A 57,671-nucleotide genomic window follows, 5' to 3' on the forward strand; every position below is an offset into this window, starting at 1 on the left:
TTTATGATTATGTTTGATGATCGTATTAGTAAGCATTTAATCTAAATGGCAGTTACACAGAATTTGGGATGGTCTCACTAGCCGAACTCTACTAGCGACGCTCCCTGTTTTAACTAAAACACCTGCTTCATTGCTATCGAATGTACCATTAAAATAATTACTATTACTGCTATAAGGAGCGCCTACCTTGTCTGGGTCAGCAGCGCTATCGCTGATACCACCGTTATCATTAAATACCGTACCAGAAAATATATAATTTAAGGGCTCGCTCTCTACTCCAAAGCTGATCCATTCGTTATACGTCTCACCAACCGTCTCTCCTGTCAAGCCGTTACTACCATTCATGATACCTTCATAAGTTAAGGTAACAGTGCTCGCATTTCTTACTGCCACTACGTAGTTACTGGCACTGTTTTCAATACCATAGCTGATATATTTACCACCATCGGCAATATTTGATGTTAAAGGAGGGTAGGTAGTCTGATTATTAGGGCTGGTTGAAGTCGATTTTATAATGTTTGAAAAGGTTGGCGTCGGCGGTAAAAAGCCAGTGGCACCGCTTCGAACACTGACTTCTCCACCCGTAGTGCTAGGTCTATATACATTACCGCCCTGATTGGTACCGTTAAGAAAGTCAAAACGATAAAAATATAGCTTATTGCCACTATTTTCGCGTAATTGAAATGAGGTTGTGGGTCGTTATAAATAAAGTTATTAGTGTTAGCTGGATCTCTTTTACCCATAAAATAATCCCCCATGGCTTCATAGTAATAGGGAACACTTGGGTTTGTTCTAACACTTGCTTGAACCGCTCGACTGTTTAAAGTGCTTTTAGTAAAATTTAAAGTATGTTGCGCAACCTCTGAGTTACCGCTGGTCGTGTAGCTGGCTTGACCAATCTTAATAGTATGGATAGCCGTGTTGTCATTAGGAGTAATGGTAAAGGTATAAGTAAATTTATCATTGCTGACATTAGTATCTGCAAGGTTGCTAATCTCTATACCATTGGTCCCTGTAGCTGGAAGACCTGTAGGCTTTATCTCAACATTACTTAGATAACCGCGAGTATTATTGTTAATACGTGTGAGCGTAAAACTACCAGTTGCACCTGAGCCAGCAGCTATATAAGTGCCAGAAGCTGTACCGTTTGATAGACTACGGCTGGTTACAGTAATAGTGCCCATATCTTGCGGTGCTGCGTATGCTTGACAAGAACCTATCACAATAATAAAGGCGATAGGATACTTCATAGGCATATTCAAAGTCTTTGCAGAATCAAAGATTGAGGAAAAACGATAGCTCATGAAATATCCTGAAGTAAATTAGACGCACTATTGTAAATACGACAGATGAGAGTATATGTCGCCATATCTATTTATAGCACAATTTCATAGAGTTACCGCGCAAAAACTGACTAAAGGGTAGTATTACTTAGATTAGCGGTAAGTGTGTTTATGTAAGATTTGTTATATAAATGTTTTTAGAGCGTGTTCTCATTTTAAAAATGGTCATAAAAATGAGATAAATTGCAGTCAAACGAGGAAAATAGCGCAAATAATATCGAGATATTAATCAGCTACTTAACGATGTTTGGCAAAAATTTAGCCATTTTCAGCCCATTTAGATACAATCGCTTGGATTGAGGACACGGCCTAGTATTAATTAAGGGTAGAAAGTGGCGCATCAATAGAAGCAATTACACCACCGCCTAGACAAACCTCATCAATATAAAATACCGCTGATTGGCCAGGAGTGACGGCACGCTGTGGCTCATCAAATACCACTCGTATTTCACTACCGTCATCTTTCATTGCAAACACGCGACAAGCTTGGTCAGGCTGACGATAGCGAGACTTTGCCATACAGCGTAAGCCATCTTGGGTAAAGATATCAGCAGGCGGCAGACCATCGACCCAATCGAGCTTATAAGCTTGTAGCTCGTTACTTAGCATCATTGGATGCTCGTGACCTTGACCGACGATTAAGCGGTTTTTGTCTAAGTCTTTTGCGAGTACAAACCAAGGTTCTTCAGGGCGATCTTTGACGCCACCAATACCGATGCCACCGCGCTGACCTAAGGTATAATACATAAGTCCATCATGGGAGCCGATAATGTGGCCATCGTCAGTGACGATATCGCCTTTTTGGGCAGGCAAGTACTGCTGTAAAAAGTCTTTAAAGCGGCGCTCACCAATAAAGCAAATGCCCGTTGAGTCTTTTTTATGAGCTGTAATTAAGTCGTGCTCTTCCGCGATTTGACGCACGACCGGTTTTTCAAGCTCACCGACTGGGAACAGGGTTTTGGCAATTTTGTCGCCGCCAACGGCATGTAAAAAGTAACTTTGGTCTTTATTGTTATCAAGACCACGTAATAGCTGCGCGACTTCCATACCATTGTCATTTTTGTAATTCACACTACGGCGCGTATAATGACCGGTAGCGATATAATCAGCACCTAGAGTGAGTGCGTAGTCTAAAAACGCCTTAAATTTAATCTCTTTATTGCATAAAATGTCAGGATTGGGTGTACGTCCTGCTTTGTATTCCGCTAAGAAGTGCTCAAATACTCGATCCCAATATTCCATGGCAAAATTGGCGGTGTGTAGCTTGATGCCTATCTTGTCACAAACGGCTTGCGCATCGGCTAAGTCATCCATCGCTGTGCAGTATTCGGTGCCGTCATCTTCTTCCCAGTTCTTCATGAATAGACCTTCCACCTTAAAGCCTGCTTGCTGTAGCAAAACGGCAGACACGGAAGAATCGACCCCGCCTGACATACCGACAATCACATGTTTGCTGCTAGGATTGTCAATATCGGCAAGCGTCAAAGGGCGCTGGGCACTAAAAGAATCAGAAACGGATATGCTTGAAGTATTTGGCATGACTGACATAGAACGGCTCAACTTTTTATACCTTGTCCAAATTTGACATAAAGTTTGAAATACCACTGACCTTACTACAACGCCTTTAATAGGCTTAGTAAGTTGACAGGGTCATCTCATCGTTTAGACTTATCTCTTGGACGGGGTATTATGATAAAATAAGCGTCACATTATACCAGTTAATTTAAAACTGGTGGCGAGCTATGCGGCCTGACTGTCAGAAAATAGCTTTGAAAATTTAGATAATGATTGTCAATTATTTTAATCACGCCTAATTAATTTGGAATAATAATGATAAAGATTGGTCAAGGTATTGATGTGCATGCTTTTCATAATAATGGTCAGCAGCAGCAATATGTCATCTTAGCGGGTGTGCCTATTGAGCATAGCCATAGTCTACTGGCGCACTCTGATGGCGATGTGGTATTACACGCACTTGCTGATGCCTTACTTGGGGCATTAGCGCTTGGTGATATTGGGCAGCATTTTCCGGATACTGATGCGGCGCATGCTGGCTTGGACTCGCGAGTATTGCTACGCTACGTCTATAGCAAGGTGCAAGCGGCAGGATATATGCTTGGTAATGCTGATATTACGGTGATGTGTGAGCGCCCCAAACTGGCTCCACACAATCAAGCCATGCGCGAGAATATCGCCAGTGACTTACAAACTGATATTGGACATGTCAGTGTCAAAGCCACAACGACTGAAAAACTAGGTTTTACCGGTCGGCAAGAGGGCATTATGGCCAATGCCGTGGTATTATTAGTGCCTAATGTCGTCGAAGCCAAATAACGATTGGCTGGACCAGTATATAGATTTTGCTTGTAATACCGTGTCAATCGCCCCATGTATCAACCATATCTTCATAGTACTATTTTGTCATATAAATAACCATTTCAATGAACCGCTTTATCAATAGGAGCTTTTATGAGTGAGCAAACCCCAAATACCGCTGCAAACGATGTTGAACAACTGATCCGTGATCAAATTAAAGACAATAAAGTCATTCTTTATATGAAAGGGACACCGCAGTTTCCACAGTGTGGTTTTTCTGCTAAATCGATTGAGGTACTTACCCAAATCGGTCGTCCATTTGCCTTTGTCAATATTTTAGAAAACCCAGAAATCCGTGCAACATTACCAAAAATTGCCAACTGGCCAACGTTTCCACAATTATGGATTGATGGCGAGTTGATGGGCGGTTCTGACATCATTTTACAAATGTATCAATCAGGTGAGCTTAAGCCGTTGGTTGAAGCAAACAGCCCTGCTGCTTAATATTTACTCGCATGATTAGACTAACTTAATGTCTAAACGCAAAGCGTGATATCAAAGCACAGTGAACCCGAATGACCTTTCTTAATAGATTGAAATGGTTATTCGGGTTTTTTATTGTCTGTGCAATTGATTGTTTTTATAGGTTTTAACCCCATATAGTGTTCAAGATAAATCCAGTTTATATAATAAGAGAGACTTATGAATAATCAATTAAATAATAATGAACTTACTGAACCACAAGTTGCTGATCAAGAAAATGATCAAAAAAATAAGCAACAAGAAGTGATCAAGCAAGCGGCTATCGAGAAGCGCCGTGAACACCTAAAAAATGAATCTACGCGTATTATTGATATTGCGGGCAATGAGCCGAATTCAGCACTTAAATGTATCCATCAGCTCAGTGTGGCAGGCGGTGCAACTGAAGCGACTTATGTAGCCATTGAGCAGCGTGTCGTTGCGGATCAAGACACGGCTGGTGCTTATCACCTAGCATTAATGGCACAAAATACGCCAGATTTGCCGATTGATGCGCGTCAGCTAATTGAATTGGTTGTCAATAGGGGTGATAACGATCAGCGCTTGGCATTACTCAAAAACTTACCACTGCCACCCGTTGAACTGATTAAAGGTCAGATCTTAGCCAGTGATGACGGTGATGCGATTGGGCAGATGAATGCCTACTTGCAGATTAATCCAGAGGGTTATGGTAGTCAGCATATGCTAGGTAGTGGTCACGCAGATCGCATTGTACCGCTGAGTCCTGGTAATAATATGAATACCGACTAAAAATTGCTATAATTGGTGACTATTTTTCTCTATTTATATTGACGTTATCTGTCAAGCGAGGCATGCATGCAATATCCAAAACATTACGACGTGGTAGTTATCGGTGGCGGTCACGCCGGTACTGAAGCTGCTCTGGCGGCCGCACGTATGGGCGCGCAGACCTTGCTGTTGACGCATAATATTGAGACGCTGGGGCAGATGAGCTGTAATCCAGCGATTGGTGGTATCGGTAAATCACACTTGGTACGTGAGATTGATGCGTTGGGCGGTGCCATGGCATTGGCGACGGACAAAGCAGGTATTCAGTTTCGTGTATTGAACAGTCGTAAAGGCGCTGCCGTGCGCGCGACCCGTGCGCAAGCAGATCGCATTTTGTACAAAGCCGCCATCCGTGAAACGCTAGAAAACCAGCCTAATCTTGATTTATTCCAACAAGGTGCTGATGATATTTTGGTAGAAAATGGTCGCGCGACGGCGGTTGTCACCTCGACTGGCATTATCTTTAATACCGAAACTGTGGTACTGACTTCAGGAACCTTCTTGGGCGGTGTCATTCACATTGGTCTTGAGAACTCAAAAGGCGGACGCGCAGGGGATCAACCTTCGATCAAGTTGGCTGACCGTTTGCGTGAGCTTAAGCTGCCAGTTGGACGTTTAAAGACTGGCACACCCGCACGTATCGATGCACGTAGCGTTGACTTTAGTGTGATGACCGTACAGCCAGGCGATACGCCATTGCCAGTGATGAGTTATATGGGTGATGTGTCGATGCATCCTGAGCAGGTCAACTGCTATATCACCCATACCAATGCGCGTACCCATGACATTATCCGTGAGAATTTAGATCGCTCACCGATGTTCTCTGGCAAAATCGAAGGCGTGGGTCCACGTTATTGCCCATCGATTGAAGATAAGATTCACCGCTTTGCTGATAAAGACAGTCATCAAATCTTTATTGAGCCAGAAGGTCTGACGACGCATGAGCTGTATCCAAACGGCATCTCGACCAGCTTACCATTTGATGTGCAATTAGACTTTATTCATAGTATGAAAGGGTTAGAGAACGCGCACATTACCCGTCCCGGTTATGCGATTGAATACGATTATTTTGATCCACAAAACCTCAAGCCAACGCTTGAGACCAAATCTATTGATCGTTTGTACTTCGCAGGTCAAATCAACGGTACGACGGGTTACGAAGAAGCAGGCGTGCAGGGTTTGCTAGCAGGAACGAATGCTGCACTCGTCACTAGCAATAATAGCGAGTTTGAAACGTGGACACCGCGCCGTGATGAAGCTTATCTTGGTGTGCTTGTCGACGATCTTATCACTCATGGCACAACTGAGCCGTATCGTATGTTTACTAGCCGTGCAGAATATCGTTTGCTCTTGCGTGAAGACAATGCTGATCAACGCTTGACTGAGACGGGCCGTAAGCTTGGCTTGGTTGATGATGAGCGCTGGCAGGCTTACGAGCAGAAAATGGAATCTATCGCTACTGAGTCTGCTCGCCTAAAAGATATGTGGGCAACCCCTGCCAATGCTCTAGGGCAAAAAGTCACTGAGCAAACAGGCGAAGTACTTAGCAAAGAAGCAACTGCTTTTGATCTGCTCAAACGTCCGCAAATCCACTTTGCCGATATCGCTTCGATTACTGATTCGCAAGTCGATGCACAGGTGGGTGAGCAGATTGAAATTTCTGTCAAGTACGCCGGCTACATTGATCGTCAGCAAGAAGAGATTGATCAAATGAAGCGCTTGGAGAACACCGCGCTACCTGTTGATTTTGATTATAGCATCGTGTCAGGGCTATCAAATGAGATTGTGCAGAAGCTCACGCAAGTCCGTCCTGCTACACTTGCCCAAGCTGGGCGCGTGAGTGGAGTCACGCCTGCCGCCATTCAATTATTAGCCATGACCGTCAAGAAGCAGAAAAAAGTCGCAGCAGCTTTAAATTTGTCGTAAAACATCACTAAAAAAAGAACAATGAATAAAGAATGATAAAAAGAGCTCATAACGTTGTTTAGTTATGGGCTCTTTTTATGGTAAAGCGCCTAACAATATTCTTAACAATTTAAAAACAGCATAATATGGCTCTATTCTGTTTTGAGAACAAATAATAGGTAGAATAGAATGATTAAAGATGATGTCGATAGTCGATTACAGACAAGGAATGCTTTTATGCCTTATGATAAATTATCAGACTTACCGGATGCGGTAAAAGACAACTTACCCAAACACGCACAAGAAATCTTTCGTGCGGCGTTTAATAGTGCGAGTAAACAGTATGATGAGGAGTCACGTTGGTTTGCGACCGCATGGTCTGCCGTTGAGAATGTCTACGAAAAAAGTGCTGACGGTAAATGGGTCAAAAAACCAGATCATAAATAGATATGCACTACACTGTAATATCTCATTCTATAATGTAGCACTCTATAACATTTAATCTTCCATTATTTAATCCGACCTATAACAAGTATATGCTCATGGCTTTGACAACATAGCTTTGAGCATATTGCTGATCCGAGCTTATCTATGATCGAAGCCATTGTTTTTGCGATTACTATTGTACTGCCCAACCTTGTGTTAATGGGGTTGGGGTTTTTTATGCAAATACGCGGCGAGGCAAGCCAGAGCTTTATCGATCAATCTTCAAACTTCGTCTTTAATTACTGTCTGCCTTGTTTGCTTTTCTTCAGTGTCGTCGATAGTAATGTGGATTATGGCAAGCAAATTACCCTGATAGTTGCTGGTATTTTAGTGACTTTTATTCTATTTATTGGGGCAGAGATTTACGCCAAGCATTTTGTCAGTCGTCCCGTAGATCAAGGAGTGTTTGTACAAGGTATATTTCGTAGCAATATGGCCATTATTGGACTGGCGACAGTTGCCAATGCCTACGGAGAGCGCGGTTTAAGTATTGGTGCGGTATATATGGGTGTGGTGACGATATTATTTAATATTTTAGCTGTGATTACCCTCAGTCGCGTGTCGAAAAGCGTGGACGATACGTGGGTTAGTCGTAGCACCATGATCATCAAAAAACTCTTTACCAATCCATTAATCATCGCTTTACTAGCTGCCTTTGCTTATAAGGCGTTGCCGCTACCACCGATAACAGGTGTGATTCATACGACTGGCGACTTACTAGCGGCCGTAGCATTACCATTAGCACTGATTTGTGCAGGCGCCAGTATTGACTTAAAGTCGATGCTACATCCTTCAGGATTATCCATGCAAGCCAGTATTGGCCGTATCGTCATCGCGCCAATAATCGCTATCGCAGTAGGATTGAGCTTCGAGCTAACGGGCGTTCATATGGGCGTGCTGTTTTTGATGGCCGCCTCACCTACAGCGGCCGCCAGCTACGTGATGGCAAAAGCCATGGGTGGCAATGATGTATTAGCCGCCAATATCTTAGCGTTTACCACCGTCGTAGGCATGTTTGGCATGGCGATTGGTGCGGCGATGTTACGTGCTTTAGGGTGGATGTAGTGGTTGTTTTAGCATGATAAGATAAGAGAGCAGTTCAATAATAAAATATAAACAGGAGCTATGTTAATGCAATTATTAAATCAAGCGGTCGTGACCGAACATCTTAATATGCAAGCTGCGATTGAAGCGATTGAAACCTTGTTAACTCAGCAAGCAGCACACCCTAATTGGGTTAAAGCACCTGAACGTTTGGTTATCGAGACGTTTAGTGAAGATAAGCTTCACAGTTCAGGCTCGCATTTATCGATGCCAGCCACGATTTATGATGGTGAAAAAGAGTATACCGCTGTCAAGCTCGTCACAATTTGCCCTGATAACCCTAGTCGTGATATGCCAACGACCACCGCTATTATTACCGTCTCTAATAATGATACGGGTGAAATATTAGCGATTATGGATGGTATCTATATCACGCAGGTGCGCACGGCCGCCTTATCAGGTATCGCTACTAAGTATATGACAAAGTCTGACTGCCAAAGTGTAGCTGTCGTTGGCTGCGGCGGCATGGCTTACGAGCAACTGCATGCCGTACTGACAGTGCGCCCCGATATTAAAACGGTCTATTTATGGAACAGAAACCACGAAGGAGCCGAGCAATTTAAGATAAAATTTGCTCGTGATTATGCGCAGTGGGATGTTGACATTCAGGTTTGCAACGAAATCAGTGAGGCTGTCTGTCATGCGGATATCATTAACGTAGCGACCCGTGCAACCGAAGGTTTATTTAGTATCGATCAAATAAAATCTGATGCGCATATCAACGCGGTTGGTGCTTATCAACCTTCAATGAAAGAAATCAGCAATGATGTCATAGCTGGCAGCAGTATGGTTGTCGTTGATGACTTGGCCGGCAGTCGCCATGAGGCTGGCGATTTGATTCAAGCGCATGCTGCTTCTGATTGCGTATGGACTTGGGATGACCTTAGTGGCAATTTGCAAGCGCTGGTAACGAGCGAGCTAAAAGAAGAGACGACTCAGTCTAAAAAAGGCATCACGTTATTTAAATCGGTGGGCGCGGCTAGTTTCGATGCGGCAGTCGCTTTATATGTCGCTAAGCAAGCTGCAAAACAGAACCTCGGCTCATCAGTTGATTGGTGATACGTTTTATAATAGACCAATCAGGGTGTGTCTTCGCTTCAATTTATAGTCATTTAAATGTGATAAAAACGATTAAACGTTGCTAAACGGCGTCAAATAGCTGGTTGATATTTCAATAGTATCTACACTATTTTTCTTGTTTAAAGGTAATTTATCGCATGTTTATCACCATTTTTAAAATGAAGTCATCTTTCGTAAAAGCGCTATATATTTATTAGCAATAAAAAAGCCCTCTTTTCAAATAAGAAAAGAGGGCTTTTGACATTAGCCTTAGTTATCTCTATCGCGCTTATCTTCACGGCGCTGTTTGCGTTTTGGGCTGGTACGATACGTTAAATATCCACCAACAACCATAACGGCGATAAATGCTGCGATGTACAAAAATATTGATGAACCAATAAAAGCAGAGGGTTCCATGACCATAATCTCATTAAAAGTTATCAATAATTATGCAAGTGCCGCTGCCGATTGTAAAGTAAACAAGTTTAGCTCAGGTGTAAGTTCAAGTGAACGCAAACGCGCTGCTTGATTATGAACGTTGGCCGTTACAATCAACTCATCTGGCTCATATTGGGCCAGAAAATTAGCCAGTTTGGGCTTGACCGTTTCAACAGAGCCGATGAACGAGATCGATAGCGCGTTGTCTACCATCATCTTCTCTGCTTGACTCCAAATACTATCCATATCGTGGGTTGGTTTTGGCATTTGCCCTGTTTCACCTCGGCGTAAACGCACAAAGCTCTGCTGTGCTGAGGTAAAGTGATAATGGGCAGTTGCATCGTCATCAGCCAGTAGTAAGTTCGCTGCCACCATCACATAAGGCTTGTCTAAATAGGCTGACGGCTTGAACTGCTCGCGGTAAGTTGTGATAGCTTGACTGAGCATTTGCGGCGCAAAATGCGAGGCGAACACGTAAGGCAGTCCTAAATGTGCGGCCAAGGTCGCTCCAAAAAGTGAAGATCCGAGTATCCAGATAGGAATGTTTGATTTGGCGCCAGGGAATGCTTGCACAGGACTGTTGTCAGTTGAATTTCCTAAGAAGTACATTAATTCTTGCACGTCTTGCGGGAAGCGTTCAGCGTCGCTCATCTGCCGACGTAGCGCCTGAAAAGTCGCCCCATCTGTACCAGGAGCGCGGCCTAAGCCTAAGTCAATACGGTCGCCATATAACGCTTGTAATGTGCCGAATTGCTCAGCGATCACGAGCGGTGCATGGTTAGGAAGCATCACGCCGCCTGCGCCAATACGTATTCGCTTGGTTTGACTACCAATATGCGCTAGCAGCACCGAGGTTGCTGCACTCGCAATACCGGGCATATTGTGATGTTCTGCCATCCAATAACGGTTTAAGCCGACTTTTTCTGCAAGCTGTGCGGTCTCAACCGTCTGGGCGATACCTTCAGCAATGGTATGACCTTCAGGAACGGGGGCTAAGTCTAAAAAGGATAAAGGAATTGTGTTACTCATAGATCACCTGTGTTTCTAACGCCGCTTTTTAACGACATTATTATATTTGTATTTGAGGGTGGTAAGGATAAACGGCAGCAGTGCTTATTTGTGAATGTGCAACAAGTTGTGAATGTTCAACAAACTCTAAATAAATAGTGGCTTTTCATGTCGAAACAATATTGAAAGTACAACAAGGCCAGTTCATCGTTGCTAGTGGTGTAAGGTTGCGATGTGCTACCTGTTTAATAGTTATTATGATGGGGCAGTTGCGGGCAATATCAAGGTCAAAAGTTAGAACGATAACAAATCTTAATAATCTAATAGCGTGTACAGATTAGAATATTTAGCCGCTTTTAGTCCATTTAGTCGTGTTGGTTCTTATTGAAGGCACGTCTTTTTAGGCATAAAAATTAACGGCATCGCTATCTATTGATAACGATGCCGTCAGTCTGTACTGTCTGATATTTATTAAAATGTTTACAGCGAGGGTAAAAACAATGATTAAGCAGATAGCCTATTCTGGATTAAATTGCTTTTGGCATAATTCCATAAAAGCGCGCCCGTATTGGCGGATTTCTGCATCATCCCGTACCGCCATCCAACTGGTAAAGCGCCCGAAATGATCCACCGGAATCGCCGTTAAGTTCTGATAATGGCTTGGCTCAAAAGCCATCTCGGCTATAATACCAATGCCTAAACCAAGACCAACATAAGTGCTAATTACATCAGCATCGAGCGCTGCTAAAACAATATCTGGCTCAAGACCTGCATCCGTAAAGGTTTTATCAATCGCACCGCGTCCGGTAAAACCACCATGATAGGTAACAATTGGATAGCTGGCGAGGGTCGGCAAATCAATAGACTCGTGACTGGCAAGCTCATGATCGCTTGGCACAATAACGCGATGCGTCCAGTCATAATAGCGATAACAGCGCAGATAGTTATTATGGAGCAACGACTCGGTTGCAATACCGATGTCAGCTTGCCCGCGTATCACCATCTGGGCGATGGTCTCAGGATCAGCCTGTTGCAAGATTAAATTCACTTTAGGAAAACGTTCTTTAAATTCTTTGACCACTTGCGGCAATACATAACGTGCCTGCGTATGAGTAGTGGCAATGGTTAAGGTACCGACATTGGGGTTGTTAAAGTCGAGGCTTAGATTCTCAATCGTACGGATTTCAGCAAAGATAGACTCGATATGCGGCATGAGCGCTGTGCCCATGGTCGTCAGACCGGTCAAACGCTTGCCTTGACGCACGAATACTTCAGTTTTTAGTTGGTTTTCAAGCGCTGCGATATGCTTGGATAAGCTTGATTGACTGGTGTGCAGTACTGTCGCCGCTTGGCTTAAGTTATAGCCATTAATCACCGTATGCCACACCGTCTCCAACTGCTTGAGCTGAATTTGCAAGTGCCGCTGATTGACCACTACGTCGATTGCCATAACTGAATCCTATTGTATAAATATACAAACCCTGTCTGTATATAAAAGTAAAAACCTACGAATATGCCGTAAGCGACCAGTGTAAATCAAATCTATTATTCTTGTATATAATAAATAGCTATCAATTAATAATAATTGGGAATATAGAAATTGTAATCTAATTGCTAGCGAGTTTTGAAATTTCAATAAAAGTGCATTATTCAAAAAAAACAGCTACCTTCTAAAAGATAGCTGTTTGTAAAGTTTGGATTTAATTATTAAGGCAAACCTTAGTGAACATGTCAAACTGAGCACAGAAGGTTAGTCAGCGATATCAAAACGATCGGCGTTCATTACTTTACTCCAAGCGCCGACGAAGTCATGAACGAACTTCTCTAAATTGTCATCCTGCGCGTATAGCTCAGCATAAGCGCGTAGTATAGAGTTGGAGCCAAACACTAAGTCCACACGGCTCGCTTGCCATTTCGTTTTTCCAGTGCCACGTTCGCGTACTTCATAAAGGTTAGAGGTGTTACGAGCATCGTCGCTGGTTTTGATAGGATGCCAAGTGTTATTCATATCCGTCAGATTAACGAAGAAGTCATTGGTAAGCACGCCAGCACGCTCAGTAAAGACGCCATGTTGACTCTGACCATGGTTGGTATCGAGAACGCGCATACCACCAATCAATACCACCATCTCAGGAGCAGTTAAGCCCATCAACTGAGTGCGATCCAGCAGCATCTCTTCAGGTGATACCGCGTAGTCGCCTTGAACCCAATTACGATAGCCGTCGTGTAAGGGCTCCAAATCTGCAAAAGATTCCGCATCGGTCATTGATGCGTCAGCATCACCGCGACCTGGGTTAAACGGTACTGTAATGTCTACGCCGGCATCATTAGCTGCCTGTTCAAGAGCGGCGTTACCACTCAACACAATAAGGTCTGCCAAGCTAACGTCTTTATCAAAGCCAGACTGGATGCTGGTTAACGTCTCGAGCACACGTTGCAATTGCTCAGGCTCATTGCCTGCCCAGTCTTTTTGCGGGGCAAGGCGAATACGCGCACCATTGGCACCGCCGCGATAGTCTGAGGCACGGAAGGTTCGGGCGCTATCCCAAGCAGTGATAATCAACTCTCGGCGGCTCAAGTCACTGTCTAATATTTGCGATTTTAAAGCTGCAATATCATCAGCGGTTAAGTCAGTATTGCCTTTAGGAACGATATCCTGCCATATGAAGTCCTCGCTTGGCACGTCTGCGCCTAAGTAGCGAGCTTTTGGACCTAAATCACGATGCGTTAGTTTGAACCACGCTTTGGCAAAGACCTCATCGAAGTACTCTGGATCTTGATGGAATTTCTCTGAAATTTCACGATAGATAGGGTCTTTTTTTAGCGCCATATCGGCATCGGTCATGATTGGGTTGCGGCGTACGCTTGAGTCATGCGCATCTAATGGGCGATCTTCTTCACGAATATCGGTAGGCTCCCATTGCCAAGCGCCTGCTGGGCTTTTGGTTAGCTCCCAGTTATAACCTAAGAGTAACTCAAAATAATTGTAATCCCATTGGGTAGGATTGGTCGTCCATGCACCTTCGATACCGCTCGATACCGTATCGCCTGCATTGCCACTACCTTTAGGATTGCGCCAGCCTAAGCCTTGTTCGGCGACATCAGCTGCTTCTGGCTCATCTTCTAATATCGTCGCATCACCATTACCATGACATTTACCAACGGTATGACCACCAGCGGTCAACGCCACGGTTTCTTCATCGTTCATCGACATACGAGCAAAGGTCGTACGCATATCTTGCGCTGTTTTGAGCGGGTCAGGGTTGCCATCGACCCCTTCAGGGTTGACATAAATCAAGCCCATTTGTACCGCTGCTAACGGGTTTTCGAGTGACGCACGATCTTCATCGCTATCGTAACGGTTTTCTGTAGCGGCGAGCCATTCACGCTCAGAGCCCCAGTAGATATCTTTTTCTGGATGCCAGATGTCAGCACGACCACCAGCGAAACCTAGGGTTTTAAAGCCCATTGACTCATAGGCCATGTTGCCTGCCAAAATCATTAAGTCAGCCCAAGACAGTTTATTGCCGTATTTTTTCTTGATAGGCCATAGTAAGCGACGCGCTTTGTCTAAGTTGACGTTGTCAGGCCAGCTGTTCAATGGCGCAAAGCGTTGATTACCAGTGTTGGAGCCGCCGCGGCCATCAGCACTACGATACGTACCAGCCGAATGCCATGCCATACGAATCATCAAACCACCATAATGCCCCCAATCTGCTGGCCACCATTCTTGTGATTCAGTCATTAAGTTTTTCAAATCTTGTTTGACGGCTTCTAGGTCGAGCTGCTTAAAGGCCTCAGCATAGTCAAAGTCCGCACCCATGGGATTAGTCTTTTGATCTTGCTGATGTAAGATGTCCAAGTTCAAGCTGTTCGGCCACCAATCAGTTGCTGTAGAAGCAGCAGTAGTGTGTGCTTGATGCATGACAGGACAGCCGCCCATACTAGGGCGCTGCGGCGCATGCGTATGGTCTACGTTTTCACTATGAATCGTCGGACCTTTATCATCACCTTGGTCATAAGTTGTGTTAGTGGCGGCACCATTATTGTTATTGCTTTCATGATCGATAGGGCAACGTGCAGCGTCTGGGGTCGCATTTTTGTCAGCTGAGCTGGGGGTCGAGTTGGACATTGAATAACTCCTGGGCGGTAGTGAGAGAAAGGAAAAATAGCTAGCTATGGTAATTTTTAGAAGTGACGTTTATTAGTAGTGAAGCTTGCTGATATATGTATGCCTATACGTGAAGCATAACTAAGTACCATGTATTTATAAAACTGATATATAAGAATCATAAGTTTTAAATAACCAATCATAAGCGGTTTTAATTTTTTGTCCTACTCAATATGCTGTAAACGCCATTCCCCCTTATCAATAACGCCACTCGCGTTGATTTCATTCTTTTTATATACAAATAGGTTAATAGTTAACGACTTACTTATTTACTTATTTTTAACATCATAAGAAGCATAAGAAAAAATCAGGATAAATTTACCCTTCATTGCAGACTATCACATTCCATGTGGCGACTGTGAAATAGCATTTTTGACGAAGTGCTGTCTATGATAAGTTAATGCAAAAATATCTAGTCAAGGTAAGCGTTCTCAAGTACCATAATTGAATTTTGTGGTAATGCTCGTTTTGTGCAACGCTGAGCAATTTTTATCAATCCTTGTTAGCGACAGCTGATAGCGGGTTTTTGCTATAAATGATTGATAAAAATTGTGCGTAGTTGTGTTTTTTGTCTCAAGTTTCGGTGAGCTATTATGTCTGCTGTCCAATCTATTCCCCCTAATCCTCCAGTCGCCAAAAAATCACTAAGTGAAACCTTAAAAGCTTATCTTGATCGTCGAGCGATTATCATGCTGTTTTTGGGCTTTGTCGCTGGCATACCTATCTTACTTATTTTCTCTAGTCTGTCATTGTGGCTGCGTGAAGCAGGTATTGACCGTACTGTCGTTACTATGTTTAGTTGGGCAGCATTAGGCTATGCTTTTAAGTTTATTTGGGCGCCATTGATTGATGCTTTGCCTGTGCCTTTTTTGACCAAATGGTTGGGTCGCCGTCGAAGCTGGATTTTAGTGTCGCAGATTTTGATTATCATAGCGATTTGCATGATGGCAAACGTCAACCCTGCTGTTGAGGGTAGCTTAGTATTGATGGCAGTAGGTGCGGTGTTGTTAGGGTTCTCATCAGCGACACAAGATATCGTCATTGATGCTTATCGGATTGAGCTGGCTCCGCCAAATCTGCAAGCGGTACTGTCTGCCATGTACGTGACAGGCTATCGTATCGGCATGATAGTCGCAGGAGCAGGGGCGTTATATTTAGCAGATTATTTTGGTTCGACCGAGGCACTGTACAGTTATGAGGCGTGGCGTAATACTTACTGGATTATGGCAGGTGTCATGGGTGTTGGTATTATTACGACCTTGATAATACATGAGCCCATAAGCCAGAAAGTAGTCGTCGAACGTAAAACGTCTGATTATATGCGTTTGGTACTTGTCTTTGCTATATCCATAGTAGGGTTTGTGTTTGTTTTTGCCAACGCAGGGTTAATATTACCTGAGACTGAAGATGTATTTTCAAAATTTTTAGTACAAGTCATACGCATGCTTATGAGTCTAGCAGCAGCCTTATTCATCGGCTACTGCTTGGTCAAAGCCAAGCTAGTAAAGCAGGAGTTTGCTTATACCACTTGGATTGAGCCTATAGTGGATTTCTTTCGTCGCTATGGCATGAAAGCCTTATTATTGTTAGCATTGATTGGACTTTATCGCATCTCTGATATCGTCGCAGGGGTTATCTCAAACGTATTCTATCAAGACATGCAATTTACCAAAGTGGACATCGCCAATGCAGTCAAGCTCGTTGGTGTGGTCATGGCTATTGCTGGTGGTTTTTTGGGCGGTATATTGGCACAAAAAATGCGTATCATGCGGGCGATGATGGTTGGCGCCATCCTTGCTTGCGTGACCAATTTACTTTTTATACTGCTGACTTATCATCCCGGTAGCTTGCCTTATATGTATCTAGCAGTGATTTTAGATAACCTCGCTGCTGGTCTTGCTAGTGCGGTATTTATTGCTTTTTTGTCAGCGCTTACTTCTATTCGTTTTACAGCAGTACAGTATTCGATATTTTCATCGCTCATGGTGCTACTCCCAAAAGTAATAGGCGGATACTCTGGCGCTATCGTTGATAGTACCAGTTACCCCTTCTTTTTTATGTTTACCTTTGCGATTGGTATTCCGATTTTGGCACTGATTTACTTTGTCGATAAGCATATTGTTATTGGTGATAACGATGATATTTATGGCGATGGCGATGGTGGCGATAGCAATAGTGGTGGTAAGTCCTCATTAAGCAAGGTAAACCCTAGTTTGACAGATACCAAGGAACCACCGCGTGCCTCAGAGTAACTAAGGTAGTAAATTATCATCAGTTTAACGGTATTATTCATTAACTAGTAATTTTAAGAGTGTTCTATGACAGCGTCGACCATTCGTCAAATAAAGCATAATATTCAGCAACTGACGAATGGCGATGCAAATAATCCGTTGCCGTCATTTTGGCTAACGGATTGGTTGTTGCATGTCATTAACAAGCCTGCCATATTTTTAATCACTGATGAAGATTATCAATTGTCTGACAGTGAGCTTGAGCAATTCAATGCGGGCGTAGCTAAAATGAAGCAGGGCACACCGTTGGCTTATCTGACGGGTCGTCAGGAATTTTGGTCGCTTAATTTTACCGTTAATGAGCATACTTTAATTCCTCGACCTGATACTGAGGTTTTGGTTGAGCAAGTTTTAAATTGGATACAGTCTCAGCCAAAAAGCGTCGGTAATAATAAACCAAAGCGGCTACTAGACTTAGGTACTGGCTCAGGCTGTATCGCCATTAGTTTGGCGCATGAGTTAAAGTCTGCTCATTGGCAAACGGTCGCGGTTGATTTATCGCAAGAAGCATTGAAAATTGCTAAGCACAATGCAGCTATTAATGATGTCAGCAATATTGAGTTTTTACAAAGCAGCTGGTATGACGAGCTGCCCACTCAAGACGAGCAATTATTCGATGTGATTGTCTCTAATCCGCCTTATATCGATGAAGAAGACGAGCATTTAGCAAGGTTGATTGCCGAGCCGATTAGTGCGTTAAGTGCTTCCAATCATGGTCTTGCCGATATAGAATATATCGTTCAGCAAGCACCACAATATTTACTCAAAGGTGGGCTACTGGCGATTGAACATGGCTTTGATCAAGGTGCAGCAGTTCGTCAGCTATTTATGGATAATGGTTTTGAGTCGGTAAGTACTGTGCAAGACTTTGGTGGCAATGATCGCGTGACACTAGCTCAGTTGTAATAATTGTCTTTTAAGCATAAGTCTTAATAATAAATGTTGATGACAAATTGTGGTGGAAGGTATGGCGCACTCAAAAGAAACAGGGCAGCTAGTAGATGAAGAGCTGCTGCGTTATGCGCGGCAGATACTACTCGATGGCTGGGATATCGATGCTCAATTACGCTTAAAAGCATCGCGCGTCGTTATGATTGGTGCAGGCGGGCTGGGTTGTCCGGCTTCTGAGACGCTAGTACGTGCAGGACTTGGGCACCTTCATCTGATAGATGATGATGAGATTGAAGCCAGTAATCTACAGCGTCAGACGTTGTTTTTACCGGACGATATTGGCAAGCCTAAGGCGTTAACAGCTGCTCAGATGTTAACATGCATCAATCCTTTAATTAGGGCGCGTGGTACGGTTGCACGATTGAGCGAAGACAATGCTTATGAGCTGCTCGATATGGCAGTCGGTAAGCCTGATCTGCTGTTAGATTGTACTGATAATTTTGCCACCCGTGATATTATCAATCGTGTCAGCGTCCGCTATCAAATTCCGTTATTATCTGCCTCGGCGATTGCCATGCAAGGGCAACTGGCATTGTATGAGCCACATTTACATACTGGTTGCTATCATTGCGTGTTTGGTTCAGTGATAGTTGATGCCGAGGCTGGCGATGCAGTAGCTGATGAGCGTACTTGTGCCAATTCAGGGGTACTAGCCAGTACCACGGCCATCATGGGAAATTTGCAAGCCAATGCTGCCTTGCAATATCTGGGATTAACCAAAAATCCACTGACAAACAAGCTGCTGATATGGGATGGTAGTCAAATGCAGCAACGGCTGATGGGCTATCGTCAAGATTCACAATGTCCCGTATGCGCCAGTCATTAGCAATGGCTCAATATTGAGCTTTTGCAATCATCTGTTCCCAAATATTTCTTTTATTACCATAGTTGTTTCTTATGAAAATTCATCGTCCGCATTTATTAAAACATACGTTTAATGTCGTTAATCGTGTTCGCCAGACAGCGAGTGTCGCTGGTCTGTCTGCACTCAGAGTGGCTAAAGGCGAGAAGCCAGATGCCATGCTGCTAAAAGAAACCTTTGAGCAGTTGGGCACGACCTATATTAAAATCGGCCAATTTATCGCTAGTACGCCGTCATTGTTTCCACGTGACTATGTCAAAGCATTTCAGAGCTGTTTGGATCAAACCACGCCTTTATCCTACGCCTATATCGAAAACGTATTGAATGAAGAGCTAGCTGTTGATGGCATGACGCTGGATGATAAGTTTGCTCATATCGACCCAGAACCATTAGCCTCAGCCTCCATCGCTCAAGTTCATGCCGCTCGTTTGCATAATGGCGATGAGGTAGTATTAAAGGTGCAAAAGCCGGGCGTTGAGACCATCATGCAGACAGATTTGGGTGTATTGCATGGCGTCACTAAGTTAGTTGAGCTACTCATGCCATCGATGAAGTTTGCCAGTATTGCACCCATTATTGATGAAATTCGTTTGCGTATGCTGGCTGAGACGGACTTTATCGCTGAGGCGCAAAACATCCGTGATTTTCAGCAGTTCTTAGCAGTATCAGGAAATACCCGCGTGGTGGCGCCAGCGGTCTATGAGGCGCTGACGACCAAGCGCGTGCTAACCATGAGCCGCTTATACGGCGTCTCCATGGTCGATGAGTCGGTAATGCGTCAATATTGTGCTGATCCGGCACAAGTAATGGCAGATACCTTGAATACTTGGTTTGCCAGTCTAATGTTATGCAATAGCTTTCACGCTGATTTGCATGCGGGTAATTTGATGCTGCTAACCGATGGTCGTATTGGCTTTTTGGATTTTGGTATCGTTGGGAAATTAAAAGCGGAGAGTTGGCGCGCCTGTATGGGTATGATGCAAGCGATGCAGGACAACGACTACCAAGCGATGGCACGCCATATGATTGATATGGAGATGACCCATGGCGGCAATCAGGTCGATGTGGTGGCACTGGGTAATGACTTGCAGCGTATGATGAAGACCATTATGGCAGAAGACAAAGCCTTTACCAGCGGTGTGCCTTTCAATAGTAAAGAGCAGGCCGATGAATTGAATCAAATGATGCTAGAGATTGTAGATGTCGGTAAGCGTCACGGTATTCATTTCCCGCGTGATTTTGCCTTATTAACCAAGCAGATGCTCTATTTTGACCGTTTTATGCGCACGCTGGCGCCTGATATGGATATGTTTAGTGATAAGCGGGTACAAATGCTAGGACAGACAGAGGGTCAGTCGAACACCTCAACCACACTGCAAGTGTCTTAAGTTTCAATCGTGTTATTGATTATTGATTATTGATCAGACACTGCTTTTGAATCATTCACACTGTTTAATACAATGGATTGTGTGCTAATTAATACAATGGATTGTGTGCTAACCGCCACAAGCTGGCTCTGTCATGATGACTGCTTTCAAAAGCCGTGCGCTATCAACTATTACCAATGAAACCGCCATCGCGTGCATCGGTCTTTACTGCTTGGCAGTGGTGATGGGTTATGGACGCTTTTTGTTCACTGCGACCTTGCCCGATATCATGGTGCAACTGTCACTCTCGACGAGCATTGCTGGCTGGCTGGCGTCAATCAATTATATTGGCTATTTCATCGGTGCGCTCATCGCCATGTTTGTGCCTCAGCGCTTGACATGGCTGATGTTGATACTCTGGACGATGGTCAGCATTGTCACGACGATGCTGCTCATGGTGCCAGAGATGTCGCTAAATACATGGTATGTCATTCGTCTGCTCTCTGGTATCGCAAGCGGCGTGGCGATGATTCTGAGTTCATCATTAGTCATCCAACGCTTTAGTCACGCGCGCCGCTCTGTACTCTCAGCCTTACATTATGCTGGTATTGGGGTGGGGATTAGTGCCTCCGCTATCCTTACTTTATGGCTTTTGACGCTAGGCTATCATTTCGATGTCATTTGGCTAAGCGCTGGTATCAGCAGTTTACCGTTGTTATGGCTATTATTTGCTATAAGACCAAGCCCTTCGCACTCAACCGAATTACCGCGTGATTATCAACGCTCATCAATATTGCAGACTTATGTCAATTTTAAACGGTCGTTGTATGAAGCCTCAGCCGGTCATACCAAGTCGATTGTGTTATTGTCCGCCAGCTATTTGCTAGCAGGCTTTGGTTATATTACGTCTGCGACATTTTTGCCCGTTATGGCAGCGCAGCGCTTAACGACACAAACCTATGCTGGACTACTGATTTGGCTAGTCGTTGGTATTTTTGCGATGTTGTCAAACCCCCTCTGGGGTGCGCTTGCCAAGCGCATTGGTGAAACCAAAACCTTGATGGGCTTAACGTTGTTGCAAGTGCTAGGAATGTGTCTGCCCATATGGGTTGAAGGCAGTGTCGGTCTATATGGCAATGCTATTATTCTAGGCTTAACCTTCGTCGGTATGGTATCGATGACACTCACGTTGATGAAAAACATCAACCCTGCCTACTCAAACTTATTGATGGGTCTGGCGACATTGGCCTATGCGCTAGGGCAGTTTATTGGCCCATTAGTCACAGTGGCGCTGGCGGGGCAGGACGATAACTTTAACGCGGGCTTGCTAGTAGCGGCTATAGGCTTGGTCATTGGGCTGATTTTAATTTACTTTTTTCGCCGCCAATCGCGAATGATCCGTTAAATAACGCTGCGACTAAATACTTCTCGTAACTCAAAACTGGTATGCACTTGAGCGACGCCTTCGATACGATTGAGCCTGTGTAATAAAAACTCTTCGTAATGCGCCATATCGCGTACCCGCACTTTGATCAAATAGTCTTCTGTACGTCCAGTGACGATGCTACAACTGATGACTTCATCAAAACTCTGAACTTTGCATTCGAATTCTTTGAAGCGTTCAGCCGTATGACGATCCATACTGACCGCGATGAATACCGCGAGCGGGTAACCCAGCTTTTGCGCGTCGATTTGGGTATGATAGCCGGTGATGACGCCAGTGTCTTCTAAGCGCTTGATACGGCGTGCACAAGGGGTTGCGGATAAATTGACCCGTTCTGCAAGCTCGGTAATGCTCATCCGCGCTTCAGTCTGCAATAAGCATAATAAGCGCCTATCGGTCTCATCAATATCAGTCAACATAGCGCTTTCAGGGCGACTGTTAGGCATGGCATAATTACTCATTAGTGAAATAATCTAATTATATCTATAAAAACGTATTATTTCACTAAATTGACTCCAATTATAATGTAATAAAGCTGATTTCTATTTCATAAACTTTGCTATTATTAGGCTATAAGTTTTAGTTATCTCGTATGAAAAATACGGATCTAATCAGTAGCCTTACCCGCTAAAATATAAATCTCCATATTATCTAAGGATTGATTATGTCTGACCAAGCCACACGCACTGCAGCCACGCCGAGTGCTAAGATGACACCAAAAAGCACCGCTTTTGATTATAAAAAGTATCGTCCATTTGCGTTTGCGCCGTCACTGCCAGATCGCACATGGCCAAGCAAAACGATTGAAAAGTCACCAATATGGGCAAGTGTGGATCTGCGTGATGGTAATCAGGCTCTGATCGATCCAATGACCATTGAACAAAAAATGCGCTTTTTTGAGACCTTGGTTGATGTGGGTTTTAAAGAAATCGAGATTGGTTTCCCATCCGCGGCGCAAGTAGAGTTTGACTTTGCCCGTAAACTAATCGAAGAAAATCATGTGCCTGACGATGTGACGTTACAGGTTTTGGTACAAGCACGTGAGCACTTAATTGCGCGTACGTTTGAGTCGTTAAAAGGCGCAAAACGGGCGGTGGTTCATGTCTATAATTCAACCAGCCGCGTCCAACGTGAAAAAGTCTATGGCAAGGACAAAGCTGAGATTAAAGAGATTGCTATCACAGGTGCCAAGCTAGTGCAGGAATACGCGGCAAAGTACCCTGAGACAGAGTGGGTGTTTCAATATTCGCCAGAAAGCTTTAGCCAGACAGAGACTGAATATGCTGTAGAAGTTTGCGATGCCGTGTGTGAGGTTTGGCAACCGCAGCATGGTCAGGAGGTGATTTTTAACTTGCCAGCGACTGTCGAAGCATCCATGCCCAATGTCTTTGCCGATCAAGTTGAGTATTTCTGTCGTCATCTTGCGATGCGTGAGCATGTGATTGTCAGTCTGCATACGCACAATGATCGTGGCTGTGCCGTTGCGGCTGCCGAGCTAGGGGTACTTGCAGGTGCAGATCGCATCGAAGGGACGTTGCTTGGTAATGGTGAGCGTACCGGTAACATGGATATCATGGTAATGGCGATGAACTTGTTTAGCCAAGGTATCGATCCTGAGCTTGATTTTAGCAATATGAGCGAAATCGTCCAAGTGGTTAGCGAATGCAATAACTTGCCGCTTCATCCACGTCATCCTTATGTTGGTGAACTGGTCTTTACCGCCTTTAGTGGCTCGCATCAAGATGCCATCAAAAAATCTCTCGATTATAACGAGCAGCACAAAGACCAAACGGATAATGTTTGGGATGTGGCTTATCTACCCATCGATCCGGCGCACATTGGCCGCAGCTATCAAGATGTAGTACGTATTAACAGCCAGTCTGGTAAAGGCGGGGTTGCTTATATCTTGCAACGCAACTATGGCTTTAACTTGCCACGTTGGATGCAAATCGACTTTAGTCGCGTGGTGCAGCAGCAGGCTGAGACAGTGGCGCGCGAACTACAAAATGATGAAATCTTACAAACCTTTGAAGACACCTATTTACGTCAAGGTAGCTTTGAGCTACTCGATTACAGCGTGAACAATAAAGGCGGACAGGTTTATTTTAACGGTCAAGTACAGATGAATGACGATATCATTACTATTGATGGTACGGGTAATGGCCCATTGTCCTCATTTATCAATGGCCTAGCGCAGCACACTGGCAAGTCGCTACACATCATCAATTATGCTGAGCACGCCATCAATCCGCAGCACAACAATATTAATGGTGATGGTAACGGTATCGATGATGATACCAATAGCGACAATAAGACCGATGCCAATGCTGCCGCTTATATTCAATTGAATGTCGATGGGGACGTGTATTCTGGTATTGGTACCTGTAGCAGTACGGTATCAGCCATGCTAAAAGGCGCGTTATCTGCCTTTGCACAAGCAATCAGCACTACGACCGCTTAATATCTTAACAGTAGTACATAGTGCGCTCGTAGCGTTAATACTGCACACTCATAACGTCATGATTCTTTGCGATTCGTCAATGAGAGCCATGGCGTTATTGTTTGAGTGGTTGAAACTCACGGAGATAGCAATCACTTAACTTATGATAAGATAAGTAAGGTGTCATTAGATAAGATCTTGGACGAATGGTAAAAGCCAATAGCATAATGTTACTTGTGTTTTTGGTGTCTAAGACTTACGCTAATGTTCGTATTACTCTATTATTATAAATAAAAAGGTTAATTATGGAACCGATATCATTTGCTTCATTTACATTGGCCTCTATTCTGGCCTCCTTGCCAGCGAATGGCGAAGTAGTTAGTAAGCCGACGATTACGACGCATATTAGTCCTGCCATTGCTGGACAATGGGAAATAGATTTAGACAGTAGTATTACCATGACGAAAGAGGCAGAAGCTCGGCAAGCGGCTTTGGCTAATACCCAAAATGGCAAAAGCGACGAGCCAAAAATAACCGCTGGTACAGATGGTGGCATCCTTACCCAAAGCGAAGAGCGTGTCCTAAATATTCAGCCGAACAGCGCTAGCAACTTGATAGATGCTGCTGCGCGCGCCAATCAATGTCGCGAGTTATATAACTTTGGTGCTGACAATGAGATGTGGGCGGTCAGCGGTAAAGAATGGACGTACGGTCGCTATTTGGTCACTCATCGCGAAGAGGGCTTGCCTGTCATTGCCATTAGAACGGTGTATGACAATAATGAAGTAGACTGCTCAGGTAATAAGGTTGACCAGACAGATGAGGCGCTGATAGCGTTTTTGAACCATGATGGCAACCAAATGCAGTGGTGCGCCGACCCTGATGGCAAAGAATGCTTTATGAACTTCAATAGAGTATTGCCATAATTTTTGATTAAGTCATATTGATATACTGAGCTCTAAAGAAGATTTTTATTTTACATGAGCCCATTAAAGAATCCGCCATCTTAGTAGATAGCGGGTTCTTTAATGGGGATATCAATGCTAATAGCGGTTCGCTTTATTTTTGCAGAAAACGAAAGTTGTGAATTAAGAGGCTGCTTTGGCTTTTTGCGCGGTCAATAATTCTCTTTCTAGATAGTGGATGTTTTGTGCTTCTTGCACAAACTTATCATCCGCTAAAATCACATCACGGTGCATCGGTATATTGGTTTTGATACCTTCAATCACCAATTCATCAAGTGCGTGTAGCGTCTTAGAAATCGCTTGCTGGCGAGTTTGCCCATGACAGATCAGTTTGCCTATCAACGAGTCATAATAGGTTGGTATCTCGTAGCCGGGATAGAGATGAGAGTCAAAACGAACACCAGCACCACTTGGCGCAAACAACTGATTGACGGTACCCGGACAAGGCATAAAGGTCGCTGGATCTTCAGCATTTATACGGCACTCAATCGCATGACCTTGAATTTCGATCTCGCTTTGACGGTAAGACAAACCATAACCTGCCGCAATCTTTAGCTGCTCAACGACGACATCAATACCCGTAATCATCTCGGTAACTGGATGCTCTACCTGTACCCGAGTGTTCATCTCAATAAAGAAAAACTCGTTATTTTCAAACAAAAACTCAAACGTACCAGCACCGCGATACTTAACAAGCTCGCAAGCTTTGACACACGCTCTTAAGATAGGTTCACGCACATCATCAGGAATATCAGGGGCAGGGGCTTCTTCTAATACTTTTTGGTGACGACGTTGTAATGAACAATCACGGTCATATAGATGGATTGCATTACCATTACCATCGCCCAGTACTTGTACTTCGACGTGGCGCGGATTTTGTAGGTAGCGTTCCATATAGACGGTATCATCACCAAACCATAGCTCAGCTTCTTGCTTTGCCGCCTGTACTTGACCGATAATATCTTCAAAGCGTTCAACCACTCGCATACCACGACCACCACCACCAGAGGCCGCCTTGATCAACAGTGGAAAACCGATATTACGTGCTTGCTCTTCAGCATTATGTAACGTCACTGCTCCAACAGAGCCAGGTACGGTAGGGACGCCTGCTTTTTTCATGGCATTAATAGCAGAGACTTTGTTACCCATCAGGCGAATATGATCCGCATTAGGACCGACGAAGGTTAAGCCTGCCTCTTCAACACGCTCTGCAAATTCAGCGTTCTCAGACAAAAAACCATAGCCGGGATGGATAGCATCAGCACCAGAGATTTCTGCTGCTGTCAAAATAGTATTAATATCAAGATAGCTTTGATTGGCATTGGGTTTGCCGATACAGATGGCTTCATCAACGAAACGCAGGTGCATTAAGTTAGCATCAGCTGTTGAATAAACGCCTACAGTTTCGATTCCTAGCGCTTTACAGGCACGAACAATACGTAGAGCGATTTCACCTCTATTGGCGATGAGCAGTTTTTTTATCATGGGGTCATCCTTGTCGAAGCGGCAGTTAATGATGCAGTCGCTATATCAGTCATCGATGGGCATCATCAAATGCAATGATGGGGTGCGATGACTAATAGCGCAATGTCAATCATAACGATGTAAAGTATGGCGAATCTTATTACGCTTTATAGCGAATGATAGGCTGACCAAACTGTACGACTTCAGAGTTATCTACCAAGATTTCGTCAACGACACCACTTTGAGTCGCTTCAAGGGGATTCATGATTTTCATGGCTTCGATAATACCAAGCGTATCGCCCGCTTGCACTTTTTGTCCGACCTTCACAAACGGCGGATCACTCGGGCTAGGGGCTGAATAATAAACACCGACCATTGGCGACGTCTCAACGCTACCAGCTTTTACCGCCGGTTTAGCGTCAGCTGCGATAGGTGCTACTCCAGCAGCAGGCGCAGCCATCATGGTTGGCGCTGGCGTATCGTAGTGCCGCGTTAGGCTAATATGCTCATCATCTGAACTGATTTCTAAATTGACCAGTTCACTTTCTTCCATGAGGGCGATTAGGGTACGTATTTTTTCAATATCCATAATTTTTATAATGCCTTGTACTAAATTCGAGAAATAGTGTAACGAAATATTGTCTAAGTAATTGCTAATGATACCTAGATTCGCGGCAATGAGCAATCAATGTACAGTTGTTAACTGAGAAATTTTACATATTTTGACGTAAGCTTTTCTTGTGGGTAAGAAATGCTAATGATTTATCATAGTCTATGTGACGAGGTAGCGCCAGTACTGGTTACTAGACGCTACTTACTAAAGACTAAAATTAGATAAAAATGATATAGTCAATCCTATATAAGTTGGATATGGTGTCAGCCTTGCTTAGTCTACTAATTGTAGTACTTTCGCTCGGCTTCCTTGTATCTAAATTATATTGAACCGACTATAGCAACTTTAAGCCCAAAGTATCCTGAGGCGCTTTTGTTGATAGCGTAGACGCAGGGTGAGCAGAATCGAAGATAAGAAAAGACCAGTGATTAAGGCCATCCAAAACCCTTGCGCGCCCACATCGGTGAAACGCACCAAATAGATGCCAAGGGGCAAGGCAACCAACCAATAGCAAAATAGCGTGACCCACATTGGTATTGTGGTGTCTTGCATGCCGCGCAGTATGCCCGCGACATTGACCTGCCAACCATCAAATAGTTGATAAGCAAGCGCAAAGATGAGGAGGTGCATGGCTTGTGCTCTGACTTCTACATTGTCTGTGAACGCCGCTGCCAGTTGTGGGCGAAACAGCCAAATACCCAGCATACACACGAAGGCAATCAGGACAGTCCAGATAAGACCAGTCGCTTGCACATGGCGCAGCGTGAGTAGGTTCTTTTCACCAAAGCGATTCGATATCATAATAGTCAGCGCCATGGCAACGGATATCGGTATCATAAACAGCTGCGAGGTTACCGCTAATGCGACTTGATGCGACGCGGTGGCCAGCTCACCCAATGGACTAATGACAAGAGCGCCCAAGCTAAACAGACTGGCTTCAAAAAATATAGAGATACCAATTGGAATGCCAAGCTTCAGCAGTTTTTTTATCTGCGTGCGATTGGGTCTCGCAAAACCATAAAAGAAGCGCGTGCTGGCAAATTGCTGGCGCTTAGTAAAGCTGGTATAAGTGGCCAATAATAAGACGTTTATCCATAATACCAGTGCCGTTGCGACCCCGCAGCCTGCACCGCCCATTTCTGGCATACCAAACAGACCATGGATAAAGATATAGTTGAGCGGGATATCAGCGAGTAGGCCAATGATACTAATGATTGTCACGGGCTCTGGTCGCCCAAGCGCTTCACAATAACTACGTAGCACGGCATAGACCGCCAGTGCAGGGAAACCAAACGACACCCCATGTAAATATTGCGACGCTATTGGTTGGATATTCTCAGGGACACCCATGATGCCAAGAACATTGGGTGCAAGATTGACAATAATGAACCCAAGAATACCGATGACGCCTGCTGTCCATAAAGACTGCTGGGTGATGTGCGGTACTTGGCTGTGTTTATTTTGTCCGATTGCTTCACCAATGAGAGGGGTAGTGGCGATTAAAATACCTGTCGCTAATAAAAATAATGGTAGCCAGATACCAGAGCCAACAGCGACCGCCGCCAAATCAAGGGCAGAAACTTGACCTGCCATGATGGCATCGACGACACCCAGTGCCGCTTGGCAAAACTGAGTAATCAAGATGGGTAAGGCGAGCACGCCTAAGCGTAAACTGTAGCTTTTAAAATCAGTAAAGGATATTGGCAACGCCATAATTAGCAACTTTTTATGATTCACGGTGGTTAGTGTTGATAGACAAATACTGCCATCAACCACTCAATAGCGAGACAGTAACCGGAGTGTTGTAGCGACGATTAATAAGACGAGAAAGTCTATATAAACTAGGGTCTGTTGAACATTCAAATATTAGGACTGCTGATTGCTAAAATCGTCCCAAACTAGTCGTAAACCGACGATAATGTCGAGACCTTAGCTAGGTTTACAACAACGTTTGGGGTGATTTTAGTATCAGCCTTTCAGGGCAGGGCTATTTTTTGCCAATACATGGCGAAATTATCTAATCTAGAATGACTAGGCGTCAAAAATTTCACTGCGTATTGTTTAAAAAATAGCCACTGCCAGTGCCACACTTGAATGTTCAACAGACCCTAAGTATTAGAATAAAAATATGATACTAAAAGTGAAGACACTCAAATAAAAATAACCCGTCAATCCAAGTGATAGATTGACAGGTCATAAGTAGATAGGATGGTAAAGAAGCCAGACAAGTATGTCAACGTTTTAGGAAGGTTTTATAATGCTGAGCGACATCTATAACATTTATAACATTGTGCCTAGATTCATATAACTGTGCCTAGATTCATATAACATTGTGCCTATATCCAGACTTTTACATGGCTTAGGCCTACAGGGATTCTGGCAAATCTTGTACCACTGCTTGATAGCCGATCAACTTATTATTAGCATCAAATGCTTGCACCACAATAGCGTAGTTGGTTGAGCTATTAGGAATCACAGGTGTAAACTGGGTCTCACGATTGCTCAATACTAAGTTTTGCACGTAACCATTAGCGCCAGACTCGGCTTTATTAACATCAATTTGACTGACCAATAGGTGCTGAGTATTGATGGGGTTTTGCCAAGTGACGATTTTTTGGCTACCATTGCCCGTTACATCGAGGTTCATTTTACTAAGGTCATAATCGAGCGGATAAGTGGTAAAATTGGCGCGATCGCTTAACGTATAAGTCACTTTGCAATTGTCCTCACCGCTGGACAGTTTTTGCCCGCCTAAGCCATCTAGGTATTCAAAACTGCCTTTCCACGGTGAGCCCGCTTGTTTTTCCTCAAAGCTACCTGCAAAAGTGGTGAGCAAGTTTGGTGTCTCTAAGCCTAAGTCACTGACATATTTAACGTCCAAAAACTCCAAGGTATCGAGGCTACCAGTCACTTTGCCAGCGATATAGTTGTCGACTTTTAGCCCTGAGTTGATGCCCAAAGCGTTGTTTTCTTGGCAAGCTTGCTGCTGATAACTAAAGCTGCCATCGACGCTACCCGCACCTTGCTCACTGATATCGAAGTAGACCGCACCAATATCGATGTCATTACTATCACCGTCGTTTAGCTCGATGAAGTGTCCGACATATAAGCCGCCTCGTCCGCCTTCTGGAGTGAGCTTGTCTAAGAAATTATCAAATGATTCCTCTGGTAAAAACACAGATTCTAAAATCTCTGCCATACTTTTTTCGTCATCAGTCAGCTTATCTTCGGCTTCTTTATATTTTTCTTTGACTTTGTCTTCTATACGATCGTATTCGTTTTTAACCTGATCTTCTACGCGGTCGTATTCTTCTTTGACCTTATCGCCATCACTGCCGCAAGCGCTCAAGCATACTAACGGTTAATAAAGACAATACTAGTTTGGGTGCGCTCATAAACGAGTCCTGATAATTGAAATATGATAGTTATAAAAAGATGAGATATTACTGTTGAGTATGGAGATGTTGTTATCTGCTAATAAATATAGCAAAATTTAAACGACGAGCGCAGGGATAAGTGTTAATTGATGTCAGAGAAAGTATACCCAATAGTTACCGCCCAAGATGATCATCATCTGACAATAAATCATCTCACAATAAATCCATATGATCCGACATCTCTATAATAGCGTGCCAGTGCTTGGGCTCTAGAGGAATGACGGTTAGCTGCTGACAGCCCTTTCTAAGCAATAATGAATCCTCAAGTGCAGGCAAAAACTTGAGTTCTAATAAGGGCAATACTTCTATAAACGCTTGCTCAAAGGTGACATCTACCATATACCATCTTGGCTCATCTTCGGTGGCGATAGGGTCGTAGTGACGATGTTCCGGATGAAACTGTGTGGGGTCCGGATAGCCGGCTTTACTGACGGTCATGATACCAGCAACGCCAGAAGGCTTGGCGCTAGAGTGATAAAAGAACACCTTGTCACCGACTTGCATATCATCGCGCATAAAGTTACGGGCTCGATAGTTGCGCACGCCATCCCAACCTTCTGTGCCTAAGCGTTGCAAATCGTGAATACTAAAAAACTTTGGGTTTGATTTCATAAGCCAATAGGCCATATCTTGTATCCCTTTATTATTAGCGGTGCTTTATAGCGAACGATTTTTATCAGTAACGATTATATTGCCTGTCAGATGCCAGTATTAACATGGATTTTGTGAGTGGTTTTGTGAGTTATTTTGTTGTCATGATGCTTTTCATTAAGGCTTCTAACCGTTATCCTAGCGATACTTTTTATAGCTATAGTCAATCCTACATAAGTCAGATACGGTGTCAGGCTCGTTTAGTCTACTATTTGTATTATTTTCACGCGCCTTCCTTGTATCTAAACTATAGTGAACCGACTGTATAATAATAGCTCAATAATCAATAAGTCTATCTATGCCCAAAACTGAATCTGAAAGCCATTTAAAAGAGAGTAACGGCGTCGATATTATCAATAGCGATGATCATATGACGGATATAAGTGCGATGGATATTCCATTAGCCCTCTACATTCATATTCCATGGTGTGTAAAGAAGTGTCCGTATTGCGATTTTAATTCGCATGAGCTACCAGTAAACAGTCAGCTATCGATGTATGACGAATACGTCGATGCGTTGTTATTGGATGCTCAAATGCAGCAGCCGTTGACTCAAGGACGTGAGATTGGCTCGATATTTATTGGCGGTGGGACGCCATCGCTACTACCGATTGCGCAGTATCAGCGTTTATTTGCTGGCTTGCGTGCGTGTTTTATATTCGCAGATGACATTGAGGTTACGATGGAAGCCAATCCGGGTACGCTTGAACATGCGCCATTTGCTCAGTATTTGGATGTTGGTATCAATCGCTTGTCGATTGGCGTGCAAAGCTTCGCTGCAGATAAGCTTAAAACTCTCGGGCGCATACACGATCCCAAGCAAGCGTTATCAGCCATTAAGGCGGCACGGAGTGCTGGGTTTGAGCGTGTCAATGTCGACTTGATGCATGGCTTGCCGCAGCAAAGTTTAACCGAAGCACTAAATGATATTCAAACCGCACACACTGCTGGCGCGACCCATATCTCATGGTATCAGCTAACGATTGAGCCTAACACGGTGTTTTACCGCAGTCAGCCTATTTTGCCCGATGAGGACAGCCTCGCTGATATTGAGCAAGCCGGTCAGGCATTGCTACAGCAATTGGGCTACGATAATTATGAAGTGTCGGCATGGTCTGGCGCTTCCGATAAGCCGTGCCGCCACAATGTCAATTATTGGCAGTTTGGTGATTATTTGGCGATTGGCGCAGGTGCTCATGGTAAGGTGACTGTAGAAAGTCACGAAGGTCAAGGTAGTGAGTTATTAGCAGAATCAGGTATTTATCGTTTTAGTAAGTCACGCTTACCGAAGGATTATGTCGACTATCAAGATATTACTGACCCATCTAACACCAGCCAGAATTTCCCAAAAATGATTGGTTGGCAGCAGATTGATAGTGATGAGCTGGTCAGCGAATTTATGCTCAATGCACTACGTTTACATGCTGGGGTGTCATGGGCATTGTTTGAGGCTCGAACAGGGCTTTGCTATGACAGTATCGCTGAGCAAATCAATAAACTAATCAAGCAGGGGTTACTCGTGGATGATCGTCAGTATCTAAAACCGACTGCATTAGGCAGCAGATACCTCAACCAAATATTAAGAGCGTTCTTATAATAGAAAACTGCTTATTTTAGATATTCTGAAATGACTACTTAAAAGAAATAATGTAACAAAGCAAAAAAAGGCTTACCAAACAAATGGTAAGCCTTTTAAAAACAAGTCTAATAAATGAATAATTAGATTTTGTTTTGTACGTCTTGAGCACCGCCAGTTACAGCATCGCCAGCGCTAGATACGTCTTGACCTAGACCTTTAAAAGTGTTGCAACCAGTCAATACAAACATAGCCGTCAAAGATGCAATGATTAATTTTTTCATAATAATTTCCTCAAAATAGATAGGTGGTTATAAATAATAACAGCGATGCTAAGCAGTTTGCTTAAGCCTCACTGAAGGATTACAGGATACGACAACAATGTGTGTATATTATCTCGCAATCCAGTAAAGCCATAATAAAGAAAGTTAAAATCTGTGCCCAGTATCAAAATGTAATTTTTGCCAGTAAACTGTAACTTTTGATTACGCTTGGCATATATATTCCATTCAAGGTAATTTTTATATAAAGACAACGAGCGAATCCATTAGCAAAAGCTACTAGCAGTAGTGGGTTGAACGAGCCCGATAGCTAAATCTGTTTATATAGGATTGGCGATAGCACTAAAATAATGATGTTCAGACAATTGATGGAGTGATAATGACTATTCATATCGTGCTGGTAGCACCAAAAATGCCCAGTAATACTGGCAATATTATTCGTTTATGTGCCAATAGTGGGGCGCAGTTGCATTTGGTTAAGCCATTAGGGTTTGAGCTTGATGACAAAAAACTACGCCGTGCAGGATTAGATTACCATGAGTATGCCCATCTGCAAGTACATGACGATTGGGCAGCTGCTAGGCAAGCGCTTATAGCATCGGACTGTCATGTCATCACAGCATTGACCACCAAGCTGAGCAAGCCATTTTATGAGTATAATTTTAGTGGGCAAGTTGCTGACAATGAGCAAGATGCGCTGACATCGCCCCCCAATATTGCTTTAGTATTCGGCTCTGAAACAGCAGGATTGGCGGATGATATTCGTGAAAGTATCGGCGCTGATCATTGGTTGCGCTTGCCTATGCTGGCAGATTCACGCAGCTTGAATCTGTCCAATAGCGTGGCGATATGTCTGTATGAGATATGGCGTCAGCAGGGTTTTGCGGGTGATGAAGGTCGCAGTGTTGGGTATGACACGCTAAAGGTTTATGACCCAAAGTAGCGGCTGATATACTGATTGATTTTTACTGAAAGTCATGCTTTAAACGTCTGAACGCGAGCAGCAATCAGTGCTACTTTATAAGCAATTAGGCGGCTTCGGTAGTCCAGCAAGACGATTGACATGACGGGCGACCAAGCCAGTATTGAATAATTGCTGGAGTTTCTGATTGCTAATATCCTGCTCTGGCAAGGTCTTTTGTAACCACTTAATGAGCGGTCTTGTCGCTGGCGCGTGATTAAACTTAGTAAAAAAGGCTCGCACTTGTTGCAGAATCTCTAGATGTTCCACTGTCAAATTGATATCCAACGTATTTGCCAGCTGCTGCGCAATCGCAGGCGACCAAATAGTGTGATCACATAAATGGCCGTCTTGATCGAGCGCAATATTATCTGCCGTTTCAGCAGACGTGGTAGCGGTAGTAAGGACATCATTAGTCATAAGGCAACCGTCACCACTTTATCAAACTGGCTGTCTTGAGTCAGAGTGACCCATTCATCATCCGTTAGCAGACCGGTTAGCTTGGCCGCTAGGTTGAGCTGCGTAGCTATGTTCGGCGTTAGCTGTGCCACATCATCGGAGAGCGCATAAACACCCGCAATACCATCGATATCATTTTCACCTAAAGAGGCATTGAGCCAATCAATAAAAGCGACAGTCGTGCCCAGTAATAAGATACTGTCGCCTGTGTGCCACGTGCGTGATAGCTCTTCTGTGCTGCGTTCGAGCTTATCCATGCTGCTATGTAATTGGTATAAGGTGGCCATAATGGATCCGATTGTTGGTTATATTTTGATTGGTCAAAGAGAGTGTCATTTAACGATAGTATGATGATATTAAAAAGTGAGTACTTGCTCAAAGTCTTGGGAGTCAATGACCTCAGGCATTGGAGTTAATTGGCTAGCCAAATCGGTTGGCACCATACCGGTGAGCCATCCACTAAATACATCCGCAGGTAGCCACGCCGCTGGCATGTCATACAGCTCAAGCGATTGAATCATGCCATGTAAGCGCGATGTTGGTTGCATTAATAAACCAAAGATAGGGGCATCCAAATAAAGCTGGACGTCGTGACCAAAAGTTGCCAGCGTCAGTGCGAGGGCACAACCTTCATAACTTGCTATTTCTGTCGGTGTCCGCAGCTGAATCAGTAATTTCATGGTTTATTCCAAAGGTTGGTTGTCACAAGCAGTTGTCAAACAGAATACCGTCAATCATGCGTTGCTAGAATTGTATGAGGCGGCAGTTGCTTTGCATCATCATTGCCAACTCACTCAGCCCAACCAAGCTAAATCCTGCTGCTAGGTTGTCCCCTTCAAGTTGATGGCGAGCACCATTTTCGCGATCACTAATCCCGCGACTGAGGGCAGTGCTGACGCAGACAGGTAATGGCAATTGATATTGCTTAGCCAGATTTTGCCATTGTTGAGTGAGGTCGATTTGTTCGGCTGACTGCCAACGTAAGCGATTGGCGGTGTGAGCACCATCTGCATAAAAAAACACATTCAAGATAGCCTGCTGTTTAGAAACATCACTATCCGTTGTCTTAGTATTCATGACTGTGCTCTTAAGATAGGCGCGAGCATAGCGTAAGGCTAACTGGGCAAGCGGATGACTGGGATCGGCTGTAACAAGTAGTAGCGGGGTATCTGTAGTCATAAATGTGGTATCGCTGTTTAGCAGTTGTTGATAATAAGGATTAGCACTCAATTATTGAAGGTATGGATCAGTATTAGGGTCTGTTGAACATTCAAATGTGGCACTGGCAGTGGCTATTTTTTAGACAATACGCAGTGAAATTTTTGACGCCTAGTCATTCTAGGTTAGACAATTTCGCCATGTATTGGCAAAAAAAGACAGCCGGTATACTTTCAAAACCTTCAACAAAGTTTTCTCGATATTTGATTTGCTCATTATTATACCATTCTACGATTTGTTTTTTTTCTCATCAAATCTGTTGTTCAAGTCGTAAAATGCAAAGCCTACTATAGTAGATTCTCAATAAAATAGGTACATGGTGTCGTAACGCAGAACTGAGACACATTTTTCTTGTTTTCTTGTTTTCTTGTTTGCTGTGTCTGTGCTGGCAGAGGCTGCGAAAAATTTGTCTCAGTTTTGCTGTATGATTTTTGAATTGAACTGACTATATAATGGCAGTTCTTTTTGACACTGTTTTGATGAACATGTGCATCAGTCCTATAGCTTGAGATGTTTATTCTTTATAAGATAGCCTTCATCATCAGATAACCTTCATCGGTAGCACGAGTTTTTAGCGCAACTTTCCAAAATGGTAATATGTTTTTTTAGCATAGCTTTGAGCATAAAATTTTCATGCTATTATAATAAAAATGACACTCGCTATAATTTATATTGCAAGGAACGTTTATTACTATGCCATCAGCTGCAACCAATAATAATGACTATCAACCGACATCGGCGCAAATCCAAGTATTGCAGACGGCGAGTGAGTTTGCTTATCAGATTTGGCAGAGCCGAACCGCCTCCTGTCAGACATTTTTACGCAGTTATCCACTTGATCATACCTTAACACGTCAGCAAATTGATGATCTGATACAAGATTATACCTTGGATGAAAACTACCAACTGGCTAATGAAGCCAAGGTCATGAGTGGCCTACGACACTTACGCATGCTGCTGATGATGCGCTGGATTTGGCAAGATGCCCTCGGTATGATTGCCCTCGAGCAATTGACCGATGAGCTGTCTGAGTTTGCTGATGGTTGTATTTCGTTCGCCAAGGAATATACCTATCAGGAGCTGGTGACCCGCTATGGCAAGCCAACCTTCATCAATGAGCAAGGCAACGTTCAAACTGATGACATGGCGATTATGGCGATGGGTAAGCTTGGTGCTCACGAGCTGAACTTATCGAGTGATATCGATCTTATCTTTGTTCATCAAGCCCGCGGCGCTACCGATGGTGACAAAGCAAAAGGCACTCGCAGCATCGATAACAAGCGTTTTATGACCCGGCTTGGTCAAGGGATTATCAAGCTATTGGATAACAATACCGCTGATGGTTTTGTGTTTCGTGTCGATATGCGCTTGCGGCCGTGGGGTGATGGCAGCGATCTGGCTATTCATCTATCCGCCTTGCAAAAGTATTTTTCCTTGCATGGGCGCGCATGGGAGCGTTTTGCATGGTTAAAGGCGCGTGTAGTGGGACAAATAGAGTCGCCATTTTATGACCGAATACAAGCGCTCATTAGGCCTTTTGTCTTTCGCTATTATGTCGATTACAGTGCTTTTTCAGCGCTCAGAGAAATGAAGTCTTTGATTCAGAACCAAGTGGCGCAGCGTGAAGATTTGGATAATATTAAGCTGGGTGCGGGCGGGATTCGAGATATTGAGTTTATCGTACAAGCTTTCCAATTGATTTATGGCGGTCGGCATCCACAGCTACAGGTTAAGTCGTGTTTACAAGCCATGCAGGCGTTATATGAGCTCAAATATTTAGAGCTGTCAACTTATGAGCAGCTGCAAGCGGCCTATCGCTTTTTGCGTCGACTTGAGCATGGCATTCAGGCCATCAATGATCAGCAGACCCAGCGCTTACCCCATGACCACTATTGGCAGCACAATCTCGCCATTACCCTTGGGTTTGAAGATTGGCAGGCATTGCTGAACACACTGAACAGTCATCGAAACAATGTAAATATACCATTTGAGCGCATGGTGACCGAACGTCAGGTTCCCGCTAAAGAAGATACCGAGCTCGAACCAGTTCATTTTGAAGAACAAATTGCCAGTTTGGATCAAGTATTGACAGAAGAGAACCGCGCGCAGTTGCAAGAGTTTTGGCAATCAAAGATGGTCGCCAACTTGAGTGATGAAGCCAGAGAGCGCCTGGATGATGCGTATCCTGTGATTGTCCATGCGTTACTGGCGCATCAAGAACAGCAGCAGCTGGCCAATACCGCTCTGCCACGCTTGATTGCCTTACTAGAAGCGATTTGCCGCCGTTCTATTTATTTGGTCATGATTGCCGAAAACCCCAATGCAACCATTGAGCTGATACCAATGCTATCAGCTAGCCCTTGGATTGCAAAAGAGCTGGCGCATTACCCAGTACTGCTAGATACTTTCTTACAACAGCGCTACCGTCACTTGCCAGACAAGCTAGAGCTGCATGATATCTTGCGCCAGCAGCTACTGCGTGTAGAGCCTAACGACGAAGAAGAGCTGCTTAGCGTATTGCGACTGTTCAAAAAAAATCAGGTACTGGCTGTTGCTGCCAGTGATGTGTTGGCTGAACGGCCAATTATGAAAGTGTCTGATTCACTCACTTATATCGCGGCAGTGGTATTAGAGGCAGCACTTGAGCGCGCCTTTGCAGAGATTGTCAAACGCTATGGCTATCCTATCGGTCAAGATGGTGATCCGGTCACTGAAGCCGATTGCGGTTTTGCGATTATCGGTTATGGCAAACTTGGCGGTCTTGAATTATCGTATTCTTCTGATTTGGATTTGGTGTTTTTACATAAGATAAAAGAGCAGGGAATGACCACGGGTGAAAAATCAGTGAGTGGCATGAAGTTCGCTGCTCGTCTGGTGCAAAAACTGATGAATTATCTCAATACGCAAACTCGTGATGGACGCGTTTATGATATTGATATGCGCCTGCGCCCATCTGGTAATGCCGGTATGATGGTGGTTTCTTGTCATGCGTTTGAGACCTACCAGCTCGAAAAAGCTTGGGCATGGGAGCATCAGGCCTTGGTGAGAGCACGGGCAATATGTGGGGACAAACGAGTGACAGCACTTTTTTGTGATATTCGCCGAGATGTGTTGGCACTACCGCGTACGATTGAGCAAGTTCGAATCGATGTCACCAGTATGCGCATAAAAATGCAAAAACATCTGGGCACCAGTCAATGGCAGCAACAAGCGGGTAAATTTCATCTAAAACAAGATGCGGGCGGCATTGTAGATATTGAGTTTTTGGCACAGTTTGCGGTATTGGCCTATTCACACGATCACCCAAGTTTGACGAAGTGGAGCGACAATGTGCGTATTTTTGAAGAAGTCGCGGCACTCGGTATTTGGGAGGAGCAAGTATGTCAGGATTTGACCGATGCTTATCTGCGCATACGCGCCGCCACTCATCAATTGGCTTTGTCCGAGCAGTCATTATTGGTTGATGAATCACTGTGGCAAGAGACGCGGGCATTGGTGCAAGCGCAGTGGCAGCATCTTATGGGTGTAGATTCAACGGAGTAAAAATAGTATTAATGATCTGCAGTACCGTTTGCTTCCATAAGATAATATACTCAAATCCAAAATTCTAATATAAAGAAAAGCCATTTAGGTACAAACTAAAACTTTGCATTTACCAGCATTGCCAGTGATATAATTACTGGCGCATCATAATAACTCTATAGTCAATCCCTTATAAATCGGATACGATGTCAGGCTTGCTCAGTCTACGATTAGTAGTACTTTCACTCGCCTGTCTTGTCTCTAGATTGTCTCAACCGACTAAATCGTAGTTGTTTGCAATAATGAATCTTTATTTTGATAATAAAAATCGATGCTGTGGTGTTATCATATGATGTTGTTAAATACCATTAATTAAAATTTACTCAAAAAAGTTAGACGCCAGCGCTAGCATAAGGACTATAAAATGAATATGGCAACACAAGATGGTAAGCTTTGGATGAATGGCACAATGATTGAACAGCCAGATGCCAAAATTCATGTATTGACTCACAGCTTACATTATGGCATCGCCGTTTTTGAAGGCGTGCGTGCCTATCAAACCGATGATAAGCGTACCGCCATTTTCCGTTTGAAAGATCATACGGAACGCTTGCTTGGCTCTGCCTTTATTTTTCAAATGGAGGTACCTTTTGATGCGGCTACCCTTGAGCAAGCCCATAAAGATGTGGTTAAGCAGAACAACCTAGAAGAAGCTTATATCCGCCCGCTGATATGGATTGGCGCTGAAAAGCTGGGCTTAGCTGCTCATGATAATAGTATCAATGCGATGGTTGCTGCGTGGCATTGGGGTGCTTATTTGGGCGAAGACGGTATCCAAAACGGTATCCGAGTAAAAACGTCTTCTTATTCTCATCATTTGCCTAACGTCACTATGTGCAAGGCTAAAGCATCGAGCAACTATCCAGTGTCTATCATGGCGAACCGGGAAGTTACGCGTAATGGCTATGACGAAGCGATCATGATGGATTCACAAGGCTATGTCTGTCAGGGTTCAGGCGAGAATTTATTCTTAGTCAAGAACGGCGAGCTCCATACGCCAGACTTAGCGGGCGGGGCATTGGACGGTATCACTCGTCGTACCATTATCCAATTTGCCGAAGATTTAGGTATCAAAGTCACTGAACGTCGTATCACTCGTGATGAGTTTTATTTGGCGGATGAGATATTTATGACCGGTACTGCTGCGGAAGTCACGCCTATTCGTGAATACGATGACCGCACTATTGGTAATGGTGGTCGTGGTGAAATGACTGAAAAACTGCAAACGCTGTATTTTGATGTGGTTCATGGTCGCAATGAGAAATACATGGATTGGTTAAGCTTTATTGATTAAAATAAAAGTTTATTAAAAAATATTTAAATCCATCCAAGAAGCTGAGCATAAACGTTCAGCTTTTTTATGCTAATATATTTGTCATATTTATCCATACAATTAAAGTGAGCAGTTTATGCCAATAGACTCTAGTACAGCAGATAATGAAAATATCAAACAAATTATCTGTATTAAATGGGGTACGAAATACGGAGCTGATTATGCCAATAAACTTTATGGCATGGTATCACGTAATATTACCCCGCCGTTCCGTTTTGTGTGTTTTACCGATGATACGACAGACGTGCGTTCAGAGATTGAATGCCAGAAACTACCTCCGCTAGATGTGACCATGCCAACCAATACTTTGGGTAAATGGCCAAAGTCACGTTTGTGGGGTGAAAAGCTAGGGGATCTAACGGGTACCGTACTATTTGTAGATTTAGATGTCATTATTGTAGATAGCCTTGATCCTTTCTTTGAATATGGCAAGCCCGATGATATTGTTTTGTCTTATAATCCTAGCAATCCTTTAGAGCGTTTGGGACAGACTTCCTGTTTTAGATTTCAAGTTGGTTCGCTGATCTCTTTACAAGAAAAATTTAAAGCGGATCCACAAGGTATCGCTGATGAATATCGTTTTGAGCAACGCTTCGTCACTCGTAATGCGCCGGGCGGGGTAAAGCTATTTCCAAAAGCGTGGGTTGCGCACTTTAGACGTAAGTGTCGTCAGCCATTCCCGCTTAACTACTTTAAAGAGCCAAAGATTCCTAAGGGTGCTCGCATCGTAATATTCCCTGGTGATCTATATCCTACGCATGCTATTGAAGGTAAGTACAATAAAAACGCGGCTAACAATGCTAAGGATCACTTAAAAAGAATCACTGAGCCCAAAAATCTAAAAAGACCACTGCGCCATTTGCGTCATTTTATTTTACCAGTAGGGTGGATAGAAAAATACTGGCGAGAGTAAGTGGAAATTAGAAAAAATAAATAGCAGCCAGACATTCTTTAGCTTAGAGATTAATTTAACCATACTACATTTATAATGTTTACCAGTTAGCAGGTGAAGATATGAAAGAGAATGAAACTATCAGAGTCTTTGTGGGGTGTGATCCTAATAACTGTGATTTAGAGCAGATGATGGTACTAGATTACAGTATTCATAAACATACTAGTGTACCAGTTGAAATAGTGTGGATGCAGTTATCGCGTGATCCTAATAGCTATTGGTATTCTAATCCTGAGACTGGCGAAGGATGGAATACTACTAAATGGGATACCCCGTTTTCAGGGTTTCGTTGGGCGATTCCAGAATATTGTGATTATTCTGGATATGCTATCTATATGGATACAGATGTTGTAATTTTAGATGATTTGTTAAAATTATGGAATCATCCAATTGATGGGAAATCTATAGTAGCGGCTAAGAAAGTTTCTAAAAAAACTCGCATGTGTACCTGTGTATGGGATTGTAGTCGTGCTAAAAGTATTCTCCCTTCAGTTGAGAAGATTATGGAGGATGCTGATAGTCATAAAAAAATAATGGAGATGATAAAAAAGAACCCACGACTTTTAGAACCCTTCAATGACAGCTATAATTGTATTGATGGAGAAAGTTTACCGATAGAAGCTATTAAAGTTTTACACTATTCTGATATGGGCACGCAGTTTAGTCATAAGTATTCATTGAAAAGGATTGAAGAAGAAGGTTCAAAGCATTGGTTCGATGGAGAAGTTTTACCACATCCTAGACAAGATTTAGTTGAGTTATTTGATAGTTATTACAGTGAGGCTTTGGCTAACGGTTATCAATTAGAAAACTATCGTGTAGACCCTTTTGGAGATTTTCCAAAAAAATCCCAGCAGCGTTATACTGGTAATAATGTTACTCGTCCAAAGCTTAAAAAGTCGTTATTTTCAAAGATGTTTAAGCGTTAGTTTATTATTTTACTAACAAATAATAATACAAGTATTTGATTTATTTATAGGTTGTCAGTTATGAAGAAATCCACCAAAATAGTGGTATTAGCTATCAATTGCCTACAAGGTGGTGGTGCAGAGCGAGTCGTACTCACTCTAGGGAAAGGTTTTTATGAGTTGGGTTATGAAGTGCATATTTTAAGGTTTAAACCATTAGTTCAATATGAACTTGATGTAAATCTTAACTATCATGTACTTAAGTTTAAGCCTTATAAACTTGTTCCAGGTAAAGAACGTCGAGACGAGATATTTGCACGTAGAGTAGATAAGTACATTACAAAAAAAATTGGACAACCAGATTTGATATTATCCAATCTTGATCGTTCGGACAGTATTTTTAGTTATAGCAAATTAGAAAATATTGTTTACGTTATACACAATACCGTATCGCTGTTATATAAACTCAAGAAAGAAGAAGATATTAACAAGAAAAAAGAAGAGCTATTGAGAATTTATTCTAAACATCCTTGCGTATGTGTGAGTGATGGTGTGGAAAGAGATTTCATTCAGACCTTTGGTAATATCACACCGACAACAGCAATTCATAACCCTATTGATAGAGACGTTATTCAAAGACAGGCTAATGCCTTTATTCCTGAATATCAAAATTATATTGTTCATGTGGGTAGTTTTAAAGATGCAAAACGTCATGATCTATTGATCCAAGCATATGCGCGAACCGATCAATCTATGCTTTTATTACTGTTAGGTCAAGGCAAGCACAAAAGTGAAGTGGAAAGATTAGTTGCAGAGTTTAAACTTGAAGATAGGGTGATATTTTTAGGATTTCGTGAGAACCCTTTTCCTTATATCAAACATGCTCAGTTCAAAGTATTGACTTCTGACTGGGAAGGCTGTCCTTTAGTAATACCTGAAGCATTGGCTATAGGCACGCCTGTTATAAGTACTGATTGCCCATCGGGTCCAAGCGAGCTACTTCCAAGTAATAATTTAATGCCAATGAGAGATATAGAAGCTATGGCAGATAAAATGAATCAAGCAATGAAAAGCCCTCAGCAGTTCCGCTCGCCCTTCGATGAAGATATGCTTCCTATAAAGATAGCGGAGAAGTATAATACATTCGCAGAAAGTCTAAAATGAATATTAGTGTATATATCTAATCCAACCACCATTTAGACCATTCATCTGTATGTAGCTGTCTTAAGATTGAGAAAGCACTATCATTATTTTGGAGTTTTTCAAATACAGATAGCAATATAGTTGTTGCCAGTTCATCCGCTTTGTAAAATTTACGATAACGCTTGCGCATATTTCTTAAGCTATCGTCAGTGCCGATTCGGAAGTAAGTAAGACCATCATAAAGAGGTAAGTCGCCCTTATAAAGCATATCACTTTTATCATTAAGCACTGGCCTAGGATCTGTATCAATAGGAAGCTGTAAAAAGTTCTTGGTTTCGTACGTTCTTAAAGTGTTAATTAAGGTAATGACATTCATCAAAATCGTTGCTCTAGTGATATCTGTGGAATGATCAATAAAGGTATCACAGGCAGAAACGATCCAGCGTATAGATAAATGCTCTAATAAGTACTCACTTTCAGCGGCCCATAATCGCTCAAATTCAGCAAAGGTTTTATCTCTTTTATACTTACGACGTAATAATATGACCAAGGTATTGTGATAAAAATAAAGTTCTGAATGACCCACCATCTGATGCTTCAAATTGTTTAAATGACTTTCTAAATCTTTACTTTTACGCTCGTCGGTAAGCGCTCCTAAGTCACACATTGACTCATCTATTAATGTGGCTTTCATTTCTGCAAAGCTTTTATTATGGTAATTTTTGAGAATTTTACCAGCATTGAGTCTTTTTTCACTCCTAAACATCAAAGTCAGCTTTCGCTGCCATGCTGATTCTGTAGCCATGCCATAAACTCCATCGAGTGAATATAATGAAATAAGTTTCGAAGATTTTAGCTCTGGAAACTCAGTTCTCTTTATGTCAGTTTGTTTTAAACGCTGTAATAAGCTCTATACCAATTTACAAACTTTTCAATCCCCTCTTCAATATTGGTCTTAGGTCTAAAACCAATATCTTCTACTAGCTCATCAATATCAGCATAAGTAATAGGTACATCGCCTGCTTGCATCGGCAATAAGTTTTCTTTAGCTTTCTTACCGCAAGCGCTTTCAATAGCAGTAATAAATCGGCGTAGGGTGATAGGCTGGTTATTACCAATATTGTATAGCTTATAAGGAGCAGTTGCCGTCGTGATAGAAGAAGTCTGAGAAGAGGGCAGTTTTTCCATTATGCGCATGATACCTTGGATAATATCATCAATATAAGTAAAGTCTCGCTGCATAATACCGTTATTGAAGACATCGATAGGCTCACCTGCCAGTATCTTTTTGGTAAAGGAAAAATACGCCATATCAGGGCGACCGTAAGAGCCGTAAACGGTAAAAAAGCGCAGACCTGTAGTAGGAATGTTGTATAAATGGCTGTAGCTATGCGCCATAAGCTCATTGGACTTTTTGGTAGCTGCATATAAGCTAATAGGGAAATCAACACAGTCTTCAGTGCTAAAGGGCTGCTTGATGTTCATACCGTATACAGAGCTGGAGCTGGCATATACTAAATGCTTTACCTTAGTATGCCTGCACCCTTCAAGAACGTTTAAAAAACCCACCATGTTTGAGTCCATATAGGCGTTGGGGTTTTCAATAGAGTAACGTACGCCAGCCTGAGCACCAAGATTAATGACAACATCAAACTTATATTTAGAGAACAAAGCGGACATTGCCTCACGGTCCGCAAGGTCTAATTTAATAAATTTAAAGGCTTTTGCTGTTGGAAGCTCACTTAGTATTCGCAAACGCTCTTGTTTCAATTCAACTTCGTAATAATCGTTGAGATTATCAATGCCAACAACAAAGGAGTCTTTATCTAAAAATTTATCATTCAATAACGCTTTGATTAAATGAAAGCCAATAAATCCTGCAGCACCTGTGATTAACACTTTCATCAATCGCTCCCAAATAAATCGCGAGTGAAAACCTTGTTCGCTACATCTTCTATATCAGCAGAAAGTCTATTGGCTACGATAACATCACTGATTGATTTGAACTCTTCCAAGTCCTTTATCACTTTTGAGTTAAAAAACTCTTCTTCTTCCAGTACTGGCTCATATACCACGACTTCTATGCCTTTAGCTTTGATGCGCTTCATGATGCCTTGAATAGCAGAGGCTCTAAAGTTATCCGAACCACTCTTCATAACCAAGCGATGCACACCGACAATTTTAGGCTTTCTCTCGATAATTTTATCTGCGATAAAGTCTTTACGAGTCCTATTAGAGTCGACGACCGCTCTAATCAAATTGCTCGGCACCTCGTCGTAATTGGCCAACAGCTGCTTAGTATCTTTGGGAAGGCAGTAGCCACCGTAACCAAACGAGGGATTGTTGTAATGAGTGCCGATACGAGGGTCTAAGCCAACGCCCTCGATGATTTGCTTGGTGGACAGCCCAAACGTCTGCGCATAAGTATCCAGCTCATTAAAGTAAGCCACACGCATAGCTAGATAAGTGTTTGAGAACAGCTTGATTGCTTCGGCTTCTGTCGGCTCAGTAAACAGCAGTGGTACGTCCTTTTTTATCGCCCCTTGTAATAGTAAGTTTGCAAACTGTTCTGCGCGCTCCGATTGCTCCCCGACGATAATTCTAGAAGGATAAAGGTTATCATGTAGCGCTTGGCCTTCTCTTAAGAACTCAGGGGAGAAGATGATATTATCGGTGTTATAGCGCTCTCTTACACTCATAGTATAACCAACTGGCACCGTTGACTTAATAACGATTAACGCCTGTGTATTGACTGATAATACCTCTTCAATCACCGCTTCTACGGTTGAGGTATTAAAATAATTGGTCTTAGGGTCATAATCAGTTGGTGTGGCTATAATGATAAAGTCCGCATTTTCATAGGCTTTTTTAGCATTTAAAGTAGCGGTAAAATCAATGGGCTTGTTTAATAAAAAATCTTCAATATCCTTATCTTCAATGGGGGACTGCTTAGCATTGAGCATATCAATTTTTTCAGCAACCACATCGACCGCGATCACTTCATTATGCTGCGCTAGTAGCATCGCGTTTGATAAGCCTACGTAGCCTGTACCTATTACTGATATTTTCATAATGCATCCAAATAATTGCTAAGCTAGGTTTAAAAGCGTTAGCGTTTAGGTTTGTTTGTATCTGTTAGCACCGAAGAAGGTAAGTAAGCTGAGAATTTATCTCTCATGGCCTGACTGACCTTCATATAAGATTCTGCCTCAAGTAAATCTAAGCTTTGAATACAGCCGTACTTGATAGCATTATCCTCTAACGCGGCTATAAAACCCTTAACACCATCATTATTCTTTAGATAATTAATAGGGATATCAGGCTGCAAATGCACTTCATTTTTTTGAATTTTTAAATGATTCATCAGGGTTATAGGGTTGACTTGAGCTACGTCTCTGAATTTATATTTAATTTGGCTTTCTAAAAATCGTGGATGGCTAAGCAGATAGTTTTGTATTACCTTTTTATCAACGATATGTGGATAATGGTGAATTTCAAAGAACTCATCCATATTCAATATTTTGGCACTTAACATCTGTGCTACGGTGTGGCTTGGTTGTACTGGTGTTGCCAAGAATTTAAATCGAGATTTTCGGAAATTGAGTTTGGCATTCAGAACTGTACTTTTACGCCAATGACCATGAATCACAAGCTTTTCTTTATCCAAAAAATCCTCTATAGCGACGGGCTGATTAAAAAAGAAATCGTCGTTCATATAAATAAAATAATCGGATAAGCCTTCAATATTACTTATCATAGTTTCAATTGAGCGAGTATTGAAAGTAGGCAAAAATTCTTCATAGCCTAAAAATATATCTTTATGATCAATAATACGTATTTTATCCATGGCACAGATATTTTGTTTGGCAAACTCATCTATAAACGTAGGCTGCTGTTGATCGCTAACAATATAAATATGACGACAAAAAGGAGCGTACTTTAGAATAGAAGCAATATTATAATATATTTCATCATCACTAGCGAAACGGGTGGCAGTTATCGCATCTGAGGCCACTGATTTGTCGGACTTGTATTGGTTCCTCTTTGCTTTTAGGATCGGGTCAGCACCATCTACCCAAGCTATAACGATATCCAATTGTTTTTCGTCAGGCAGTTTCATAACTTATCCTATTATTTAATTGGCTTATTGCTAGCATTTCAATCCTTACTATCCCAGGTTTAGATTGATCTAATTATTATTTTTAGCGCCATTATTATCAACGCAATTGATTATTAAAGCGAGGTTATAAAAGGAGATGAGACTAGCATATAAAGCCAGAAGGCTGCAATAAGTAACGTTAAGTCCTTTACTGATATATCCAATAACCAGATCAAGACTCTTACGATGAAACCCATTATTTTACTGATATTAAAAGCACTAGAAGGGCGCGGTGCTGAGCGCATGGTCACGACCTTGGCACGGGCCTATGCCGATTTAAATTACGACGTCCATGTACTTTGTCTCGAATATACCCGAGATATGCCATTAGATTCATGCGTGCATGTTCATGTGGTGCCGTACGATCAAGTGTTTGCTGAGCAAGTATTTGCACCCGATTCCGAGCAAGCAAATGCCTATAGAGCGGTGGCGCAACGGATAGATGAGTATGTACTCGGCAATATAGGCGTACCTGATCTTATTCTAGCCAATATCTACAAAATCAACTGCATAATGGCGTATAGCCAATTAACAAATATCATCAATGTATTGCATACGGCAGTGTCCAGACAGTTTCAAGAGAAGCTAGTAAGCGATCTGCAAACAACCATTACCCACCTAAAAATGGTGTATGGTGCCCATTCGTGTAGCTGTGTTAGCGATGGTGCACGACAGGATTTGTTAGCATTGATAGGCAATGTGAATAAGACGACGACCATTTATAATCCTTGCGCTATCGATGATATAAAAAAAGCAGCTAAGCAGCCATTGGCTCTTAGCCAGTTCGGTATTACGTATAAAAAATATATGATTCACGTGGCCTCATTCGATAGTATGAAAGGTCATCATGAGTTATTGCATGCTTACGCCAAAACAGCACGCCGCTGATCTTTAGGTTTGAGGATTTTGACTATACTATCGTTGAGGCACAAGCGCTAGGCGTACCGGTAATCAGTATGGATTGTCCGTTTGGTCCAAGAGAGTTGTTGCCGGTGCACAACTTAGTCTCCCTAAGCGATTCGAGGGCTTAGCAGCACTGATGAATCAAGTAATGGCTCATCCGCACAGTTATCTTCAACGACACGAGGTAAGCCGGGCGTTAGTGCCATATGATTTTTCCAGATTTTTAACGAAGCCTCTTTTATTCGTTCAAATGTTGAGTAAACCATCGGCATCGCAAGAACTCGAATAAAGGATTGTTGACAGGGTCACTGCCAATAAGGTATCAGCCAAGGACTTGGCTTTACGTGGCGATACCATTTACCGCCGCCGCCTTTAATGGCATCTGGCGGGTTAATCTCACCATGAAAGACAACAATTTTTGCACCATCAGGCAGCGTAGGCGTACGTACCAAATTAAGAGGAATGGGCGCAATACATTGGTACTTGAAGCTGACGCACCACGTCTTATCCCAATATTCTAAGTGGTGATGCTCACGTAAGTAATTGGATAAATAAGCTTGCTCATGACGAACTTGAGTACGAATAGTCTCAAAGTTACGTTCAAAGTTTGTCAGCAAATCAGGGTAGGTGTTCATCCCAATATTAAAGCGATAAACCGAGCTATTACCAATCATCCGCCATGGCTTTTTCCAGTCACGAATGATGACGACGCTATCATCGTATTTGGCTTTATAAGTAAAAAAGCTATCAATATTATCAACGATAACGATATCGATGTCTAAGAATAAGGCGACACCTTTAAGGCCATATAGTTCTGGCTTAAAAGTGGTGAGTTTCTTCCAACCACGCTCCGGTCCTGCTGGTAAATCCATCTCAGGGATAGGATGACAAATGACCGCAGGGTCGATGCCCGTGCTGTCATCGGTTAAGCAAATCATCTGAAAATCTAAGGTCAAATGGCGATTGACCATATTGTATAGACGGTTGACGTATTCAGGACCGTACTTATCACCCCATTTCATACAAATAATATATCGCTGTCCCGCTCGCGAAGTATCTTTTTTGGTTCTATTTTTTGATAAGTTTTCGGCTACGTCAGTTACCATGGTGTACTCGTATTGATATGAATAAAAAAATATTACATTCAAAATTAGGAGGCATGAAAGTATGAGTCAATGTTAGCACAGCTGTCATTGGCGATATGTTTAAACGTTTAAAAATTTGTATGGTTATTACTGCTGATCATCGTTAGGAAGTTTTTTATGATCATCTTTACTATTAGAAGGCAATGAAGAATGAGACTGGTTGGTACGAATAAAATTTGCCAATACTGTGTCATCAGCGCGATAAGGATTGCCCAAAATAGGGATATGCTTAAAACGTCGATAGCCCCACATATAATGACTGAATTTGTCTTCTATCATATATTGCATTGCTTGATTGAGGGCGTAGGCAGCGACAGACGCATCACGGTTGTAAAGGGCAGGATCATCAAGTCGGTAACAATAAATATCGAAACCCCGTCCGTCGTCACGGCGAATACAAGATAAGCCGACCAGCGCACACTTGGTCTTGCTAGCGAGTTTGGAGGCGAGCGTACTGGTTAAGGTCTCAATACCAAAAAAAGGCACGACAACGCCCCCTGAGGGATCGGGGACATGGTCGGGTAGTATAATACTAAAGCCCCCTTGTTTGAGGGTCTTAAAGATGGCTTTGACACCGCTACCATCAGTGGGTACTAGCGTGGCGTTAAGGCGTGCTCGACCTTGTAGTATGAAGTCGTCGGTCAAATTGCCCTTGGCTGGCTTGTACATGATGGTCGGTGAGCCAAATTGATTAAGCCACGCGTTCATCATCTCCCAGGTACCGAGATGTGGAACGATAGCTAGCATACCATTGGTACTAGCCAGTCCTTCTAACAAAATGTCTTTGTTATGCACATCACGAATCTGAGCGATACTCCACTCAGGTGGCATCGCCCAGCTTTTGATAGACTCGATACTGGTCATAGACTGATGATAAATAATGTCTTTGACTAAAGCCTGTCTTTGATTATCTGGTAGTGCATGATGAATCAGCGCCAGATTAATATTGACAGTACGCATAATACTCAGACTGGGTATTTTTACGATTACCCAAGCAACAAAACGTGCCAGTATCTGTAACACAGACAGTGGCACGAATTTGAAAACATCATACGGATTCATGACCATTCACATGATAATGAATCACATAGCAAATCAGTTAAAACACATCTGAGCATCATGAGACCATTTATTTAGCAGGTTATTTGGCATCAGCCTGTGCTTTTTCGCGCACACGAATACCAAGATCACGTAGCTGCTTGCTATCAACTTCAGCAGGTGCTTGAGTTAGTGGACACTCAGCAGTTTTGGTTTTTGGGAAAGCGATGACATCACGAATAGAGTCCGCGCCTACCATCAGCATAATCAAACGATCTAAACCAAAGGCCAAGCCACCATGCGGAGGCGCACCGAATTTTAGCGCATCAAGTAAGAAGCCAAACTTGTCTTCAGCTTCTTGCTCACCGATACCTAAAGCTTCAAGTACAGCTTGTTGCATATCAAAAGTATTGATACGTAAGCTACCACCACCAACTTCAGTGCCATTCAGTACCATATCATAAGCGATAGAAAGGGCAGCTTCAGGATTGGTTTTTAGCTCTTCAACAGAACCTTTTGGCTTCGTGAATGGATGATGCATCGACGTCCAGCGACCATCATCAGTCTCTTCAAACATTGGGAAGTCAGTCACCCAAAGTGGTGCCCACTGACAAGTGGTCATCTCAAGGTCTAGACCGATTTTTTGGCGTAGGGCACCGATTGCATCATTTACGACACTGGCTTTATCTGCACCAAAGAAGATAATATCATTGCTTTCTGCACCAGTACGCTCAATTAAGCTTACCAACACATCGTCGGGCATGTTTTTAATGATAGGAGACTGCAAGCCAGACTCTTTATCGACACCGTTATTGATATTAGCTGCGTCATTGACTTTGATATAAGCCAAACCACGTGCACCATAAATACCGACAAACTTGGTATAAGCATCGATTTGCTTACGGCTGAGTGATGCGCCACCAGGAATACGTAGAGCAGCAACACGACCTTTAGGATCGTTCGCAGGACCGGCAAATACTTTGAAATCAACGTCTTTCATTAAATCGGCAACGTCGACCAATTTTAATGGAATACGTAAGTCAGGCTTGTCTGAGGCATAGTCACGCATCGCTTCAGCGTAAGTCATACGTGGGAAATCTTTAAACTCCACATCCATCATGGTTTTGAATAAATGCTTAATCAAACCTTCGTTAATGTTCATGATTTCTTCTTCGTTTAAGAAAGAAGTCTCAATATCCACCTGAGTAAATTCAGGCTGACGATCGGCACGTAAGTCTTCGTCACGGAAGCATTTAGCGATTTGATAATAACGGTCAAATCCTGACACCATTAACAATTGCTTAAATAGCTGTGGCGACTGCGGCAAGGCAAAGAAGTTACCAGGACGTGTACGAGAAGGCACCAAATAATCACGCGCACCTTCTGGCGTTGCACGAGTCAAGATAGGGGTTTCAACGTCTAAGAAACCATGGTCATCTAAATAGCGACGAATCGTTGAAGTGGCTTTGGCACGGAACACCATGCGCTCTTGCATTTGCGGACGGCGCATATCAAGGTAGCGGTATTTCAAGCGCAAGTCTTCTGATACCGTAGTTTTCTCATCATTCAATGGGAACGGTGGGGTTTCAGATTTTGCCAATACTTCGATTTCTTTCGCCAGTAGCTCAATCTGACCACTGGTCATATTATTGTTTTCAGTACCTTCATAACGGCGACGTACGCGACCGGTAATTTTTAGCACATATTCAGGACGTACCGCATCAGCAGTAGCAAAGGCTTCTGGGGTATCAGGATCCACGACTACTTGCAAGATACCAGCGCGGTCACGCATGTCTAAAAAAATTACGCCACCGTGATCGCGACGACGATGTACCCAACCTACGATACTAATGGTTTGCTCAATGAAGCTTTCGGTTACGGCTCCGCAATATTCGTCTCGGTATTCGCTATGCGTCATAGTGCTTTGCGTCATAATAAGGTTATCCAGTTGTCAGCCCAATTCGAAATACAATAATGCAGCCATTGTTGCGCGATTCAAGCGATGCGCAAAAAAAAGCACAAACAACGCGATTAAGACAAATGGTCATCACGTTGGCTGCAGAAAATATGATATAAACGCATATTATGCCTAAACTGCCTTTGTTATACAACCAGCTAAGTTATACAACTAGCCCAGTCCAATCAAAACACACGAGCGCGTCGGTCTCGAGAGTCGGCATCAAACGTATTTATTCAGTAACATCTGTATTGGGTTAAATATTGTCATTTTGCTTGAAAATATTGCGAAGCGTGCGCATATCAACCGCACGCTAATAAAAACAGCTATAGTCATTCCACTATAAAAGTATTACAGCGTTGACCTCGCTTGAAGTATCACCTATACATCACCACTCGGTTGCCTTGTACTACTTTTAAATTGAATCGACTATATATAGATATATCTACTGACTTGAGGATTTGTATTATGCTATTTCATCCCCCCAAAAACCCTGTTGAGCTAAAAGTACTACATCTGAACGAAAGCCAAAAGCAACGCCGTGAAGATCTTATGGAGGCCACTCAAGGCAAAGCTGCTCTCAAGCAATTCAAAAAAGCCATGGCTAAAAAAGCCAAGCAAGCGCTAAAAGCCAAAAGTAAGAAAAAAAACGTGGCTGATAAACATCAGGTCTTTGTCCTCGATTTTGATGGTGATATCAAAGCCACGGCGGTCAAGCATCTTCGTGAAGAAATCAGTACGCTCATCAGTACTGCCAATAAAGGCGATGAAGTCGTGGTGCGCCTAGAATCAGGTGGCGGTTTGGTTCATGGTTATGGATTGGCAGCGGCACAGTTGGCGCGTCTAAAAGATGCCGGTCTAAAACTAACGGTCTGTGTCGATAAAGTCGCGGCGAGTGGCGGTTATATGATGGCATGTGTCGCGGATAATATCGTCGCCGCACCATTTGCCATTATCGGCTCGATTGGTGTGGTGTCACAATTGCCCAACTTCCATAAATGGCTCAAAAACCATGACGTCGATTATGAGATGTTTACCGCTGGTGATTACAAGCGTACGGTGACGGTATTTGGAGAAAACGATGCCGAAGATCGCGCTAAGTACCAAGAAGAGCTAGAGCAGACGCATGAGTTGTTTAAGCATTTCGTCAATCGTTATCGTTCAATGCTAGACTTAGATAAAGTCGCCACGGGTGAGCATTGGTATGGTGAGGACGCTGTGCATCTGAACTTGGTTGATAAACTGCAAACCTCAGACAGCTACCTTTTAGAGTTGATGGAAAACAATGAAGTGTATGCGCTGCATTCTCGTCAAAAACCAACCTTTGCTGAAAAACTAGGATTGGCTCAAGCGGCAGAAGCGACACTCAGCATAGCCATCGATAAGCTGCCAGACGCCTTAGCACGTTTTGATTTTAACAGTCGTCTGAATATTCTTAAATAGCTTTAGATATCATCAGGGTATTCAACAGCTGATATTGTAGTCGCTATGTTCTGAATCGTGCATTGTTTGCATTTTGTAAAAGGCGTGTCCTAGCTGGTCGCGCCTTTTTGCTGTTTAATCGTAATTGCTGTGTTATAAATGGTGCATACAAAGCAGAGTATACGTACGTACACTATAAAGTTTTATTCAGTTTTTAATTAATGCTTGATTAAAATAATCAACACAGAAAAGGAAGTCATTATGTCTAACAATACATTGATGTTTACGGCGACAGAACATGGTCAAGCCATGCATGCCAAAGTTAAGGAGTTTATCGAAACCCAAATTGAGCCAATCGAGGCGCAGTTTTGGGCAGATTGTCATGAGCAAAATCCAGATGGTAATTGGAAAAACTGGCAATGGCCAGAGAAGTACGAGAGCCTACGTAAACAAGCGCGCGAAGCAGGCTTATGGAATTTGTTTTTGCCGGACGATATTCTAGGTGCAGGGCTTTCAGTGACCGATTATGCACCGATTGCCGAGTTGACTGGTCGCAGTTTGCTCGCGCCTTATGTATTCAACTGCAATGCCCCTGATAGCGGCAATATGGAATTGCTATGGCGCTATGGTTCTAAGGAGCAGCAAGACAAATGGATGACCCCAATTTTAGAGGGTAAAACGCGTTCGGTCTTTTGTATGACTGAGCCTGATGTTGCCTCAAGTGATGCCACCAATATGCAAGCGACTGCTGTTGTCGATGGTGATGAGATTGTTATCAATGGTAGTAAATGGTGGTCATCGGGTCTGGGTGATCCGGCTGTCGATGTGCTGATTGTGATGGCTTACACTCCTGATGATAGTAAAGGCCGTCATCAACAGCACTCTATGGTACTAGTGCCAGCAAAAACTGAAGGCGTTAATATCGAGCGTATGCTCAAAGTATTTGGTGATTATGATGCGCCGCACGGTCATGGTGAAGTCAGCTTTAATAATGTCCGCGTGCCCGTCAGCCACTTTATTGGTGGACCGGGTATGGGCTTTGAAATTGCGCAGGGTCGTCTAGGGCCAGGTCGCATTCATCATTGCATGCGTTGTATTGGTGCGGCCGAAAAGTCGCTAGAGTTGGCAGTCAATCGCGGTATGCAGCGCAGCGCTTTTGGTAAGCCATTATTACAATTGGGTGGCAACTTCGAGCGTATCGCTGAAGCGCGTATCAAGATTGATCAAGCACGCTTGCTGACACTATACGCGGCGCAGAAAATGGACGCCCAAGGTACCAAAGCAGCACTCACAGAAATCTCTGCTATTAAAGTCGTTGCACCGACTGTGTTACAAGAAGTGGTCGATATGGCGATTCAGATTCATGGTGGTATGGGCGTTTGTCAAGATACCATGTTGCCAAGCTTCTTTGCTCAAGCGCGAGCATTGCGTTTGGCCGATGGCCCTGATGAAGTACATAAAACCATGATTGCTAAGTTAGAGCTAAAACGTCAAGGTTTTAGCCGTCCGTCTAAATCTGCAAAAGCATAGTTATAGTTTCTGTTGTTAGGGCGTGTGTTTATCGGCTTCAATGACGGTTCGCTGAATAGCCATGCATTTAATAGCAATATATTGAACATCCATGTGCTTAACGTAAGAATTAATTAAAAATTCACTATCAAATATCGATAGTGAATTTTTATTACCAACATATTTTATAAATAAAAATGACAACAAGATAAGGAATATCTCATGGCAACTGATAATCATGCCAACAATACTGACAATGACCATCAAACACTTAATAAAGTCTTGGATAAAGGTGGCGAAGTGCGCGAAGGCGAAGAGCTTGACGCACAAGCAGTCAGCGCTTGGCTACGCGAGCAAGGCGTCGATATAAAAGGCGAGCCAACGGTTACTCAGTTTTCTGGCGGTGCCTCAAACTGGACTTATCGTCTACAATACGGCAGTGATGGTGATGGCCAAGATTTAATTCTACGTCGTCCGCCAAAAGGCACCAAGGCCAAGTCAGCGCATGATATGGTGCGCGAATATACCGTGCAAAAAGCCTTAAAAGACGCCTATCCTTATGTGCCAAAGATGGTGGCGTTATGTACCGATGAAGCTGTGATCGGTGCCGATTTTTATGTCATGGAGCGCATGGAAGGCATCATTCCTCGTGCCAATTTGCCAAAAGGCATCGATTTAGATCCTGAGCAAACGCGTGCATTGTGTACCAATGTCATCGATGCGTTGGTCGAATTGCATCAAGTAGATTATAAAGAGCATCCAGATTTGGTCACGCTAGGTCGCGGTGACGGCTATTGTGAGCGCCAAGTTAGCGGCTGGGATAAACGCTACGTCAAAGCAAAAACGCCCAACGTACCAAGCTTTGCACTAGTACGGCAGTGGCTTGGTAAGCATACGCCTGCTGATAGCAAAACCTGCATCATCCATAATGACTGGCGTTTTGATAATGTCATTTTGGCAGCTGATGATCCGACCAAAGTCATTGGTGTGCTTGATTGGGAGATGGCGACCCTTGGTGATCCTTTAATGGATTTGGGTAGTGCCTTGGCGTATTGGATTGAAGAAGATGACAATATCGTCATGCAACAGTCACGCCGTCAGCCCACCCATTTAAAGGGCATGATGACGCGTGACGAAGTCGTTGCCTATTACTTGAAGCAGACAGGGTTAGCGGTAGACAACTGGACCTTTTATGAAGTGTTTGGCTTGTTTCGCTTAGCGGGTATCGTTCAGCAAATTTACTATCGTTACTACCATAAGCAAACAAGTAATCCCGCCTTTAAGAATTTTTGGCTTATCGTCCACGTTCTACACGCCAAATGTCTTAAGCTGATTGCTCAGTATGAAGGTGAGGCACTGTTTAACACTCATGTACAGCCACACCTAAAAGAGATGGGGGTCGACGCTACGACGATTGAGCAGCTACCGAGCCCTGTACAAAAAGTGGTCAAAGGTATTTTGCCAAAAGGCTATTTTGCCAA

General features: G+C 43.1%; 50 protein-coding genes (1 of these 50 running past the window's edge). 25 read left to right on the forward strand and 25 right to left on the reverse strand.

Annotation, left to right across the window (positions count from 1 at the left end):
- Window positions 1–36: 36 nt before the first annotated feature.
- The 3 genes from AAEY79_RS10225 to mnmA form a co-directional block, all read right to left on the reverse strand.
- Window positions 37–345 (reverse strand): hypothetical protein, encoded by a 309-nt coding sequence (locus AAEY79_RS10225; protein ID WP_352288240.1) that lies wholly within the window; start codon window positions 343–345, stop codon window positions 37–39.
- A gap of 164 nt (window positions 346–509) precedes the next feature.
- Entirely contained in the window at window positions 510–1,304 is a 795-nt protein-coding gene (locus AAEY79_RS10230; RefSeq protein ID WP_201577679.1) for a hypothetical protein, read from the reverse strand.
- Window positions 1,305–1,658: 354 nt separating this feature from the next.
- Window positions 1,659–2,882 (reverse strand): tRNA 2-thiouridine(34) synthase MnmA, encoded by a 1,224-nt coding sequence (mnmA, locus tag AAEY79_RS10235; protein ID WP_407074193.1) that lies wholly within the window; start codon window positions 2,880–2,882, stop codon window positions 1,659–1,661.
- 291 nt (window positions 2,883–3,173) lie between these two features.
- Between mnmA and ispF the strand changes: the two genes are divergently transcribed.
- From ispF to AAEY79_RS10270, 7 genes are all read left to right on the forward strand, one after another.
- On the forward strand, window positions 3,174–3,677 hold the full coding sequence (ispF, locus tag AAEY79_RS10240) for a 2-C-methyl-D-erythritol 2,4-cyclodiphosphate synthase (RefSeq protein ID WP_201566763.1): 504 nt from the start codon (window positions 3,174–3,176) through the stop codon (window positions 3,675–3,677).
- Between the two features lie 135 nt (window positions 3,678–3,812).
- Window positions 3,813–4,163, forward strand: a complete 351-nt coding sequence (gene grxD / locus AAEY79_RS10245; RefSeq protein ID WP_025653310.1) for a Grx4 family monothiol glutaredoxin — start codon at window positions 3,813–3,815, stop codon at window positions 4,161–4,163.
- Window positions 4,164–4,361: 198 nt separating this feature from the next.
- On the forward strand, window positions 4,362–4,949 hold the full coding sequence (locus tag AAEY79_RS10250; protein ID WP_025653311.1) for a hypothetical protein: 588 nt from the start codon (window positions 4,362–4,364) through the stop codon (window positions 4,947–4,949).
- A 66-nt stretch (window positions 4,950–5,015) separates the two neighbouring features.
- Entirely contained in the window at window positions 5,016–6,914 is a 1,899-nt protein-coding gene (gene mnmG / locus AAEY79_RS10255) for a tRNA uridine-5-carboxymethylaminomethyl(34) synthesis enzyme MnmG (protein ID WP_025653312.1), read from the forward strand.
- A gap of 216 nt (window positions 6,915–7,130) precedes the next feature.
- Window positions 7,131–7,340 (forward strand): ChaB family protein, encoded by a 210-nt coding sequence (locus AAEY79_RS10260; protein WP_025653313.1) that lies wholly within the window; start codon window positions 7,131–7,133, stop codon window positions 7,338–7,340.
- Window positions 7,341–7,484: 144 nt separating this feature from the next.
- On the forward strand, window positions 7,485–8,444 hold the full coding sequence (locus AAEY79_RS10265; RefSeq protein WP_352288243.1) for an AEC family transporter: 960 nt from the start codon (window positions 7,485–7,487) through the stop codon (window positions 8,442–8,444).
- 66 nt (window positions 8,445–8,510) lie between these two features.
- Window positions 8,511–9,542 (forward strand): ornithine cyclodeaminase family protein, encoded by a 1,032-nt coding sequence (locus AAEY79_RS10270; protein ID WP_025652794.1) that lies wholly within the window; start codon window positions 8,511–8,513, stop codon window positions 9,540–9,542.
- A 270-nt stretch (window positions 9,543–9,812) separates the two neighbouring features.
- On the opposite strand, the gene AAEY79_RS10275 is transcribed toward AAEY79_RS10270, so the two are convergent.
- From AAEY79_RS10275 to katG, 4 genes are all read right to left on the reverse strand, one after another.
- Window positions 9,813–9,959 (reverse strand): hypothetical protein, encoded by a 147-nt coding sequence (locus AAEY79_RS10275; RefSeq protein WP_156915630.1) that lies wholly within the window; start codon window positions 9,957–9,959, stop codon window positions 9,813–9,815.
- A gap of 30 nt (window positions 9,960–9,989) precedes the next feature.
- Window positions 9,990–11,009, reverse strand: a complete 1,020-nt coding sequence (locus AAEY79_RS10280; protein ID WP_025652793.1) for an LLM class flavin-dependent oxidoreductase — start codon at window positions 11,007–11,009, stop codon at window positions 9,990–9,992.
- A gap of 496 nt (window positions 11,010–11,505) precedes the next feature.
- Window positions 11,506–12,438 (reverse strand): LysR substrate-binding domain-containing protein, encoded by a 933-nt coding sequence (locus AAEY79_RS10285; protein WP_025652792.1) that lies wholly within the window; start codon window positions 12,436–12,438, stop codon window positions 11,506–11,508.
- 300 nt (window positions 12,439–12,738) lie between these two features.
- On the reverse strand, window positions 12,739–14,931 hold the full coding sequence (gene katG, locus AAEY79_RS10290) for a catalase/peroxidase HPI (protein WP_350588355.1): 2,193 nt from the start codon (window positions 14,929–14,931) through the stop codon (window positions 12,739–12,741).
- Window positions 14,932–15,752: 821 nt separating this feature from the next.
- Between katG and AAEY79_RS10295 the strand changes: the two genes are divergently transcribed.
- The 5 genes from AAEY79_RS10295 to AAEY79_RS10315 all read left to right on the forward strand — a co-directional run bounded on the left by AAEY79_RS10295 (window position 15,753) and on the right by AAEY79_RS10315 (window position 22,035).
- Window positions 15,753–17,411: an AmpG family muropeptide MFS transporter gene (locus tag AAEY79_RS10295; RefSeq protein ID WP_101211974.1), complete on the forward strand. Its 1,659-nt coding sequence runs from the start codon at window positions 15,753–15,755 to the stop codon at window positions 17,409–17,411.
- A 66-nt stretch (window positions 17,412–17,477) separates the two neighbouring features.
- Window positions 17,478–18,356 carry a peptide chain release factor N(5)-glutamine methyltransferase gene (gene prmC, locus AAEY79_RS10300; RefSeq protein ID WP_101211973.1) on the forward strand — a complete coding sequence of 293 codons (879 nt, stop codon included), beginning with the start codon at window positions 17,478–17,480 and terminating at the stop codon, window positions 18,354–18,356.
- A 61-nt stretch (window positions 18,357–18,417) separates the two neighbouring features.
- Complete coding sequence (locus AAEY79_RS10305) at window positions 18,418–19,227, forward strand: HesA/MoeB/ThiF family protein (RefSeq protein WP_101211972.1); 810 nt, start codon at window positions 18,418–18,420, stop codon at window positions 19,225–19,227.
- Between the two features lie 71 nt (window positions 19,228–19,298).
- Complete coding sequence (locus AAEY79_RS10310) at window positions 19,299–20,651, forward strand: AarF/ABC1/UbiB kinase family protein (protein WP_352288248.1); 1,353 nt, start codon at window positions 19,299–19,301, stop codon at window positions 20,649–20,651.
- A gap of 133 nt (window positions 20,652–20,784) precedes the next feature.
- Window positions 20,785–22,035: a YbfB/YjiJ family MFS transporter gene (locus AAEY79_RS10315; RefSeq protein ID WP_352288251.1), complete on the forward strand. Its 1,251-nt coding sequence runs from the start codon at window positions 20,785–20,787 to the stop codon at window positions 22,033–22,035.
- Here AAEY79_RS10315 and AAEY79_RS10320 read toward each other — a convergent pair.
- Window positions 22,032–22,535: an Lrp/AsnC family transcriptional regulator gene (locus AAEY79_RS10320; protein ID WP_352288254.1), complete on the reverse strand. Its 504-nt coding sequence runs from the start codon at window positions 22,533–22,535 to the stop codon at window positions 22,032–22,034. The two genes, AAEY79_RS10315 and AAEY79_RS10320, sit on opposite strands and share 4 nt — an antisense overlap.
- A 203-nt stretch (window positions 22,536–22,738) precedes the next feature.
- On the opposite strand from AAEY79_RS10320, the gene leuA reads away from it, so the two are divergent.
- Both leuA and AAEY79_RS10330 read left to right on the forward strand, forming a co-directional pair.
- Window positions 22,739–24,535 (forward strand): 2-isopropylmalate synthase, encoded by a 1,797-nt coding sequence (gene leuA / locus AAEY79_RS10325; protein WP_025652785.1) that lies wholly within the window; start codon window positions 22,739–22,741, stop codon window positions 24,533–24,535.
- Between the two features lie 284 nt (window positions 24,536–24,819).
- Window positions 24,820–25,440: a hypothetical protein gene (locus tag AAEY79_RS10330; protein WP_025652784.1), complete on the forward strand. Its 621-nt coding sequence runs from the start codon at window positions 24,820–24,822 to the stop codon at window positions 25,438–25,440.
- Window positions 25,441–25,602: 162 nt separating this feature from the next.
- On the opposite strand, the gene accC is transcribed toward AAEY79_RS10330, so the two are convergent.
- The 5 genes from accC to AAEY79_RS10355 all read right to left on the reverse strand — a co-directional run bounded on the left by accC (window position 25,603) and on the right by AAEY79_RS10355 (window position 31,620).
- Window positions 25,603–26,964 (reverse strand): acetyl-CoA carboxylase biotin carboxylase subunit, encoded by a 1,362-nt coding sequence (gene accC, locus AAEY79_RS10335; RefSeq protein WP_025652783.1) that lies wholly within the window; start codon window positions 26,962–26,964, stop codon window positions 25,603–25,605.
- Window positions 26,965–27,103: 139 nt separating this feature from the next.
- Window positions 27,104–27,532, reverse strand: a complete 429-nt coding sequence (accB, locus tag AAEY79_RS10340; RefSeq protein WP_201566752.1) for an acetyl-CoA carboxylase biotin carboxyl carrier protein — start codon at window positions 27,530–27,532, stop codon at window positions 27,104–27,106.
- 369 nt (window positions 27,533–27,901) lie between these two features.
- Entirely contained in the window at window positions 27,902–29,269 is a 1,368-nt protein-coding gene (locus AAEY79_RS10345; RefSeq protein WP_025652781.1) for an MATE family efflux transporter, read from the reverse strand.
- Between the two features lie 652 nt (window positions 29,270–29,921).
- Window positions 29,922–30,905: a hypothetical protein gene (locus AAEY79_RS10350; protein WP_201566750.1), complete on the reverse strand. Its 984-nt coding sequence runs from the start codon at window positions 30,903–30,905 to the stop codon at window positions 29,922–29,924.
- A gap of 241 nt (window positions 30,906–31,146) precedes the next feature.
- Window positions 31,147–31,620: an EVE domain-containing protein gene (locus tag AAEY79_RS10355; protein ID WP_201566747.1), complete on the reverse strand. Its 474-nt coding sequence runs from the start codon at window positions 31,618–31,620 to the stop codon at window positions 31,147–31,149.
- 394 nt (window positions 31,621–32,014) lie between these two features.
- On the opposite strand from AAEY79_RS10355, the gene hemW reads away from it, so the two are divergent.
- On the forward strand, window positions 32,015–33,241 hold the full coding sequence (gene hemW, locus AAEY79_RS10360) for a radical SAM family heme chaperone HemW (RefSeq protein ID WP_201566773.1): 1,227 nt from the start codon (window positions 32,015–32,017) through the stop codon (window positions 33,239–33,241).
- A 122-nt stretch (window positions 33,242–33,363) separates the two neighbouring features.
- On the opposite strand, the gene AAEY79_RS10365 is transcribed toward hemW, so the two are convergent.
- Entirely contained in the window at window positions 33,364–33,504 is a 141-nt protein-coding gene (locus AAEY79_RS10365) for an entericidin A/B family lipoprotein (protein ID WP_037025595.1), read from the reverse strand.
- Between the two features lie 376 nt (window positions 33,505–33,880).
- Between AAEY79_RS10365 and AAEY79_RS10370 the strand changes: the two genes are divergently transcribed.
- Entirely contained in the window at window positions 33,881–34,444 is a 564-nt protein-coding gene (locus AAEY79_RS10370; protein ID WP_201566745.1) for a tRNA (cytidine(34)-2'-O)-methyltransferase, read from the forward strand.
- A gap of 75 nt (window positions 34,445–34,519) precedes the next feature.
- Here the strand turns inward: AAEY79_RS10370 and AAEY79_RS10375 are convergent, their stop codons facing one another.
- From AAEY79_RS10375 to tusD, 4 genes are all read right to left on the reverse strand, one after another.
- Window positions 34,520–34,882 (reverse strand): TusE/DsrC/DsvC family sulfur relay protein, encoded by a 363-nt coding sequence (locus AAEY79_RS10375; protein WP_201566742.1) that lies wholly within the window; start codon window positions 34,880–34,882, stop codon window positions 34,520–34,522.
- A complete protein-coding gene (locus tag AAEY79_RS10380; protein ID WP_201566740.1) occupies window positions 34,879–35,208 on the reverse strand; it encodes a hypothetical protein in 330 nt (109 codons plus the stop codon). The genes AAEY79_RS10375 and AAEY79_RS10380 overlap by 4 nt, the downstream gene beginning before the upstream one ends.
- A gap of 69 nt (window positions 35,209–35,277) precedes the next feature.
- Window positions 35,278–35,601, reverse strand: a complete 324-nt coding sequence (locus AAEY79_RS10385) for a hypothetical protein (protein WP_201566736.1) — start codon at window positions 35,599–35,601, stop codon at window positions 35,278–35,280.
- Between the two features lie 64 nt (window positions 35,602–35,665).
- Window positions 35,666–36,100, reverse strand: a complete 435-nt coding sequence (gene tusD / locus AAEY79_RS10390) for a sulfurtransferase complex subunit TusD (protein ID WP_201566733.1) — start codon at window positions 36,098–36,100, stop codon at window positions 35,666–35,668.
- Between the two features lie 732 nt (window positions 36,101–36,832).
- On the opposite strand from tusD, the gene glnE reads away from it, so the two are divergent.
- The 5 genes from glnE to AAEY79_RS10415 all read left to right on the forward strand — a co-directional run bounded on the left by glnE (window position 36,833) and on the right by AAEY79_RS10415 (window position 44,078).
- Complete coding sequence (gene glnE, locus AAEY79_RS10395; protein ID WP_352288262.1) at window positions 36,833–39,682, forward strand: bifunctional [glutamate--ammonia ligase]-adenylyl-L-tyrosine phosphorylase/[glutamate--ammonia-ligase] adenylyltransferase; 2,850 nt, start codon at window positions 36,833–36,835, stop codon at window positions 39,680–39,682.
- Between the two features lie 403 nt (window positions 39,683–40,085).
- Window positions 40,086–41,015 carry a branched-chain amino acid transaminase gene (locus AAEY79_RS10400; protein WP_201566728.1) on the forward strand — a complete coding sequence of 310 codons (930 nt, stop codon included), beginning with the start codon at window positions 40,086–40,088 and terminating at the stop codon, window positions 41,013–41,015.
- A gap of 115 nt (window positions 41,016–41,130) precedes the next feature.
- Entirely contained in the window at window positions 41,131–41,967 is an 837-nt protein-coding gene (locus tag AAEY79_RS10405) for a glycosyl transferase (protein WP_101211959.1), read from the forward strand.
- A 101-nt stretch (window positions 41,968–42,068) separates the two neighbouring features.
- Window positions 42,069–42,935 (forward strand): glycosyltransferase, encoded by an 867-nt coding sequence (locus AAEY79_RS10410; protein ID WP_101211958.1) that lies wholly within the window; start codon window positions 42,069–42,071, stop codon window positions 42,933–42,935.
- A 60-nt stretch (window positions 42,936–42,995) separates the two neighbouring features.
- Window positions 42,996–44,078 carry a glycosyltransferase gene (locus tag AAEY79_RS10415; RefSeq protein WP_201566726.1) on the forward strand — a complete coding sequence of 361 codons (1,083 nt, stop codon included), beginning with the start codon at window positions 42,996–42,998 and terminating at the stop codon, window positions 44,076–44,078.
- Between the two features lie 16 nt (window positions 44,079–44,094).
- Here AAEY79_RS10415 and AAEY79_RS10420 read toward each other — a convergent pair whose 3' ends face one another.
- The 4 genes from AAEY79_RS10420 to AAEY79_RS10435 all read right to left on the reverse strand — a co-directional run bounded on the left by AAEY79_RS10420 (window position 44,095) and on the right by AAEY79_RS10435 (window position 48,177).
- Window positions 44,095–44,862 (reverse strand): hypothetical protein, encoded by a 768-nt coding sequence (locus tag AAEY79_RS10420; protein ID WP_201566724.1) that lies wholly within the window; start codon window positions 44,860–44,862, stop codon window positions 44,095–44,097.
- A gap of 86 nt (window positions 44,863–44,948) precedes the next feature.
- Window positions 44,949–45,962, reverse strand: a complete 1,014-nt coding sequence (locus AAEY79_RS10425; RefSeq protein ID WP_201566721.1) for an NAD-dependent epimerase — start codon at window positions 45,960–45,962, stop codon at window positions 44,949–44,951.
- Window positions 45,962–47,128 carry a nucleotide sugar dehydrogenase gene (locus AAEY79_RS10430; protein ID WP_101211954.1) on the reverse strand — a complete coding sequence of 389 codons (1,167 nt, stop codon included), beginning with the start codon at window positions 47,126–47,128 and terminating at the stop codon, window positions 45,962–45,964. Before AAEY79_RS10430 ends, AAEY79_RS10425 begins: the two co-directional genes overlap by 1 nt.
- 38 nt (window positions 47,129–47,166) lie before the next feature.
- A complete protein-coding gene (locus AAEY79_RS10435; protein WP_407074192.1) occupies window positions 47,167–48,177 on the reverse strand; it encodes a Stealth CR1 domain-containing protein in 1,011 nt (336 codons plus the stop codon).
- A 225-nt stretch (window positions 48,178–48,402) separates the two neighbouring features.
- Here AAEY79_RS10435 and AAEY79_RS10440 point away from each other — a divergent pair, with 225 nt between their 5' ends.
- Window positions 48,403–49,104: a glycosyltransferase gene (locus tag AAEY79_RS10440; protein ID WP_352288269.1), complete on the forward strand. Its 702-nt coding sequence runs from the start codon at window positions 48,403–48,405 to the stop codon at window positions 49,102–49,104.
- A 320-nt stretch (window positions 49,105–49,424) separates the two neighbouring features.
- On the opposite strand, the gene AAEY79_RS10445 is transcribed toward AAEY79_RS10440, so the two are convergent.
- The 3 genes from AAEY79_RS10445 to aspS form a co-directional block, all read right to left on the reverse strand.
- Entirely contained in the window at window positions 49,425–50,141 is a 717-nt protein-coding gene (locus AAEY79_RS10445) for a glycosyltransferase (protein WP_407074194.1), read from the reverse strand.
- A 210-nt stretch (window positions 50,142–50,351) separates the two neighbouring features.
- Window positions 50,352–51,326, reverse strand: coding sequence for a lysophospholipid acyltransferase family protein (locus tag AAEY79_RS10450; protein WP_025652761.1), 975 nt, complete (start codon window positions 51,324–51,326; stop codon window positions 50,352–50,354).
- A gap of 79 nt (window positions 51,327–51,405) precedes the next feature.
- Entirely contained in the window at window positions 51,406–53,220 is a 1,815-nt protein-coding gene (aspS, locus tag AAEY79_RS10455) for an aspartate--tRNA ligase (RefSeq protein ID WP_201577870.1), read from the reverse strand.
- A gap of 507 nt (window positions 53,221–53,727) precedes the next feature.
- On the opposite strand from aspS, the gene sohB reads away from it, so the two are divergent.
- The 3 genes from sohB to AAEY79_RS10470 all read left to right on the forward strand — a co-directional run.
- The gene (sohB, locus tag AAEY79_RS10460) at window positions 53,728–54,702 is read left to right on the forward strand and encodes a protease SohB (protein WP_025652760.1); all 975 of its coding nucleotides are present in this window, start codon (window positions 53,728–53,730) and stop codon (window positions 54,700–54,702) included.
- A 258-nt stretch (window positions 54,703–54,960) separates the two neighbouring features.
- Window positions 54,961–56,211 carry an acyl-CoA dehydrogenase family protein gene (locus tag AAEY79_RS10465; protein WP_350588425.1) on the forward strand — a complete coding sequence of 417 codons (1,251 nt, stop codon included), beginning with the start codon at window positions 54,961–54,963 and terminating at the stop codon, window positions 56,209–56,211.
- 201 nt (window positions 56,212–56,412) lie between these two features.
- On the forward strand, window positions 56,413–57,671 hold the 5' portion of the coding sequence (locus AAEY79_RS10470) for a phosphotransferase family protein (RefSeq protein WP_101211951.1). Its footprint extends 25 nt past the window's final position; only the first 1,259 of its 1,284 coding nucleotides appear in the window; its start codon is at window positions 56,413–56,415; its stop codon lies off the right edge, out of view.

This window comes from Psychrobacter sp. GW64-MNA-CIBAN-0177 (genome assembly GCF_040309585.1).
Lineage (GTDB): Bacteria > Pseudomonadota > Gammaproteobacteria > Pseudomonadales > Moraxellaceae > Psychrobacter > Psychrobacter okhotskensis.

Coding starts and splice junctions, on each gene's coding strand:
- AAEY79_RS10225 (WP_352288240.1), bottom strand. CDS start 345: ATGAATGGTAGTAACGGCTTGACAGGAGAGACGGTTGGTGAGACGTAT.
- AAEY79_RS10230 (WP_201577679.1), bottom strand. CDS start 1,304: ATGAGCTATCGTTTTTCCTCAATCTTTGATTCTGCAAAGACTTTGAAT.
- mnmA (WP_407074193.1), bottom strand. CDS start 2,882: ATGCCAAATACTTCAAGCATATCCGTTTCTGATTCTTTTAGTGCCCAG.
- ispF (WP_201566763.1), top strand. CDS start 3,174: ATGATAAAGATTGGTCAAGGTATTGATGTGCATGCTTTTCATAATAAT.
- grxD (WP_025653310.1), top strand. CDS start 3,813: ATGAGTGAGCAAACCCCAAATACCGCTGCAAACGATGTTGAACAACTG.
- AAEY79_RS10250 (WP_025653311.1), top strand. CDS start 4,362: ATGAATAATCAATTAAATAATAATGAACTTACTGAACCACAAGTTGCT.
- mnmG (WP_025653312.1), top strand. CDS start 5,016: ATGCAATATCCAAAACATTACGACGTGGTAGTTATCGGTGGCGGTCAC.
- AAEY79_RS10260 (WP_025653313.1), top strand. CDS start 7,131: ATGCCTTATGATAAATTATCAGACTTACCGGATGCGGTAAAAGACAAC.
- AAEY79_RS10265 (WP_352288243.1), top strand. CDS start 7,485: ATGATCGAAGCCATTGTTTTTGCGATTACTATTGTACTGCCCAACCTT.
- AAEY79_RS10270 (WP_025652794.1), top strand. CDS start 8,511: ATGCAATTATTAAATCAAGCGGTCGTGACCGAACATCTTAATATGCAA.
- AAEY79_RS10275 (WP_156915630.1), bottom strand. CDS start 9,959: ATGGAACCCTCTGCTTTTATTGGTTCATCAATATTTTTGTACATCGCA.
- AAEY79_RS10280 (WP_025652793.1), bottom strand. CDS start 11,009: ATGAGTAACACAATTCCTTTATCCTTTTTAGACTTAGCCCCCGTTCCT.
- AAEY79_RS10285 (WP_025652792.1), bottom strand. CDS start 12,438: ATGGCAATCGACGTAGTGGTCAATCAGCGGCACTTGCAAATTCAGCTC.
- katG (WP_350588355.1), bottom strand. CDS start 14,931: ATGGGCGGCTGTCCTGTCATGCATCAAGCACACACTACTGCTGCTTCT.
- AAEY79_RS10295 (WP_101211974.1), top strand. CDS start 15,753: ATGTCTGCTGTCCAATCTATTCCCCCTAATCCTCCAGTCGCCAAAAAA.
- prmC (WP_101211973.1), top strand. CDS start 17,478: ATGACAGCGTCGACCATTCGTCAAATAAAGCATAATATTCAGCAACTG.
- AAEY79_RS10305 (WP_101211972.1), top strand. CDS start 18,418: ATGGCGCACTCAAAAGAAACAGGGCAGCTAGTAGATGAAGAGCTGCTG.
- AAEY79_RS10310 (WP_352288248.1), top strand. CDS start 19,299: ATGAAAATTCATCGTCCGCATTTATTAAAACATACGTTTAATGTCGTT.
- AAEY79_RS10315 (WP_352288251.1), top strand. CDS start 20,785: ATGATGACTGCTTTCAAAAGCCGTGCGCTATCAACTATTACCAATGAA.
- AAEY79_RS10320 (WP_352288254.1), bottom strand. CDS start 22,535: ATGAGTAATTATGCCATGCCTAACAGTCGCCCTGAAAGCGCTATGTTG.
- leuA (WP_025652785.1), top strand. CDS start 22,739: ATGTCTGACCAAGCCACACGCACTGCAGCCACGCCGAGTGCTAAGATG.
- AAEY79_RS10330 (WP_025652784.1), top strand. CDS start 24,820: ATGGAACCGATATCATTTGCTTCATTTACATTGGCCTCTATTCTGGCC.
- accC (WP_025652783.1), bottom strand. CDS start 26,964: ATGATAAAAAAACTGCTCATCGCCAATAGAGGTGAAATCGCTCTACGT.
- accB (WP_201566752.1), bottom strand. CDS start 27,532: ATGGATATTGAAAAAATACGTACCCTAATCGCCCTCATGGAAGAAAGT.
- AAEY79_RS10345 (WP_025652781.1), bottom strand. CDS start 29,269: ATGGCGTTGCCAATATCCTTTACTGATTTTAAAAGCTACAGTTTACGC.
- AAEY79_RS10355 (WP_201566747.1), bottom strand. CDS start 31,620: ATGGCCTATTGGCTTATGAAATCAAACCCAAAGTTTTTTAGTATTCAC.
- hemW (WP_201566773.1), top strand. CDS start 32,015: ATGACGGATATAAGTGCGATGGATATTCCATTAGCCCTCTACATTCAT.
- AAEY79_RS10365 (WP_037025595.1), bottom strand. CDS start 33,504: ATGAAAAAATTAATCATTGCATCTTTGACGGCTATGTTTGTATTGACT.
- AAEY79_RS10370 (WP_201566745.1), top strand. CDS start 33,881: ATGACTATTCATATCGTGCTGGTAGCACCAAAAATGCCCAGTAATACT.
- AAEY79_RS10375 (WP_201566742.1), bottom strand. CDS start 34,882: ATGACTAATGATGTCCTTACTACCGCTACCACGTCTGCTGAAACGGCA.
- AAEY79_RS10380 (WP_201566740.1), bottom strand. CDS start 35,208: ATGGCCACCTTATACCAATTACATAGCAGCATGGATAAGCTCGAACGC.
- AAEY79_RS10385 (WP_201566736.1), bottom strand. CDS start 35,601: ATGAAATTACTGATTCAGCTGCGGACACCGACAGAAATAGCAAGTTAT.
- tusD (WP_201566733.1), bottom strand. CDS start 36,100: ATGACTACAGATACCCCGCTACTACTTGTTACAGCCGATCCCAGTCAT.
- glnE (WP_352288262.1), top strand. CDS start 36,833: ATGCCATCAGCTGCAACCAATAATAATGACTATCAACCGACATCGGCG.
- AAEY79_RS10400 (WP_201566728.1), top strand. CDS start 40,086: ATGAATATGGCAACACAAGATGGTAAGCTTTGGATGAATGGCACAATG.
- AAEY79_RS10405 (WP_101211959.1), top strand. CDS start 41,131: ATGCCAATAGACTCTAGTACAGCAGATAATGAAAATATCAAACAAATT.
- AAEY79_RS10410 (WP_101211958.1), top strand. CDS start 42,069: ATGAAAGAGAATGAAACTATCAGAGTCTTTGTGGGGTGTGATCCTAAT.
- AAEY79_RS10415 (WP_201566726.1), top strand. CDS start 42,996: ATGAAGAAATCCACCAAAATAGTGGTATTAGCTATCAATTGCCTACAA.
- AAEY79_RS10420 (WP_201566724.1), bottom strand. CDS start 44,862: ATGGCTACAGAATCAGCATGGCAGCGAAAGCTGACTTTGATGTTTAGG.
- AAEY79_RS10425 (WP_201566721.1), bottom strand. CDS start 45,962: ATGAAAGTGTTAATCACAGGTGCTGCAGGATTTATTGGCTTTCATTTA.
- AAEY79_RS10430 (WP_101211954.1), bottom strand. CDS start 47,128: ATGAAAATATCAGTAATAGGTACAGGCTACGTAGGCTTATCAAACGCG.
- AAEY79_RS10435 (WP_407074192.1), bottom strand. CDS start 48,177: ATGAAACTGCCTGACGAAAAACAATTGGATATCGTTATAGCTTGGGTA.
- AAEY79_RS10440 (WP_352288269.1), top strand. CDS start 48,403: ATGAAACCCATTATTTTACTGATATTAAAAGCACTAGAAGGGCGCGGT.
- AAEY79_RS10445 (WP_407074194.1), bottom strand. CDS start 50,141: ATGAAATGGGGTGATAAGTACGGTCCTGAATACGTCAACCGTCTATAC.
- AAEY79_RS10450 (WP_025652761.1), bottom strand. CDS start 51,326: ATGAATCCGTATGATGTTTTCAAATTCGTGCCACTGTCTGTGTTACAG.
- aspS (WP_201577870.1), bottom strand. CDS start 53,220: ATGACGCATAGCGAATACCGAGACGAATATTGCGGAGCCGTAACCGAA.
- sohB (WP_025652760.1), top strand. CDS start 53,728: ATGCTATTTCATCCCCCCAAAAACCCTGTTGAGCTAAAAGTACTACAT.
- AAEY79_RS10465 (WP_350588425.1), top strand. CDS start 54,961: ATGTTTACGGCGACAGAACATGGTCAAGCCATGCATGCCAAAGTTAAG.